We start from the raw sequence: 56894 nt of genomic DNA on the forward strand, positions 1-56894 counted from the left end.
TATGCCTATAATTTCGTGGCCTCCGCGGCGGCTCGCACCGGTGCTGTCTATGTCAGGGCCGCGGAACAGGATTTCGCCGTTTCGGTCGACAGCATCCTGGCCACTGTCACCCCGGCAACGCGGGTCGTCTTCGTCTGCAATCCGGGCAATCCGACCGGCACCCGCATCCGCAACGCCGAACTGCTGCGCTTGCGCGCCGCGTTGCGCGGGAATGTGCTGCTCGTGATCGACCAGGCCTATGGCGAGTTCGACGACCAGGACCCACGGCCTGTCTTTGCGCTTGTCGCACGCGGCGATACCGTCGTGCTGCGCACGCTTTCCAAAGCCTATGGCCTGGCTGGCGCGCGCGTCGGCTGGGGGCTGTTTCCGCCTTCGGTCGCCGCCGAAGTGCGCAAGATGCAGAACTCCAACCAGGTCACCACCGCAAGCCTGGCGATGGCGGTCGCGGCGGTGGAGGACGAGGGCTACATGCGCGAAACGGTGGCCCGCACGGCCAGGATTCGCGACCGGTTCGCGCAGGACCTGAGGGCTGACGGATATGATGTACCGGAAAGCCGGACGAATTTCGTGCTGATCCGCTTCCCCGACGCGGCCGCCGCGGAGGCAGCCGAGAGAGCCTTGCGCGGTGCCGATATCATTGTGCGCGGCCTGGGCGGTTACGGCCTCACGGACTGTTTGCGCGCGACGGTCGGCCCGCAAGAGACAATGGATCAGGCACTGCGCATACTGATCGACATGCACGGCGGATAGTTTTGGCGACCGCATTCGAGGGAGCGTTGAGAGATGCCATACCTGCCCACCCGTGACTTCATCGGCTATGGCGACAAGCCACCTTCGGCCGCGTGGCCCGGTGGCGCCAAACTGGCGCTCAACATCGTCGTCAACTACGAGGAAGGCGCCGAGTACAGCATCGGCGAAGGCGACGGCGTCTCCGAGGCGATCCTGTCGGACCTTGCCGTGTCGCCAGCGGTGCCGGGCCTGCGCAACCGCAATATGGAATCGCTCTACGAATACGGCTCACGCGTCGGCGTCTGGCGGCTGTTGTCACTGTTCCAGGACAAGGAGATCATCCCGACATTCTACGTCGTGGGACGGGCGCTGGAGCTCAATCCGGAAGCGGGCAAGGCGATCGCGGCGCTCGGCAGCGATGTCGTCTGCCATGGCTGGCGCTGGATCGACTACGCACCGCTAAGCGAGGACGAGGAACGCCAGCACATCGCGATGACCTTTGACACAGTCCAGCGGCTGACCGGCATTCGCCCGCTCGGCTGGTACACCGGTCGGCCCAGCCTCAACACGCGCCGGCTGGTGGCGGAGCATGGTGGCTTCCTGTTCGATTGCGACGACTACAATGACGACCTGCCCTACTTCGTCGAGGTCGGCCCAAAGCGGCATCTGGTCGTGCCGCACAGTTTCGACAACAATGACAGCCGGTTCTCGCGTGGCTCCGGGCTGGAGACCGGCAGCCAGTTCTTCGAATATGTCAGCGATGGGGTGGATTGGCTTCTGGCCGAAGGCGAGCGGACGCAGCGCATGATGACGGTATCGCTGCACTGCCGGCTTGCGGCCAGGCCGGGCCGCATCGTCGGGCTCGCCCGCTTCCTCGACAAGATCAAGGCCAATCCCGACATCTGGATCTGCCGCCGCTCCGACCTTGCGCAGCATTGGCTGGACCGATTCGGCGGCTGAGGAGTCATCGGCGGCACCTGAGCAGTTCACCGTTTCACGGAAACGGCAAACCCCTCTAACTCTTTGTTTTGACGCAATTCCCATGGGAAAGCGCTGTGCGCTTTTCCCAGGAAAACCGTTTCACACTTTTCCTGGAATTGCTCTGGCCGCCGGTGAAACACTCCTACTTGTTCGGCACCTCGTAGACCTTGCCGTGCCAGGGCGCTGCGTCGATCTGGTCGAGCGCCATCACGTAGAGCACCTTCTCGTCCGGCCCGAAAGCGAAGTTCGGCATGGATGGTGACGGCACCGAAAGCGTGCGCAGCAGCTTGGCATCCTTGTCGACGACGATGATCTTGCCGGGCGCATCGAGCGAGCGCGGGCTCTGGCCGATGTACATCTCGCCGGCCCTGTCCATCTTGATGCCGTCAGGCCAGATGTGCGGCTGGTTGGGGAACAGATCGTCGAGGCGCAGGAAGACGCGGCGGTTGCTCAGGCTGTGGTCGGGCTGGACGTCGAACTCGATGATCCTGTTGTCCTCGGTCTCGACCAGATAGAGGATCTTGGCGTCGTTCGACATGACCAAGCCGTTGGCATTGTGCAGGTCACCGGCAACCTTCTTCACGCTGCCGTCCTTGCCGATATAGTAGGCCGAGGCGTCGATCAGCGGACCGCCCTTGCCGGAACCGGTGAAATAGGTGCCGCCATCCTTGTCGGGTGCGAAGTCGTTCGGGCCGCTGAATGGCTTGCCATCCGTGTCCTTGTCGTAGGCCGGCAGCGTCTTGCCGTCGGCCGAGATGCGACCGATCGTGTTGCTGTCGTAGCAAGTGACGAGGAACTCGCCGGCCGTAGTGGGCAGCACGGCCGAAGGGCCGCAACCGTCCATCTTCCAGAAGATCTCGTTCTTCTTGCCGTCCCATACGGTCACCGTGCCGCGGCCGTATTCGACGTAGAAGAGCTTGTCCTGGTACCAGATCGGACCTTCGGCGAACCACGCGTCGTCATTGATAACCTTGACGTCTCCGGCGTGCGCGGAGGATGTGAGGACCAGGGCAAACATGGTGCCCAGCAGATGCCGTTTGATCATGCAATTCCCCTTTTTTCAGGCAGATGAACTCTTCCCCGCATCAGGTTCGCTGGCGTTACCCGCCAGCGTCGATGGTTCTGTCGGTCGGCACGCCGATCACCAGAGGGTCCAGACCTACGCCCGCAGCCGCTTGCCTTCGGGGTCGAAGGGCGGCTGCTTCAGCAGCACCGCGTCGTGCGGCCTCCCGAGTATCGCGACCGTGACGGCATCGCCTGCCTTGGCCGAGCCGGCCTTGACATAGCCAAGTGCCAGCGACTGCTCGACGAAATAACCGTAGGCGCCCGAGGACACCTGGCCGATCGGCGTGCCGTCCGGCAGGAAGATCGGCTCGCCGCCGGTCGCGTCGGCATCCCTGGCGTCGATCGACAGCATGATCAGTTCGTCGCGCGCCGGCCTGTCGGCGACGGCGGCGTAGGCGTCGCGGTTGAGGAATTCGCCCTTGTCCATTTTGACAAGCCGATCGAACTTGACCTCCTGCGGCCAGTATTCGGGAGAATATTCCCGGCTCCAGCTGCCATATCCCTTTTCGACCCGCAGCGACATCAGCGCGCGCGAGCCAACCGGCCCGGCACCGACTTCGCTGCCGGCCTCGAGCAGGGCGCTGTAGAGCTCGACCTGGCTGGCGGCCGCGCAATAGAGTTCCCAGCCCAGGTCACCGGTGAACGAGACACGCAACGCCACCACGTCGACACCGGCCACCGTGATCTGGCGCGAGCGCATGAACGGAAACGCCTCCGTCGACAGATCGGCATTGGTCAGGCGCTGCAGCAGTTCGCGCGATTTCGGGCCGGCGACGTTGAAGCCGGCCAGTTCTTCGGTGCGCGAACGGAACGTGGTGCCTTCAGGCAAAGGGACGGCCTTGAAGAACCTCTGGTGGAAGCGCTCGGCCATGCCGGAACCGAAAACCATAAACTCGTCGTCGGCCAGCTTTGTCACGGTAAAGTCGCCGGCGATCCCGCCACGCTTGCCGATCAGCGGCGTGAGACAGGAGCGCCCGATTTCCGTCGGCATGCGGTTGGCGAACAGCGCGTTGAGCCAGGCTTCCGCGCCGGGTCCCCTGACCTCGTATTTGGCAAAATTCGAAACGTCGATGATGCCCGCATGCTCGCGCAGCATGCGCGCTTCACGTCCAACCGGACCCCACCAGTTCTGGCGCTTGAAGCCTATCGTCTCCTCGCGCGGCTCGCCCTCGGCGGCGAACCAGAGCGGATGCTCCCAGCCGAAATTGAGGCCGAAGACGGCGCCCATCTGCTTTTGCATGTCATAGGCGGGCCGGGTGCGGACCGGCCTTCCAGCGGCACGTTCCTCGTTGGGGAAATGGATCTTGAAACGGTGGCTGTATTGATCCTGCACACGGGCCTTGGTGAAAGCCTTGCCGGCCCAGTGCCCGAACCGCGCCATGTCCCAGGCGAACATGTCGAGCGAAGGCTCGCCCTCGATCATCCACTCGGCCGCCAGCTTGCCCATTCCGCCCGACTGCGAGAAGCCGGGAATGATGCCGTTGCAGCAGAAATAGTTGCTGAGCTCAGGCACCGGCCCGAACAGCACGGCGCTGTCGGGCGACCAGATCATCGGGCCGTTGATCACTTTCTTGACGCCCGCGGTGCCGACCGCCGGAACGCGCGCGATCGCGCGCAGCATATTCTCCTCGATGCGGTCGAGATCGTCGGGAAACAGCTCGTGGCCGAAGTCCAGCGGCGTTCCGTCCTCGGCCCAGAACTTCATCTTGCGCTCGTAGGCGCCGATGAGCAGGCCAAGCCCTTCCTGACGCAGATAATATTCGCCGTCGCGATCGGCGACCGAGGGCAGCCGGCGGCCCATGGCAGCGATTTCCGCGATGGTCTCGGTGACGAAATACTGATGCTCGGTGGGGATCAGCGGCAGTTGAAGCCCGGCCATCGCGGCGACCTCGCGACCCCAGAGACCGGCGGCGTTGATCACCCATTGGGTGTGGATGTCGCCCTTCGGCGTGCGCACGATCCAGCTGCCATCCGGCTGCGCCTCGGTGGCGGTGACCGGGGTGAAGCGATGGATCTCGGCGCCGCGTTGGCGGGCGCCGGCGGCATAGGCGGCGGTGACGCCGGACGGGTCGACATTGCCGCCCTCCGGCTCGTACATGATGCAGCGTATGCCGTCGAAATCGACCAGCGGGTGCAGTCGCTCCGCTTCGTCGCGCGCGACCTCGTAGAAGTTCATCTTGTAGCGCCGCGCCTTGGCCTCCTGCAGCCTCAGCTGATGCTCGCGCGCTTCGGTCTGGGCGAGGTAGAGCGAGCCCGGCTGGAAGATGCCGCAGCCCTGCCCGGTCTCGATCTCCAGTTCCTTGTAGAGCGCCATGGTGTAGTGCTGCAGACGGCTGATGTTGGTGGAATCGTGCAGGCCGTGGATGTTGGCCGCCGCATGCCAGGTAGAGCCGGACGTCAGTTCGTTGCGCTCGAGAAGAACCACGTCGGACCAGCCGAATTTGGCGAGGTGATAAAGGATCGAGCAACCGATCAGGCCGCCGCCGATGACGACGGCTTGTGCATGAGTACGCATATCGAGATTTCTTCCCTTGGTTCGGCGACTTTTGTTTTTGCGCTTTCGAAGAGCGCCTTTGAGTTTTGTTCGGCTGGCTGGTCGATCGCAGTCGCCTGGCGAAGCCAGGGGCACAAGATGCGCCCCTGGCGTATTGCAATGGATCTACCCGTTCTATGCCTTGTCGAGCCAGACCTTCTCCAGTTGCAGCTCGAATGTCTGGTGCATCTTGAGGTTCTTCACATAGGCGGCGTGGTGGCGGTAAAGCGAACGCCAGAACGACTGAACCAGCACGCCCGAATCCTGCAGCGTCCACTCAACATCCTTCATCAGCTCCTTGCGCTTGGCGGGGTCGGCGACCGCAAGCGCGGCATTGAGCTTCTTGTCGAAATCCGGGTTGGCGTAGCCCGACTCATTCCAGGCTTCGCCGCTGCGGTAGGCGAGCGCCAGCACTTGGACGCCAAGCGGTCGCATACCCCATTCGGTGGTCGACCATGGATACTTGGTCCAGTCGTTCCAGAATGAAGTTCCGGGAATGATCGTGCGCTTCACCTTGAAGCCGGCCTCGCGCATCTGCGCGGCGACGACATCGGCCGGGTCCTTGACGTAGTCGGAATCGTAGGAAATGAGCTCAAACTCATGATCCATCTGGCCGGCCTCGGTCATCAACGCCTTGGCCTTCGCCAGGTCGCGCGGCACTTTCGGCAGCTCGTAATATTCCGGATGGATCGGGCAGACATGATGGTTTTCCGCGACCTGTCCGAGGTCGCTGTAGCCGAGCTTCAGCACCGTCTCGTTGTCGACCGCGAGCTGGATGGCGTTGCGCACCCTTTTGTCGTCATACGGTTTGTTGGTCACATTGGTGCGCAGCACGATCGTTCCCGCGGTGACGACGGATTCCTTGACCAGGCCCATACCGTCATAGAGGTCCACGGTGCCGCCGACCGTCTGATAGTTGCAGTCGATCTCGCCGGCCTCGAAGGCGCTTGCGATGGCCGGGCTCGAAGCGTCCGTCCCGTAATCGGTCCAGTCGACGCCGTCGAGATAGGGCTCGCCGCCGAACCAAGTGAAGTCCTTGCGGCGCCTCACCGAAGCGGACTCGCCGACCTTGTATGAAATGAGCTCGTATGGGCCGGTGCCGGGCGTCTTGGTCATGTCGGCACCGTCCTTGTCGAAGTTGCGGTGGACGATGATGGCGGGATAGTCCGCGAAGCCCGGGATGATGGTGACGTCGGACTGACCGCATTTCAGCTTCACCGTATGGTCGTCGACCTTGGTGATGGCGCCTGCGATGGCCTTCTTGGTGGCGGGGTCGATCAGCGTGGCCATGCGGCCGGCCATCGAATTACCCTCGGCTGCCTTGTCGCACCAGCGCTCGATGTTGAAGACGATGTCGTCGGCGTTGAGCTCGTCGCCGTTCGACCACTTCACGCCCTTGCGTACATGCAGCGTGTATTCGGTGGCGTCGTCGCTGACCTCCCAGCTCTCGACCAGATGACCCTCAAAGGTGAAGTCGGTGGTGTAGCGGATCATGTAGTCGTTGCACTGGCGCAGCACGTTGGCCATTTCCGACCAGTCCCACAAGCGGGGATCCTTCATGTCCTTGATGATCATCTGCATCTTCAGGATGCCGCCCTTCTTGCCCGGCTCCTGGGCAGCGGCCTGGACCGGCGAGAGGCCGATCATTGAATAGGCGAACGCCGTGGAGGCGCCCATCGCGCTCGCCATGGCAAGGAACTCGCGGCGATCCATGCCACCGTTCCTGACTTCGTCCGCATAGCTTTCGATGGCTGCCGGGACGCGGTCACCGTTGCTCTTGAAAATCGTCATTGTGATTCTCCGGTTTGGGCTTTCCGCCCGTTACATTCCCCTTGCGTGGGGGATGTTAGAGGCGATGCAAAAATCCCGGAAGGGCTTGAGCCCAAGCAAACCGCCGAAAACCGGCGGATAAGACCTAAAAAAACGATGCCATTGGCGTGTCAAATTTTGAGTTTGGAAAATTCACCGACTGGGAGAACAGCGCTAAGCGCCATCCTCCTGCGCCCGCTGAAGAATCCATTCCCGCACCGTGCGCGCGATGGTTCCCTTCGAAAGCTGGTTCTCGGTGAGGTAGTAGTTCCACGGGCTCGGCGGCCGGACGGGGAACGGTTCGACGAGCAGCCCCCGTCGGAGATAGGCGTGGGCAAGCGAGCGCTGGGTCGCGACGAGCCCTGCCCCCATGGCGGCCAGTTCGAGCGCGATGTTGGAAGCGTTGGTCGTCAGGCCCTTGTCGTAGTCTTCCATGTCGACGCCCAGCGCCGACGTGACGACCTGCCAGTATTCCTGGCGGCCATGCACGAAGATCCAGTCGACCTTGAGGATATCTTCGGGCGCCTTCAGCGCATCCTCGCCCTCCAGCAGAGCCGGAGCGCACAGCAGAACCAGTTCGTCGTTCCACAGTGGGATGCCGGCGGGCGGACGGTCGTCGAAACGCCGTGTGGAAATGGTGATGTCGGCGATCTGCTCGCTGAGGTCCTCCCAGATCGTGCCGTGAAGCACGATCTCGATTTCGGGATGCTTCTTGCGGAAGGCGGCCATGCAGCCGGCCAGCCAGTTCTCCGCCAGGCTCATCGGGCAGGAGACGACCACCGTGCGGTTGCGCGACGAGGTCACGATCGCCTCCGTGGCCTGGTCGATCTGATCGAGCGCCTGACGCAACGTCGGCAGGAACGCCTCGCCCATTTCGGTGAGCTTGAGACTGCGCGGATAACGGATGAACAATTGCCGCCCAATATAATGTTCGAGCGCACGGACATGCGTGCTGACGGCCGCCTGCGTGTATCCGAGTTCCTTGGCGGCCATGGTGAAGCTGAGATGCCGGGCCGAACTCTCAAAGGACCGGATATAGTTCAAGGGGGGTGGCGGCTTCATCGCTAACTCCTGCAACACGCATGCGCTAGCTATCCCACAGACGCGCCGCCGTTCAATCGTGCCTGATGGCAAGACGTGAATATTTTTGGCCAAAGCCGCCGAACTAATTGCGTGAAAGCACGATGGACCCAAATTAATGATGTCGTGACGCAGAGGGGAGTAATGCAAGTGGCTGTGCCGTCGCATCGGCGTGAAGGGCCTGACGCGAGTACCAGCGTTGCCATTCGCCTGGCCGATTTCGTGTTGCGGCGGCCGGCGGCCGTATTCCCGGTTCCTGTCCTGGAACAGGCGCGCTATCTGCTGCTCGACACGCTCGGAATTGCCATTGCGGCTGGTCCGATGGAAGCCGGCCGGATCGCCCGCGACACCGCCGCCCTTCTCTACGGCTCGGCCGATCCGCTGTATTCGGCGCGCATGCTTTTCGACGGTCGCCGCGCCAGCATCGCCGGAGCCGCCTATGCGGCCGCGACGCAGATCGACAATCTCGACGGCCACGACGGATACAGCCCGACCAAGGGCCATATCGGCGTTGCCGTCCTGCCCGCCCTGGCAGCGCTGGCCGAGGTGCTCCCCGACCTTAGCGGACCGGAGGCGCTGGCATCCCTCGTCGTCGGCTACGAAGTGGCCGGCCGGGCCGGCATCGCGCTGCATGCGACGGTGTCGGATTACCACACGTCGGGGGCCTGGAACGCGCTGGGCGTGGCCGCGGTGGCGGCAAGGCTGCGCCGGCTCAGCGACGGGCAATTCCGAGAGGCGCTTGGCATTGCCGAATATCACGGCCCGCGCAGCCAGATGATGCGCGAGATCGCCACGCCGACGATGCTGCACGACGGCTCGGGCGTCGGCGCGCTGATCGGCCTGTCCGCCGCCGTTCTGGCCGAGCGCGGCTTTACCGGCGCGCCGGCGATCACGGTCGAGGCACCCGACGTCGCCCCGCATTGGCAGGATCTCGGCGCCTTCTGGCAGGTGCTGCACCAGTATGTGAAGCCCTACCCGATCTGCCGCTGGGCGCATGCGGCAATTGACGCGACGCGCGGGCTCTGCATGGCACATCATCTGGCGCCGTCCGACATCGGCCACGTCGAGGTCAACAGTTTCCACTACGCCGCAACGCTGTTCGGCGGCATGCCGGACACGACCTCGAAGGCGCAGTACAGCCTGCGCTTCGCCGTCGCGACCTTCATCGTCCATGGCCGCATCGGACTGGAACATATCTCCGGCAGCGGGCTCGAGGATGCCGCTGTCGCGGACATGCTGGGCCGTATCACCGTCTCGGAATCGGAGCGCCACAGCGCCCGCTTTCCGGCAGGCCGCTGGGCCGACGTGACGATCACGACCAGCGATGGGCGGATGCTTGCTTCCGGCGACGTCCACGCGCGCGGCGGACCGGAGGCGCCGCTGACACACGCTGAAATCGAGGCCAAGTACATGGAGTTCGCGGCGCCGGTGCTGGGACAAGGCCGCGCCAGCGCGATCCGCAACGCAGTCCTGTCGCTCACCGACCCGGACAGTCGCTTCTTTGATCTTTCGGTGTTGCTCTACGATCCTCCGGTGATCAGTACGATGCTCCAGCGGCCAGCGTGGTAGGCTAGATGCCGCTCCGGCTTCTGAAATACGGTCTCAGCAGGGACTATCCGGTCAGCGGCGACATTCCCGCAACGCCGGACCTCAAGCCATCCTACGATGTCGTCATTGTCGGGGGCGGCGGCCACGGATTGTCGTGCGCGCATCACCTGTCGAAATACCACGGCATAAGCAGCGTCGCGGTGATCGAGAAGGGCTACCTCGCCGGCGGCAACACGGCGCGAAACACGACCACGATCCGCTCGAACTACATCACACCGGAAGGCATCGCCTTCTACAAGGAAGCCGTGGAGCTGTTCGAGGGCCTGTCGCAGGAACTCGACTTCAACGTCATGTTTTCGCAGCGCGGCCAGCTGACCCTTGCGCATACGGAAGCGACGCTTCGCAGCTTCCATGCGCGCGCCGAGATGGGCAAGCACCTGGGCACGCGGACCGAAGTGGTCGACCAGAAGGCGGTCGAGAAGCTCGTGCCATCCCTCAACATGGACTATGGCGGCGCGCTCGAGATCCTTGGCGGGCTCTGGCATGCCGACGGCGGCACCGCGCGGCACGATGCGGTTGCCTGGGGTTATGCCGCGCAGGCGTCGCGGCGCGGCGTCGAAATCCACCAGCGGACCGAAGTGGAAGGCTTCGAGGTCGTTGGCGACCGGGTCCAGGCCGTCAAGACCAACCGCGGCCGCATCACCTGCGGACATGTGCTGATCGCGACGGGCGGGATGAACTACGACGTGGCGCTGATGGCCGGGGTCGAGCTTCCCATCCGCTGTTATCCGCTGCAGGCCATGGTGACGCAGCCGCTGAAGCCCTGGCTACACACGCTGGTCTCCTCCGTCTCGCTGCACACCTATCTCGTGCAGTCCTCGCGCGGCGAGGTCGTCATCGGCGGCAGCTCCGATCCCTACCAGCTCTATTCCACCCGTTCGACGCTCGACATGAAGGAGCACCTCGCCGAAGGCGCCGTGCACCTCTTCCCGTTCCTGCAGGGCGTGCGGCTGCTCAGGCAATGGGCAGGGATCACCGACATGACGCCGGACTACAGCCCGATCATGGGTGCCAGCCCACTCGAAAATCTATGGCTCGATTGCGGCTGGGGCACATGGGGCTTCAAGGCAACGCCGGTCGCCGGCAAGCGGATGGCGGAGACCATCGCCGAGGGCCGCGTGCCCGACATCCTGAGGCCGTTCGCGCTGGAGCGTTTCGAGACCTTCCGGCTGCTCAACGAAATGGGCGCTACGGCGGCCAGTCATTGACCATGAAACGCCACTGACCATGAAGATTCTGACCTGCCCGATGAACGGCCCGCGCAACATAGACGAGTTCCAATCCTTCGGTCCCGTCCGCGCGGAGCCGGACCCGGATCGGACCGCCGACGCGGACTGGTCGCGACACCTGTTCCGCGCCGAGAACCGTAGGGGCATCGTGATCGAATGGTGGCGGCACGTGCCGAGCAATTATTTCTTCCTGGCCGAGCGCGACCTCGTCTCCAACGAGATCATCCGCACTTTCGACGCTTCCGAACGTCGGGCTCAACCATGAACCGGCTAGCTGAGCCCTGGGGAAGCCGGATCGACCGAAGCCGTCCCATCCGCTTCACTTTCGAGGGCAAGAATTTTGAAGGCTATGCCGGCGACAGCATCGCCAGCGCGCTTGCTGCCTCCGGACAATGGGTGCTGTCGCGTTCCTTCAAATACCATCGGCCGCGCGGCATCCTCTCAATGACGGGCGCGGACGCCAATACGCTGGTGCAACTGCCGTTCGAGCCGAACGTCGCCGCCGACCGCACGCCGATCAGCGCGGGGCTTCGGGTCAGCGCCCAGAACGTCAACGGATCGCTCGAACGCGACCGCGATGCGATCATCGACAGGCTCGGACGCTTTCTGCCGGTCGGTTTCTACTACCGCACCTTCATGGGACCACGCCGCGACAGCTGGCTGAAATTCTGGGAGCCAATGATCCGCCGCAAGGCCGGGCTCGGCGTGGTCGACACCGCGGCCCCATACCGGCATTTCGACAAGACGCACCTGCACTGCGACATCCTCGTGGTCGGTGCCGGTCCGGCCGGACTGAACGCCGCGATCACTGCCGCCGAGGGTGGCGCCGATGTCGTGCTCTGCGACGAGAATCCGGAGATCGGCGGATCGCTGACCTATGGCCGGCATGATCCGGCCATGCTTGCCGACCTGTCCTCCAGGCTTCGGGCGCTGCCCAATCTGCGCCTGCTGACCGGGACCGTCTGCAACGGATGGTATGAGGACAACTGGCTGCCGCTGATCCAGGGCGACCGGCTCCATCGCACACGGGCGCGCGCGGTAATCCTGGCCACAGGCTCCATCGAGCAGCCCGCCATCTTCCGCAACAACGACCTGCCGGGAATCATGCTGTGCAGTGCCGCGCAGCGGCTGATCCGCCATTATGGCGTGCGCCCCGGACAAAAGGCAGTGGTGCTGGCAACAAGCGACGAAGGCTATGGCGTGGCGCTCGATCTGGTCGAGGCCGGTGTCTCGGTCATGCTGGTCGCCGATCCGAGATCCGGCGGCGAGGCCGGCGCCTTCGAAGCCGAGTTGCACGGCAAGGGCGTGGCCATCCAGAAGGCCGCGACGATCGAGGCCGCCGAGGGGACGGCGGGAAATCGCCACCTTGCCCGCGTTCGCTTCGACGGGCGCTGGATCGAGTGCGACCTGCTGGCTGTCTCGGCCGGCCAGGTGCCTGCATGGCAGCTGCCTTGCCAGGCTGGAGCGAAGGTCGGCTATGACGCCGCTACCGGATCGATGACGCTCACTCGCCCGAAAGCGCCGATCTACTTTGCCGGTTCCGTTGCCGGAGACAACGATCTGCGGGGCGCGATTGCCGGCGGTCGCCGGGTGGCCGCCGCCGCGCTTTCGCGGCTCGGCCAGGCAGTCGGAGAGGACAGCCCCCCTACCAGGCCGACGGCCACCAGTCCGGTCCATGTGCAGCCGATCGTCGCCAATCCAAAGGGGCGCGATTTCGTCGATTTCGACGAGGACCTGCAGGTCAAGGATCTGCAGAACGCGGTCAAGGAAGGTTATCGCGAGATCGAGCTCGTCAAGCGCTTCACCACCGTCGGCATGGGTCCGAGCCAGGGCCGCCATTCGGCCCTGGCGACGGCAAGGATCGTCGCCGAGGCGACCAGCCGGACGGTTGGCGAGGTCGGCGTCACCACCGCACGGCCGCCGGTCGGGCCGGAGACGCTGGGTGTGCTTGCCGGCCATCATGAGCCTCTCGAACGGCGCACGGCGTTGCATGCAAGGCACCTCGCGCTCAACGCCGTGATGAAGCCGGTCGGCGCCTGGTGGCGGCCGTATTTCTATGGCGATGCCAGTGAGACGGAAAAGGCGATCCGCGACGAGATCATGGCGGTGCGCGAAGGCGTCGGCCTGCTGGACGTCTCGACGCTCGGCAAGCTGGAGCTGCGTGGGCCGGATGCCGGCGCATTCCTCGACCGCCTTTACACCATGGCGCATGCCAACCAGCCGGTCGGGCGCGTCCGCTATTGCCTGATGCTCAACGAGATGGGTTCGGTGGTCGATGACGGCGTCGCCTGCCGCATGGCGGAAGACCGGTTCTATGTGACGGCCACCACCGGTGCGGTCGCGCGTGTCTATGCCGACATGCTGTTCTGGAACGCGCAATGGCGCTTGCGGGTCGATGTCCTCAATCTCACCGGCGCGTTCTCCGGCTTGAATGTCACCGGGCCCAAAGCCAGGTCCGTGCTTCAGGCGCTGGAAAGCGACATCGATTTCGGCCGCGAGGCCTTCCCCTATCTCAGCGGCCGCGAAGGCGTTGTCGCCGGCGTGCCGGTGCGGGTGATGCGGATTGGCTTCACCGGCGAGCTGAGCTACGAACTGCACTGTCCGTCGAGCCTCGCGCCCGCCCTGTGGGACGCGGTGATCGCCGCCGGCAAGCCGCATGGCCTCAAGCCCTACGGTCTGGAGGCATCGCGCATCCTTCGCCTGGAGAAAGGCCACATCCTGATCGGCCAGGACACCGATGCGATCACCGCGCCGGACGAACTGGGTTTCGGCTGGGCGGTCTCGAAGAAGAAGCCGTTCTTCGTCGGCAAACGGTCGATCGAAATGCGCGCAAGGCTGGGCCAGTCGCGCAAGCTCGTCGGCCTGCGATTTCCGGCCGATGCCAGGAACATACCCGGTGAAAGCTGCCTCGTGCTGCGCGGCACTACTCCCGTCGGACAGATTACCTCGGTCGGCTTCTCGCCGACGCTCGGCTGCGCCATCGCGCTCGCCTACGTCCATGTCGACGACTCCACGGAAGGAAGCCAGGTGACGGTGAAATGCCGGAATGGCCAGCTGGTCGAAGTACCGGTGGTCGCTCATGCCTTCTTTGATTCCGCGAATGCACGGCAGGAGATGTAAATGGCAGCATCCCCTGTGTTTCCGTTCATGCCGGGTGGTGCCGCGGACGGCACGAGGCTGCCTTCCGGCGCGGTGATGCTGACCGATCTCACGGGCAGCCTTCGCTTCGGCCTCAAAGGCGGCGGCAGCGCCGGCTGGCTCGTGTCGCGAGGCGTGCCCTTGCCTGCAGTCAATCGCATCGGCAGTTGGCGCGGCACACGCGTGCTGCGCCTCGGCAACGAAGATATCCTGTTGCTGGCAGAAGGACCCGACAGCGCGCTCGCCGAGCTTGCAAACACTTGGCATGGCGCAACTGCGCCAAAGGGCTATTCATCGTGGCGCGAGGAGGGCTGGGCGTGGATGCGCCTCTCAGGCCCGCAGGCGCCGCAAGCGATGGAGCGGCTATGCGCGCTTGATCTCAGAGCCGATAAATTCAGCGCCGAGGACATTGCGCAGACGCGTGTTGGCAACATCGAGGCCGTTATGGTCCGCTCGCAGGCGGGTTTCGATGTACTGTTCGACGTCACCGCGTCGGCGTACTTCGCCAGAACTGTAACGGCGGCGGCCAGGCACTGCACAGATTTGCTGATCGATACGGAAGGACACATATGACCCGCCCGCAAGGAACCATCGCACCGATCCTGACGCCGTTCGAAGACGACGGTCGCATCGCGCGCGACCTCTGGGTATCCCACGCCAAATGGGTGCTGGACCAGGGAGCGCATTTCCTGTCGCCGTTCGGCACCACGGGCGAGGCGCTGTCAGTCTCGCTGCGCGAGCGCATGCAGGCCCTGGAGTGGCTGATCGAGGCCGGTATTTCGCCCGGCCGGCTGATGCCCGGAACCGGCGTCACCGCGCTGCCCGAAACCGTCGAGCTGTCGACCCATGCGGTCGGGCTCGGCTGCGCTGGAGTGATGGTGCTGCCGTCGTTCTTCTACACTGCTGTCGGCGACAACGGCCAAGCCCGCTACTACGGCGAACTGATCGAGCGGGTGGCGAACCCGGCAATGAAGATGATCCTCTATCACATCCCGCAAAATTCCGGCGTGCCGGTGAGCCCGGCCTTGACCGCCCGGCTGAACGAGGCGTTTCCCGACACCGTCGTGGCTTACAAGGACAGCGCCGGCGACTGGAACAACACGGCGGCAGTGATTGCCGCCGCACCCAAGGTCGCGGTCTTCCCGAGTTCGGAAGCGCAGCTGACCAAGGGGCTTGCCGGCGGCGCGGCGGGCTGCATCTCGGCGACCGTCAACCTCAATGCCGCGGCCATCCGGGCCCTCTACGATCGTACGATGGCCGGAGAGGACGTTGCCGAGGCGGATGCGGCGATCAAGGCGTTCCGCAAGATCATCCAGGATGCCGGTCTCATTCCGGCGATGAAGGCCGTGCTGGCGGTGCGTTCCGGCGACAAGCGTTGGCTGAACCTGCGAGCGCCGCATGAGAATGCAACGCTCGAAAGCGGCGAGAAGCTGCTTGCCGCGCTCGGTCCTTCGGCCGACCACATTGGCCGGAGCTGAGCGCGGCATCATGTCGGCTGATCCATCCGTCATCCTGCACACCGACCGGCCGGCCGCGGCGCTGGCCGTGCTCAAGGAGACCCATCCGGATCTGACTGTCCATGGCTGCGACAGCTATGCCGCCCTGCCCGAGCTGATCGGGCGCGTGGCGGCGGAAGTGGTTTACTCCGTTCGCTTCGACGGCACGCCGCGATATCCGCGCCAGGCACTTGTCGAAAGCCCGACCGTGAAATGGGTATCGGTCGGCGGCTCCGGCACGGATCATCTCGGGCGTTGGGACCCGGAGCGGCTCACGGTGACGAATGCGGCAGGCGTTGCCGCCGGCATGCTGGCGGAATACGTGCTCGGCGCCATGCTGTCCTTCTCGCTCGATCTGCGCGGTTTCGAACGCCGCCAGCAGGCTCGCGTCTGGGGCGGCGGCCGCGTCGAGCCCATCGAAGGCAAGACGGTTCTCATCATTGGCCTTGGCAAGACGGGGACAGCCGTCGCCAGCCGCGCACAGGTGATGGGCATGCACACGCTCGGCGTCCGCGCGCGACCGAAAGCCGTGCCTTGCCTCGACGAGGTGCATGGGCCGGATGCCCTGCTGCCCTTGCTTGGGCGCGCCGATTTCATCGTCTGCTGCGTCCCGCTGCTGCCCAGCACGCGCGGTCTGCTCGGCACGGCCGCCTTCGCCGCGATGAAGCGTTCCGCCGTGCTCATCGACATCTCGCGCGGCGGCGTCCTCGACGAGGCGGCGCTGCTCGCGGCCCTTGACGGCAAGCAGATCAAGGGCGCGGCGCTGGATGTCTTTGCGACCGAGCCGCTGCCGGCGGACCATCGTCTATGGGCCTACGACAACGTCGCCATCACGCCGCATTGCGCGGCGGTCTACGACGGCTGGGACATCAAGTCGGTGCGCATGTTCGCCGACAACCTGAAGCGTTACCGCAGCGGCGAGCCGCTTGAGAATGTCGTCAGTCCGGAACGCGGTTACTGAAACCGAGAGGAAAGCAATCTCATGACACAGGACAGGCGCGGCGGTGGCCGCAGGGCGAAGGTCGGACGCGGCGGCGGCGGCATCGCGCAACTGCCCTGGCAGCACGTGGAGAACCCCTATCCGCCCATGCAGCTCCTCGAAGAGGAGCGGATGGAGCGGCTGCACGAAACGTCGATGCGCATCCTGTCGGAACTCGGCATCCGCGTCATGAGCGAGCGGGTGATGGACCTGTTTGCGGCGGCGGGCGCCATAGTAGACCGCGAGAGCAAGACCATCCGGATCGACGAAAGCCTGGTGACCGAAGCGCTGCGGAGGGTTCCATCTTCCTTCACACTGACCAGCCGCAATCCCGACAAGCAGGTGCATCTTGGCGGCAACTCGCTGGTCTTCGGGCTGGTCGCCGGCCCGCCCAATGTCCATGACCGCATCAATGGCCGCCGCCAGGGCAATCTTGCCGACTACCAGAACTTCATCCGGCTGGCGCACCACTTCAACGCCATCCACATCATCGGCAACCAGGTCGTGGCGCCGATGGAGCTGCCGGCCAATTCGCGCCATCTGGACACCTACTACGCCAACCTGACGCTCAGCGATCTCAGCTTCCATTGCACGGCAATCGGCCGCGCCAGAGCGATGGACGGCATCAACATGATGGCGATCGCACGCGGCATCAGCGTCGAGGAAATGCGCGCCTCGCCTGGCGTGACGACCATCATATCGATCAACTCGCCGCGGTTGTTCGATGACGCGATGGCAGAAGGCCTGATCGCGATGGCCGAGCACGGCCAGCCGGTGACCGTCACGCCCTTCACGCTGATGGGCGCGATGACGCCGGTCACGCTGGCGGCGGCCCTCTGCCAGCAGAATGCCGAAGCGCTGTTCGGCGTGGCGCTGACCCAGCTGGTCAACCCGGGCACGCCGGTGATGTATGGCGCCTTCACCTCCAACGTCGACATGAAATCGGGCGCGCCGGCCTTCGGCACGCCCGAGAATGCCAAGGCCAACATCATCGCCGGTCAGCTGGCGCGGCGCTATCATCTGCCCTACCGCACCTCCAACGCCAATGCGTCGAACGTGGTCGACCTGCAGGCCACCTACGAAACCGAGATGGCGACCTGGGGCGCGGTGCTCGGCGGCGCCAACCTGATCTACCATGCGGCGGGCTGGCTGGAGGGCGGGCTGACCGCTTCCTATGAGAAGCTCGTCCTCGATGTCGAGATCCTGCAGAACATGATGGAGTTCCTGCGGCCGCTGCCGTTCCAGGAGGACGATCTCGGTTTCGAGGCGATCAAGTCCGTGCCGGCCGGTGGTCATTTCTTTGGCGCCGAGCACACGATGTCGCGCTACACGACCGCCTTCTACCAGCCGATGCTGTCCAACTGGCAGAACCATGGTGCCTGGCAGGAAGCGGGCGGCAAGGATGCGCTCGAACGCGCCACCGAGCTTTGGCAGCAGGCGCTGCATGACTACGAGGAGCCGGTCATGGACGTTGCGGTCCGCGAGGAGCTCGACGCCTATGTCGCACGCCGCCGCGAGGAAATCGCCGCCAATCCGGAAGGCTGACGGCCGCATCCGCAGCTGAGCGACATAGCGCGCGAATGGAAATGCAACGAAAGCGAGGCAGGCCAGCGATTGCTACCGGCGGGTGCCGTCTATTTCCAGCTCGACGAGACGGATGTGCGGAACATCATCGCACATCCGCGCACCATGATCGGCTCGATGGCCTGCCGCATGGCATTCATCCACACCCGCCTGTGGGGCACTTTTCCGCGCGTGCTCGGCCACTATGCCCGCGACGTCGGGCTGTTCAGCCTGGACGAAGCGGTGCGTCGCATGACAGGTCTGCCTGCGCGGGAGTTCGGCATCGATCGGCACGGCGTATTGGCCGAAGGCAATTTCGCCGATCTTGTCATCTTCGACCCCGCGACGAACATCGACACCGCTACCTTCGAAGAGCCGCGTCAGCCCGCCGCCGGTATCGAGCATGTTTTCGTCAACGGCATATCCGTCTGGCGCGATGGCAAGGCGACCGGCGCACTGCCGGGCACGGTTCTCAAGCCGTCCGCGTCACCCAAAATCGTCAAGAGCGCGTGCAAATGCGGTGCTGATCACAGCGCTTCGTAGAGCCGGTCGACGGATTCCAGCGTGTAGGTGAACTCCACCGGCCTTGTGCAGCGCCAGCCGTCGAAGGGCTGTCCGGCCAGCGCCTTCAGCGCTTCGGGCATGCGCAGGATGCCACCGCCGTAAAGGCGGTTGGCCATGTCGAGCATGCCAGTGCGGTGCATCGCCTCGGTCATGCTGCCGCAGGCATCCTTGACCAGCCAGACCCTGAACCCCTGATAGACCGCGTCGAAGACACTCTCGGTGACGCAGCTGTCAGTCAGCACGCCGGTGACCATCAGGTTTTCGACCTTGAGTGAGGCAAGACGTTGCGCAAGATCCGTCCTGCGGAAGACGCTCGGCCAGTGCTTGTGGATGACGATGTCGCCAGCCAGCGGCGCGACCTCGGCGCAGATATCAGCGCCGGTGCTGCCCGCCACGGCCGAGCGAAATTCCTCGGTCAGCATCTCCTCCCGCCTTGCGTAGCCCTTGCGCTCTTCCGGCTTGACCCAGGCCTGGGCGTGGATGACGGGCATGCCTGCCGCGCGTGCCGCGGCGATCAAGCGGGCGGCGTTGGCGAGCATCGCGTCATAGCCGACAACCGGCCAGGCAGCGCCGGGGCGGTATTCGTTCTGCAGATCGATGGCGAGCAGAGCCGATTTGGCTGGATTCATGGATGTCCTCGGTCGAAGCCCGTGACGAAACGGAAAAGCAGACGGATCGCCTGGTCGAGATCGGCGATGTCCATGCTCTCATGCGGATTGTGGCTACCGTTCTCGTTGCGCACGAACAGCATGGCGCTTGGGATATTCGCCGCGGCAAAAGTGGCGGCGTCGTGCCCGGCCCCACTCGGCACATGGGGTACGCGCATCTGCAGATCGCCGGCGGCACGGTCGAATGCGGCGATCAGCGCCGGCGACATGGTTGCCGGCTCCCAGGTGAAGCGTGGCCCGGCTTCGAACACCACTCCGCGTTTGACCCCGACCTCGGCGAAGAGCACGTGAAGCCGCGTTTCGATCCGCTCCAGCACGGCGGCATTGGCGCTGCGTACATCGAGCGTGAAGCGAAGTTCGCCCAGCACGCGGCTGCCGCCATGCTGGCTCGGATCGGATTCCACCCGCCCAAAGGTGATGGTGGCCTCGTGGCCCTCGCGCTCGAGCGCGTCCCACTCCGCTTCGAGGCCGGCGGCCAGATCGGTAAAGCCGAGCACGCTGTCGTGCCTGGCAAAGCGCGGCTCGGCGCCGGAATGGCCGTAGGCGCCGAGGCAGGCGGCATCGACATAGCGAAAGCCGCCGGCAATCCCGGTGACGATGCCGGCCGGCACGCCGGCGGCCACTAGGCGCGGGCCTTGCTCGATATGCACTTCTACGAAGGCCGCGATGCGGCTGGCTTCGATGCCGGCAACGCCGCGGCCGACCGCGCCGGGATCGAAGCCTTCCTCGCGCATATGCTCAGCCAACGTTCGGCCGCTATCGGATCGCCTGGCTTCGAGCGCCTGCGGCTCGAGCAGGCCGAGAGCGGCCTGGCTTCCGGGATAGGAGAGAGGAAACCACACCGCTTCCTCGGCGCGCGTCGCCAGCAAGATGAGATCACGTGACGGGCGCGTACCCTGAGCGACAAACTCGGCGATCACCGCAAGCCCAGCCACGACACCGGCGGCGCCATCGAAATTGCCGCCATGCGGCACGCTGTCGAGATGTGAGCCGATGACGATTGCCGGCAGATCGGCGTTACTTCCGGCGAGCGTCAGATAGAGATTGCCGGCGGCATCGATGCGCGCCTTGGCGCCGAGTTTTTCAGCCTCCTCCCGGGCCAGTTGATGGGCAAAACGCTCGCCCGAACCGTAGGCGACGCGGGTTATGCCCGGTGCGTCGGCGGTGGCCTCCGCCAGCGCGTCCAGCACGCGCCCAGCAAGAGCGCCACCCATCGTCAGGCCGGTGGCTGTCACGACGCCGACACCTGCTGAGCGCTCCGCAGCCGTTGCGGCGTGAGATCGGTGAGCGCGACACCTTGCCTGGCGACATCGTCCGGAAGGCCGCCGCCGCCGATCAGGCTGGCGCAGACGCGCGACAAAGCGGGCGAGGTCTTGATACCGTAGCCGCCCTGCCCGACCAGCCAGACGAAATCCGGAACCGCGTCATCGGGTCCGACAACCGGCGATCCGTCAGCGACGAAGGTCCTGAGGCCCGCCCATGAACGCGACACGCGCTGCACCTCGATCGTCGTCGCCTTTTCGAGACGCTCGGCGCCGATGGCGACATCCATATCCTCGGCATAGGCATCCATCGGCGCCGACGGCGTCGCATCCGCCGGCGAGACGAACAATTGGCCCGCATCCGGCTTGAAATAGAATTCGGCACCGACATCGTTGACCAGCGGCCAGTCGGTGATGTCGACACCGGCGGGTGCTGGAATGTTGAAGGCGGTGCGGCGCTTGGGTTGCAGGCCGATCGCGCGCACGCCGGCCATGACAGCGATCTCGTCGCCCCAGGCGCCGGCGGCATTGACGAGCGTTGGTGCAAGGAACGTTCCCGCCTGCGTCTCCACACGCCATTGGCCGCCTTGCCGGCCGATATCCTTCACGCCGGCATTGGTGACGGCCCGGGCGCCGCGCGCACGGGCACCGCGCAGATAGCCCTGGTGCAGGCCGTTCACGTCGATATCCATCGAATGCGGTTCGATGTATGCGCCGGCGAGATAGTCAGCGCGCAGCACCGGCACGCGCGCGATTGCCTCGGCGGGCGTCATGGCGACGATCGAGGGAACCAGGGCCTGGGCGGCCTCCAGATCCTGTGCCAAGAGCTCGAGTTGATCGGCGCGCGCCACCGTGATCATGCCGCGCTTGCTGAGCAGCGGGTAGTCCGAGAAGCCGGTGGGCGGTTGGATCATGAACGCCCGGCTTGCCAGCACGATCCGACGGATGACGCCGTTGCCGTAATTTTCGGTGAAACTCGCCGCCGAGCGGCCGGTGGTGTGGTAGCCGCAATGGCTTTCCCGCTCGAGCAGGACCACCTTGGCCGAACGGGAGATCTCAAAGGCGGCGCCGGCGCCGGCAATGCCGCCGCCAATGATGATCACGTCGGTTTCCTCGACGGCTTTCATATAAGCTTATCCTTCAACATGGCTGCACCGGCTTCGCTACGCGGCACCGGAGGCGCTTCCCCCAGGCGTCCGCGTCGGGCGCGGTCGCGAGCGCCGCGGCCCTCGGCGAGATTATCGGCCAGCGAGTTCTGCAGCGCACAGTCCTCCAAGGCCAGATCGATCACCGCAGGGACCGGTTTGCCCGCCATCTCGATGCCCTTCAGCCGTGCCCACACGGCACGGCGCTTGCGCACCTGATGCGACTGCAGGTCGCCGAGCTCGGCAAAGCTGGTCTCGCGCTTGATCGCCAGTGCGCCGGCGGCAACGGCGGCATCGAACAGCTCCAGCCCCCGCCGGGTGCGCACGATGATGCCGTTGAGCGCTTCGTCGTCGACCGCCGGCCCGCCATTCAGCCAGGCATCCGAAGCGACAATGTCGGCCACCTGGCCGATCGCGTCGGGGCAGATCTTGCAGCGCGGCTGGATCATCCACTTGTCTTCGTCTTCCCATAGCTGCCGGTAGGTGAGTTCGAAGGCGCGGCCATCCCTCGTCTCGATCCGGTTGAGCCCGGGATTGCCATGCCCCCTGTAGCGGAACAGGGCAAGTTCTTCCTCGCCGATACCGAAGCGCTGCAGCACCTGCTCCGATTTCGACAGGTCCGAGGCGCCGCCGCAGACGAAGGCCAGGGCATAGCGCATCAAATCATCGACACGGGCATCAAGCCGCGCCAGGTTGCGCACGGCGGTGATGTCACAGGGCTTGGCGATCAGCGCAAAGGGCTCGCCGCGGTCGAGGATCTCGCCGAAATCCGCCAGCGGCGCCACCGGGCCATAGCGCGACCCGGCGCCTTCGAGGACCGAAGCCGCGTCGAAGCTCAGGCGCTGCTCGCTGCGCATCGGCGCTGACCGCGACGCGGCGACGTGCAAGATGAATTTGACGCGACCGGAGCTCAGCAAGAACTGGCCAAGCGCCGTCAGCACGCCGCCACTCGACGCTTGAAACCGCACCGTCGGGTCCAGCGCATGGCCGAGGACCAGCCGTTCGGCGGGTCCCCAGACGGTGTCTTGCACAGCCGCATTGTTTGTTTGCGCCTGATCCGGACCGGCGATCCGCGTCCCCGGGCAAACGGCGTTGATGCGCATCAGGGTCGGCCGGTCGAGTGCCTGCCGGGCAAGCGGGCGCAGGCGACCTTCAGGTGTCATGACCATCTCGACCGCGCCGGGCCCGGCAAGCGAAGGGCACAGCCCACAGCCGATGCACAGGCCGTTCTCGACGATCTCGCCCAGCGACAAGGGAGTGGTCGGATGCGCCGTCATGCCTTGCATTCGACTGGCTGGGTCGCGGGCCATCTGAACCTCGACATCAGACCTGCTCGGCGATCAGGCGATACTGGTCCGGGCGGCGATAGAGGGCGAAGTCGAAGTTCACCTTCCGGCATGTCGCGATCAAGTCCAGATCGGCGCGATGGACGATCACCTCGTCACCGAGCGAAAGCGCCTGCGCGGCGATCTCGCCGGTCGGTGCGATGATGCAGGAACCACCGATCAGCGCCTGGCCGTCCTCGACCCCAGCCTTGGCGGCGGCCGCCACCCACAGCGTGTTCTGATAGGCGCCGGCCTGCATCGGCAGATGGTTGTGGAACATGCGCAGATGCGCCAGTGCCGGCGCCTCGTCGAGCAGCAGCGGCGTGTTGTAGCCGATGAGCACGACCTCGGCGCCATTCAGGCATAGCATCCGGTAGGTTTCCGGCCAGCGGCGATCGTTGCAGATGGCGAGACCCACACGCACGCCGCGATAGTCGAAGACCGGAAAGCCGAGATTGCCGGGCTCGAAATAGCGCCGCTCCAGATGCGTGGTCGTGCCCTCTTCCGGTTCGCTCGACCCCGGCACATGCATCTTGCGGTAGCGGCCGATGAAATCGCCATCCGGGCCGACGAGGTCCATGGTGTTGAAGCGGCGTGTGCGGCCGTCTTCGCGCACGAGTTCGCAGTAGCCGAGCGCGAAGCCGATCTTCAGGCGGGCGGCGGCGGCGTAGAGCCGCTGTGTTTCCGACCCCGGCATGGCGCGTTCGAAGAAGGTCTCGATCTCGGCGGTATCGTCGATGCGCCAGCGCGGAAAGAACGTCGTCAGCGCCATTTCAGGGAACACCGCGAGCTCGGCTCCGGCAGCTGCCGCCGTCTCCAGCAAATGGACAAGGCGGCCGACCGTCTCGGCGCGCGAGGCGCTGCGCTGGATAGGCCCGGTCTGGCAGACCGCGATGGTCAGGCATCTAGCCATGGGGTCGTCTCCTCGACAGGTTTTCCGGAATGAGCGGGATCGGCGACGGTACGTGGCAGGAACTGTCCGAAACCCGGCTGCACCTGCAGCACGCCGTCGGCAATCACGGCCGCGCCCCGCACCAGGACGGTGGTCGGCTTGCCGGTCACGATTCTGCCCTCGTAGGGCGTGAAGTCGACGCGCGAATGCAGGGCCGCATGGCCGAGCGTCCAACGTGCCTTGGGATCCCACAGCGCCAGATCGGCGTCGAGGCCAACGGCGATCCTGCCCTTGGCGTGTGCGAGCCCATAGACCGTTGCGGCATTGCGCGAGGTGAGATCGAGATAGCGGCCAAGCGTCAACCGGCCGGTCAGCAGCCCCTCCGAGAACAGCAGCGGCAGCCGCGTTTCAATGCCGGGGATGCCGCTCAGCGTGGTGTTGAAGCCAGGCGTTTCCGCCCTGCCGATCTTGTCGGCGAAAAAATAGGGAGAATGATCGGAGGACCACAGATCGATGCCGCCATCGATCAGAGCCTGCCACAAATGCTGCTGGCTGCGCGGCGAACGAGGCGGCGGCGAAAAGACGAAACGCGCGGCGTCCCTGGCCGGACGGTCGAGATCAGCCGCACTGAGAAACAGATATTGCGGACAGGTCTCGGCGACCACATCGACGCCCCGGGTGCGTGCCCGTGCGATCTCCTCGGCCGATTGCCAGGAGGAGACATGGACGATGGTCATGCGCGCGCCGGTCATTTCCGCGAAGGCCAAGGCGCGATGCGTGGCCTCGCGCTCCATCGTCTCGCTGTGGGCGACGACATGGTAGCGCATGTCGGTGCGGCCGAGATCGATCAGGCGCTGGCGGGTGCGGCGGATGGCGGCGTCGTTCTCGGCATGGACCATGACGATCCAGCCAAGGCCGCGCGCGGCGTCCAGTATGTCGAAGAAGAGATCGTCGTCGACCGCGAAACCCTGATAGGTCATGAACAGCTTGACCGAGGCGATGCCGCGCGTTGCCAGCAAGGAAAGCTGCGCCTTGACATCAGCGCCCGTGCCCATGGTCACCACGGCGTGCAGTCCATAGTCGATCACCGCGCGGCCCGCGGCGCGATCGAGCGCACGATCCACCGCATCGACGGTCGACATATCAGGGCCGGGCATGCCGAACGGAACGATGCAGGTCGTGCCCCCGAACGCGGCCGAGATGGTGCCGGACTCGAAATCGTCGGCATTGCCCGCGCCACCCCAGACCGGCTGGTCGAGATGGCAATGGGCGTCGATACCGCCGGGCATGACCCAACGGCCGCCTGCGTCGAGCAGCGTCGCGCCCGTCAGCCCGCTGCCGATGGCTGCGATACGGCCTTCATCGATGCCGATGTCGCATTCGGTCCAGTCGTCGTCGAGGGCAACGCGTCCACCTCTGATCACCAGTTCATGCATTGGTTTTGCCGCCCCCTTCGCGGATCGGCCTCCTAGCCAACAGCCGCCGTCACCATGATCTCGACGCGATATTGGTCGCCGGCAAGGCGCGCCTCCACGGTTGCGCGAACGGGCATCGCGCTCCTGTCGATCCAGGCGTCCCACGCCGTGTTCATCATGTCGAAATCTGCGATGTCGCGAAGCCATATCTGGGCGCTCAAGAGCTTGGTCTTGTCACTGCCGGCCTTGGCCAGACAGGCATCGATCTTGGCGAGGATTTGCTTCGCTTGCGCCGTGGTGTCGCCGGAAAGATCGTCGGCGGTCAGACCGGCCAGGTAGACGGTACCGTTGTAGCGCAGCACACGGCAGAAGCGTTGGCCGTTCTCGAGACGTTCGATCGTCATGCAGGTTCTCCCAATGGCGGATTTCGGTTTCGGCAGGTTGGCCATGGTATGGAGGAGACAAAACGACTGTAAAGCCCGACAGACGGCGAGGCGCTGCTTTCCGCAATCTTGATGGCCAAAAAAATTGACGCCATAGCCGTGTCAATCTTCGTTTGTGACACGCCTGGCTCGGTGTAGCTTCGGTCGGGGAGAGCAGCAGCCGCTGATCAACGGCACTGCCAAGGGGAGCCGTCGCAATGCATGAAAGTCCTGCGTCGGTCATCGGCCCCGCTTCCGATTCCCGATGCGTCGCGTAGCCGGCTGACGGCGGCATCGATGGGGCCGATCGCTCAATATCTGAGGGGCTTCTGGCGGAACGCGGAGCGCTCGCGCGCCTTGCTGCCGATCATGGCCAGCATCTGTCTCGCCTGCATCGGCAGCGCCATGCTGACCACCGCCGTGTCGTTCTACCTTGGCAAACCCGGTATCGCCCCGGACGTGGTCCAGATCGTGCTGACAGCCTATCCAGTCGGCTTCCTGATCGGGTGCCTGATGACGCGTCCGCTGGTCGCCCGCTACGGCCATGAGCGAACATTCGTCGTGATCCTGGCAACCGCACTGCTGGCGGCCGCGGGCTTCGTCCTCACCGACTTCGTGCCGAGCTGGTTCTGCTTCCGGCTGCTCGGCGGCATGTCGATGGCCTCGATGTTCGTCGTCTGCGAAAGCTGGATCAATCTCTATGCCGAACAGCACAATCGCGGCGCGATGTTCTCGATCTATATGCTGACGACGGCGATAGCGGTGCTGCTCGGACAGATCCTGGTCGCGCTGGTGGGTCCGAAGTCGTCGCATCTGTTTTCCGTCGCCGCGGTCATGGTGCTGCTGGCGTTCGTGCCCAAAGTCGCCGGACTGCGCTGGCCCGCGCTGCCTTCGGTGCCGGCCGATCCGACGCCGACGACCGGAACAAAGGCCGCGCGGCTGGGGCCGCTGGCACTTTTCAAACTGGCGCCGGTGACGGTCGTCGCCATCTTCCAGGCCGGCATCACCAATATGAACATCTTCGTGCTGACGCCGATCTACGGGACGCAGATCGGATTGTCGGCATCGACCACGGTCTGGCTGGTCACCACGATAAGCATCGCCGGCATGCTGGCGCAGACGCCGGTCGGCTGGCTGTCGGACCGGTTTGACCGACGCGTGATGCTTTTGGTGCAAGGACTCGTGGCGGTGGCGGCCTGCGCCTCGATCGCCTGGTTCGGCACTCTTTCTGTGCCGCTGCTGTTCGTCTTGTTCTTCCTCTATGGCGCGACCGCGCTAACGATCTATCCGGTGGCGATGGCATTCGCCGCCTCGCAACTGCCCGTCCGGCACATGGTCGCCGCCTCCGGCACGCTTCTCCTGCTCTATTCGATCGGCAATGTGGCGACGCCGGGCGTCGCTGCCGGGCTGATGGCGCATCTCGGGCCGCCGGCCATGTTCCTTTTGCTCGGCGGTGGGGCGGTGCTGGTTACGCTCGCGGCCTGCTACAATCTTGTGCGCCGGCCGGCCTCAGCACCGATCGCGCAAACTGTCGAGGAACAGGTTTGATGACGGACAACCCAGCGATGAACCGCCTGAAGGGCCGCGTCATCCTGATCGCGGGTGCAGCAAGCGGAATTGGCGCGGCCATTGCCCGGCGCTGCGTCGCCGAGGGCGCCAGGATCGTCTGCGCCGACTACGATTCCGGGGCGGCGCAGACACTTGCCGACCAACTCGGCAGCTCGGCAATCGCTTGCCAATGCGACGTGACCGACGCTGCCTCCGCCAAGAGCGCGGTCGACATCGCCGAAAGAAACTTCGGTCGGCTGGATGGGCTGGTGCACAATGCTGCCGCACCGTCGACGAGCGCCACAGTCGTCAATCTCGACGAAAGCGCCTGGCGGCATGAGATCGACGTCAGCCTGACCGGCGCGTTCCTGATGAGCAAGTTCGCCGTGCCATTGATCGCGGCAGGCGGCGGCGGTTCGGTGGTGTTCATCGGCTCGCAATTTGGACGCGTCGCAACCACCAGGGCCGTCGCCTATTGCGCCGCCAAGGCAGGGCTCATCCACCTCGCCAAGGCGATGGCCGTCGACCACGCGCCCGACAAGATCCGCGTCAACAGCCTGTCGCCGGGAGCGGTGGCGACCACGCGCCTGCTGCGCAGATTTCCAGACTTCGAGGCGGCCAATGCCGGCCTCGGACCAGCGCATCTGCTTGGCCGGATCGCCGAGCCCGACGAGATCGCGGCGGCGGCGGCGTTCCTGCTGTCGTCGGACGCATCCTTCGTCACCGGCTCGGACATGCTCGCGGACGGCGGCTATGCGACACGCTGATACAACTCATTCGTTTTCACAGGAGTTCACATGACGCTGCTCGTCACCGGTGGCACCGGCTTTGTCATGAGCGTGGTCGCGCGCGAATGGCTGGACCGTGATCCGCAAGCCCGCGCCGTCATTCTGGATCGCTCGGGGCTGGATGCGATCGCGGAAGAATTCTTCGCCCCGGTGCGCGACCGCCTCACCGTGCTGACAGCGGACATATTGGAGCCCTCCGCCTGGGCGGCAGCGCTCGATGCGCACGACATCACCGCCATCGTGCATGGCGCGACCGTCACCCCGAATTCGCGCCCGAGCGACCCGCAGATGCAGCCAGAGGCCCACAATCCGGCCGATATCGTCGACGTCAATCTGATGGGCACGGTGCGCATGCTGGAATGGGCGCGCGGCCGACCGGGGATCAAACGCTTCGTCTATGTCAGCTCCGGTTCGGTCTATCGCCATCACGGGCCGGACTGGAACGGCGAGCCGCTGCCCGAGGACGGCTACGTGGCGCCGCTGACGCTATACGGCATCTCGAAATTCGCGGCCGAAATGGTCACCAACCGCTATGCGGACCTGTTCGGCCTTTCCGCCATCTCGGTGCGGCTGTCGTCGGTCTACGGCCCGATGGACCGCGTCACCGGCAGCCGCAACGTCCGCCATCTGCCCAACCGCGTCGCGCATATGGCGCTGGCCGGCGAGACGATCCGGCCAAACAGCCTCGAACCCCTCGGCGACTATGTGCTGTCGAGCGATGTCGCCAAGGCGATCATGGCGCTGCTCGACGCGAAACGCCTGCGCTACCGCCACTACAACATCGGCAGCGGCGGCACGCAGACCGTCGGCGATTTCATCGGCTGGGCCACCGAGCGCATCTCCGACCTGAAGGCCGAGGTCAGCCCGACCGAGACGGCGAACATCGTCATGAACGCGGCGCTGAAGACCGGCATGTGGGGCGAATACGACCTTGCCCGCATCGAGCGGGACACGGACTGGCGGCCGATGCCTGCCAAACAGGCCTTCCACGACTACATGGACTGGATCGCCGCCAACGAGTGAGGAGAAAGCCGATGCCGACCGATCTGCCGCCAGCGCCGCAGCCGCGCGATTTCGTCGGCTACGGCCCACGCCCGCCCTTCGTCACCTGGCCGGGCGGCGCCAAGCTCGCCATCAACCTGGTGCTGAACTACGAGGAGGGATCGGAATATTCTTGGGCCGAGGACGGCCGCAACGACAATTGGGGCGAATACAATCTCGCCAGCAGCCCGCCGGTGCGCGACCTCGGCACCGAGACCCATTTCGAATATGGCAGCCGCGCCGGTGTGTGGCGCCTGGCGCGCCTGTTCGACCGATACAGTATTCCAGTCACCATCTCCGCCTGCGCCGTGGCGCTGGAGCGCAATCCGGCCGTGGTCGACTGGATGAACACGCGCGGGCATGATCTGCTCGGCCATGGACTGCGCTGGGTCGACTACACGACGATGGAGCGGAGCGAGGAGGAGCGCCAGCTGCACGAAGCAGTCGCCCTTTACCAGAAGCTGACGGGCAGGCGCCCCTCCGGCTGGAACTGCCGCTCGTTTCCGAGCGTGAACACGCGCGACCTGCTGGTGCGGGAGGGTGGCTTTCTCTACCACTCCGATCCCTGCAACGACGACCTGCCCTTTTTCGTCGATCATCAGGGCACCGAAATTCTCGTCGTGCCCTATTCCAAGACCCTCAACGACAGCCGCTATCTGGTGGCGCCCGGCTACAGCAATCCGCGCGATTTCGCCGAGGATTGCCGCTCGGCGATCGACTACATGCTCGACGAGGCGGATGAGACCGGCGGCCGCATGCTGACGATCGGCATCCATGCGAGATGGATGGGCCAGCCCAACCGGGCGTCCGGGCTGCGTGAAGTGATCGAGCACGTGAAGAAGAACCCGGCAGCCGCCTTCATGCGGCGCGAAGACATCGCCCGCTTCTGGCTTGAGAACCGTGCCAGTTTCGAGCGGCGCGGCTGACCAGAGCAACGGGAATGGCGGCATGTTCGAAACGCTGATCCGGGGAGCCACCATCGTCAACGCCGAAGGGCTTGAGCGGCGCGACGTCGGCATTATCGGCGGCCGGATCGTAGCGCTCGTCGCCCCCGGAGAAACGGCTGAAGCTGGGAGCGTCGTCGATGCCAGGAGCTGTTTCCTGCTGCCCGGCCTGGTCGATGCGCATGCGCATCTGCGCGAGCCTGGACTGACTCACAAGGAAGATTTCTCCTCCGGCACGCATGCAGCCGCCCTTGGCGGCGTGACGATGGTGCTCGACATGCCCACCGACGAGCCTTGGACGGCCACGGCCGAACAGCTTGCCGACAAGATGGCAATGGCCGAGGGCCGCATCCATGTCGATGTCGGCTTCCAGGCCGTGGTCAGCCGCGACCTGTCGCTCACCCCTCGCCTGCTCGAGTTGGCGCCGGTGTCGTTCGAGCTGTTCACCGCCGATGTACCGGAAGCCTTCCTGTTTTCGACTTTCGATGAAATTGCCCGGGCCCTGCGGAATTTCGACCGGGCCGATACGCTGATCGGCATTTCTCCGGGCGATCAATCGATCCTGACCGGCAGCACGGAGCGCAACAAGGCCGGGACCATCGCAGCGTTTCTCGATAGCCGCCCGCCTCTGGCGGAGGCCGGCGGCATCGCGCGCGCCGTGCTGGCCGCCGCCGCGACAGGAGCCCGCATCCATGTCCGGCAGATCAATTCGGAACTCGGCACAAAGGTCTGGAGCAGGCTGCGCGACATGGCGGATGCCAGCGTCGAGACCACGCCGCAGAATCTGTTCTTCAGCGCCGACGACTACGAGGCGCAGGGCGCTCGGCTGAAGGGGTCGCCACCCTTGCGATCGCGGCAGGATGTCGATGCCTTGCGCGCGGTGCTCAGCGCTGGACTGATCGACATCGTCGCCACCGACCACGCCCCGCACGCACCAGCCGAAAAGGCAGCATCCTACCCGGCTTTCGCCGACATTCCGGGCGGCATGCCGGGGCTGCAGACGCTGCTTCAGGCGATGCTGAAACTGGTCGACGAGGGTCTGATCACGCTGCCCGATCTGGTGCGCCTATGTGCCCGCAATCCGGCGGAGCGCTTCGGCCTTGGCCGGCGCAAGGGACGGATCGCCGCCGGGTATGACGCCGACATGCTGATCGTCAATCCCAGGCAACCCAGCACCGTCACCAATGCCGACCAGGTGTCGTGCGCGGCTTACACCCCCTTCGACGGCTGGGCCGTCAAGGCACGGCTGACGAATGTCTTCCTGCGCGGGAAAGAGATTGTGCGCGATCAGGTGTTGATCGATCCGGCGCAGGGCAAGCCTGTTCGTCGAGAAAGCTGAAGGACCATATGCCACTGCTCACCGACAAGGTCGCGATCGTCACCGGCGCAAGCTCCGGCATTGGCCGCGCCATCGCATTGAAGCTCGCGGCGGAAGGCGCCAGCGTCGTCATCGCCGATACGGTCGAACCGCCGATTGAGGGGGGCGAGAGCACCGCCAATTTGATCGAGCAGGCCGGGGGAACGGCCATCCACCTCGAGACCGACATTGCGCAGTGGAACGCGGTCGATGCCCTGGTCGCGGCGACCGTGGCGCGCTTCGGGCGGCTCGATGTGATCGTCAACAACGCGGCGATCTACACCAGCACCAACCTGCTCGAAACCTCGCCGGAGCAATGGAACCGCGTCATCGGCGTCAACCTGACCGGCTTCTTCCATTGCTGCAAACGGGCAGTGATGCAGATGCGGACCCAAGCGCCGGTCAACGATGTGCGCGGCCGCATCATCAACATTTCCTCCCAGCACGGCATGGTCGCTTGCCCGGGCGATCTTCCCTATTCGGTGAGCAAGGGTGGCATCGTACAGATGACGCGGCAGATCGCCGTCGACCACGCCGACGACCTCATCGTGTGCAACGCCATCGCGCCCGGCAAGATCATCACCGGCAAGCCGGGCGTGGCCAACGATCCCGACGCGCTCGACTATTCACGCCGGCGCACGCCGTGGCCACGGCTTGGTGCCCCGAGCGACGTCGCGGGCGCTGCCCTGTTCCTCGCCAGCGACATGGCAAGCTATGTCACCGGCATCAACCTGATGGTGGATGGCGGCTGGATGGCAGGCTGATGGGTGGTGGAATCAGGGTTTAGCCCTCCCCTGTCTCTTCACGCCGCTGGAAGGCAATGATTCAAATCAAAGCCAGGCGGGGTCTGGTTGTAATATGCAGCCATCATGTCTGAGGTTCATCAAGGCCGTCGCCGGTTCCTGGCCGCGCTTGCCGTCGGAGGGGGGCTTGTCGCGATTGGCGGCGGATCCGCGATTGTCATGAACGCTCGGGGGCTTTCCGGCTATGAGGGCGCTCTCAACGCCACGTGGCGCCATAGCGACAGCCCCGATCTGCCACTGTCATCGGCCCGACGAGAACTTGTCCGTTACGCCACCCTGGCGGCAAACAGCCATAACACCCAGCCTTGGCAATTCCGGCTCTCGGACCGCTCCATCCTTGTGCTGCCCGATTCCGGGCGTCGCTTGCCCGCCGTCGATCCCGATGACCATCACGTGTTCGCCAGCCTCGGCTGCGCCGTCGAGAATATGGTTCAAGCGGCTCGCGCGTTCGGACTTCGCGCGGTTCCGAGCTACGACCCAGATGCGGGCGGAATACGGGTCGACCTGGAGGCCGCGCCGCCCGAACGGACGGACCTGTTCGACGCTATCCCGCATCGCCAATCGACGCGCGCGCTCTATGATGGGCGCTCTGTCCCGCCCGAGCATTTGCGGCTTCTGGAAGCTGCCGGGAACGGCGGCGGCGTGCGGATGCTGCTTTTCACCGAGCGGCAACAACGTGAAGACATCCTCTCCTATCTCGTCGCAGGCAACAGTGCGCAATTGGACGATGTCGCGTTCGTAAAGGAATTGGAATCGTGGATTCGATTCAGCTATGGCGAAGCCCTTTCGACGCGAGACGGCTTGTTTTCGAAATCCTCCGGCAGTCCAGTCCTGCCTGGCTGGATCGGCCGCTTGATATTCAGCCAAGTGTTCACCAAGGGCGCCGAAAACAGGAAATACGAGAACCAGCTCAGGAGTTCGGCCGGCGTTGCCGTGTTCGTCTCCGACAAGAATGAACCGGCCTCTTGGGCCGAAGCCGGTCGTTGCTGCCAGCGCTTCGCCCTCCAGGCGACGGCTCTTCAACTCCGGCATGCTTTCATCAATCAACCGGTCGAGGTTCCCGCCGTGCGAGGCCAATTCGCAACCTATCTGGGCATCGCTGGCCGTCGACCGGATCTCGTGATGAGGTTCGGCTATGGTCCCGAGTTGCCCAGATCGCTTCGCCGCCCGGTTGAGCACGTCATTCTTCGGACGTAGGTTCGGCGTGCGCTTCACGAGCTGTCCGGCATCGCGTGAAGAAAAGCAGCGCGTGACGCCAGGGTCCTTTCATGGCTGAGCGGGGAGATTGCGATGGGATCAGGTGAATGAAAGACCCTTACGAGACGCTCGGCGTAACCCGCACCGCCACCGACAAGGAGATCAAGGAGGCGTTCAAGAAACTAGCGCGCAAGTTCCACCCCGACCTGCATCCGGACGACAAGGCCGCGGAAGGGAAATTCAAGGACATTTCCGCTGCCAACGATCTGCTCAAGGACAAGGAGAAGCGGCGCCGCTTCGACGCGGGCGAGATAGATGCCGCCGGAGCGGAACGGCCACCGGAGCGGTTCTATCGCGACTTCGCCAACGGCGGTGTCAACGCCTCGCATGCAGCCAACGAAGGGTTCGCCAGCAACGAGGATCTGGAAGAATTCCTCAGGCGGGCGTTTGCAGGCGGAGGCCCGCGGGGGCACGAGACTTTTCAGGCGCGCGGCCAGGATGTGAGCTATGTGCTGCCGGTGGAATTCATGGATGCGGTCAATGGCGCCCAGCGCACGATCACGCTGCCTGAAGGCAAGACGCTACAGGTGACGATCCCCGCAGGAGCCGAGGACCGGCAAATGCTGCGACTGAAGGGCCAGGGCATGGCCGGATTCGGCGGCGGAATGGCGGGAGACGCTTACGTTGAACTGCATGTCGAGCCGCATCCGTTCTTCCATCGCAAGGACGACAACATTCATGTCGAGGTTCCCGTTACCCTGAAGGAGGCGATGCTGGGCGCTCGCATCGAGGTTCCGACCATAAGCGGTCCTGTTACGATGACCATCCCGAAGGGGTCGAACACCGGCCAGACGCTGCGACTGCGCGACAAGGGGGTTCGGAACCGCAAGACCGGACAACGCGGACACCAGCTGATCACCCTGAAGGCTGTTTTGCCCTCGGCCGAAGAGCACGAACTGGTCGCGTTCCTCGAAAAATGGCGGCCGAAACATCCTGATCACCCCCGCAAGGAGATGCTGGCATGATGCGCATCGATGACCTTGTCGAGCGAATAACCGCGCTCCAGCGCAGCGATCTCGAGGCCTGGATCCGGGACGAACTTGTCGTGCCGCGGCAGGACGACGGGACCATGGTCTTCAACGACATGGAATTCGCACGCGTCCGCCTGATCTGCACGCTTCGCTATGAATTGGAGATCGACGCCGACACGCTGCCGGTCATCTTGTCACTGATCGATCAGCTCCACGAGACGCGGCAGCGCCTGCGAGCGCTGAGCGCGGCGGTGACGACGCAGGACAAGTCCGTTCAGGCCGCAATCATCGCTGCGATGGAGCGGGATCGCGGCAGCCCCGCGCCCGGCCGCGAGGAGACATGATCGTGCATACAGTTCCCAACGTATCGGAAGCGAGCCGGGCCATATCGACCCGGCTCAACCGAAACTGCTTTTGCATCACCCTCGACCGAATTGCACTTTACGCTGCGCTCGATCAGGAGGTCGGCGACCCCGGCTTCTGCGAAGCGTTCATGAAGTCGCGACCAAATCTGTTCTCGAATGTTCCGGTCTTCCTCGCCGCGTCCGTCCTTGGGGAGATGGGCGGAATCGTTGACGCCATCGAGTGCGCGACGAAATTGCCAGCCTACCGCGATGCCGTTCTCTCGTGGGCTCCTGCAATCGCGCAGCGGGATTTTGGTCCGGCCGGCGCGCTGATGGGCTACGACTTCCATCTCGACGATGATGGTCCCAAGCTCATCGAAGTGAACACCAACGCTGGTGGTGCTTTCCTCAATGCGTTCCTGGCGAAGGCCCAGAAAGCCTGCTGCGCCGAAGTCGAACAGGGGCTGATCAGCGCCAGGGAGGATAAATTCGAGACCGGGGTCGTCGCGATGTTCCGGAATGAATGGCGACACCAGACCGATACGGAATCGCCGCGGCGGATCGCAATCCTCGATGACCGGCCCGAGGAACAGTATCTCTATCCTGAATTCGTGCTGGCCAAGCAGTTGCTGGTGAAACACGGTATCGATGCCGTGATCGGAGATGCGAGCGAACTGCAATATCGCGATGGCAGGCTCCGGCTCGGCGGACAGGAGATTGACCTCGTATATAATCGCCTAGTCGACTTCGCGCTCGATCTGCCAGAGCATGCAGCGCTCAAAGAAGCCTATCAAGACGGCGCGGTGGTGGTCACGCCCAATCCGCACAATCATGCGCTTTTCGCGAGCAAGCGCAACTTGACCCTGTTGTCCGACCCGGAGGTTCTCGAAACTTTTGGTCTATCCCCAGAGATGCGTTTGCGGCTCGCCGGCGGCGTTCCGCGGACGACGCTGGTCACACCCGAAAATGCTGACGCGCTTTGGCAATCCCGCAAGGATCTATTTTTCAAGCCACTTTCCGGCCACGGGGGCAAGGCGGTCTATCGGGGCGACAAGGTCACAAGAGGGGTATGGGCCGAGATCGCCCGGGGCGGCTATGTGGCCCAGGCCTTTGCCGCACCTGGGCAGCGCATGATCGAGATCGATGGTTCACTTGCACCGCGCAAAATGGACGTGCGGCTCTACGTTTATGATGGCCGGCTGCTGCTCGCGGCTGCACGCCTCTACCAAGGCCAGACCACCAACTTCAGGACGCCGGGCGGCGGCTTTGCTCCCGTGCTGGTAATCTAAACTCAGTATCTCCTGCGGCGAGTATGCCGTGAGCTGCGTCGCTGCCAACGTGTCGCTACCCATCAAAAAAACGGGCAGTCCTAGCTGGTGAGGCTCTCCAGAGAGCCGAACGAAGCATGGACATCATGCGGCGCGCATGACAGCAAAAGTCAGAAACGTCCAGAAACAATTCTTAACAAAAATTAGCTTCGGCGCTCGCCCGTCGAAGTTTATAGCTATGACCATCTCCCCTCTATACAGTGATAGCATCACTGTTATCATTTCTGTATAGGCGTAAATGATGTCTGTTTTACAGGTGTATACCAAAGTGGAAAAATTTGGAAATGTAGATCCAAATCGAAAACAAACAAAATCTTCATCAATTGCCGCACCTTTGAAACGAAAGAAACATGCCAAAAACAGACTTGGCATAAAGCGGCGAATTCCTAGTGAATCGGAGGAAAATGTGGCCCTTAAAACAAACTTCCTTTCCAAATTTCTGAGGTTTGCCAAGTTTTTCAAACTTGGGTGAATTATCGGCCGCGACGAAACATCTATTTGTTTTCGGCCCAAGGCGGATGCTGCGATTTCGAAAGTCAGGTGAATGGTTAGTAAGCTTCAGTCCGCGGCGGTTTTTCTAACATGCATTTTCACGCCGGCACTTGGACGGGCCGAGACTGTCTTCGACGCAATGTCGAAGGCGTATGCGCTGAACTCGACGTTGAGTTCATCCCGCGCCGGTGTGCGGATCACCGATGAAAATGTTGCGATAGCGAAATCCGGCTTGAGGCCGACAGTCAATGGCTCCGCCAGCGTTGGATATCTTTCCCAATCCAAGACGAAGCTTTCAACAGGGGGATTTATTTCCCCGGGCAGTCGCTTGTCGACAGGTTCCTTCGGGATAACCTTGGATCAGACTCTGTTCGACGGATTCCAGACGCCTAACAACGTACACGTCGCCGAGGCGAAGGTGAAAGCCTCAAATGAAGATCTGCGTAGCGCTGAACAGGACACCCTGTATGCAGCCGTAAGTGCTTATACTGATGTATTTGCAAATCGCCAGATTGTCGCCTTGCGAAGAAAGAACTTAGCCTTTCTGGACGAACAACTACGCGCGGCCGAGGATCGATTTCGAGTTGGAGATGGCGCGCGCACCGATGTCGCCCAGGCGCAGGCAAGCCAAGCCGAGGCACTATCCCAGTTAGCCAGTGCCGAGGCATCGGTCTTGTCCAGTGAAGCAACGTATCGCCAGGTTGTAGGTGAAGCGCCGGGGAACCTGCAGCCAACCAGGCCGATTGCCAAATTGCTGCCTTCAACGCTCAAGGCCGCGTTCGCGATCGCGCAGACCGATCACCCAGCCATTCTCAGTCCAGAGCATCTCGTAGATGCCGCAGAATTCTCGGTTAAGTCTTCCGAGGGGGCACTTCTTCCGACGGCCTCGGCTGAAGCCAGCGTCACCCGCCTCTATCAGAACTACTCGCCTGAGATTTCGTACTCTCCCAACGGCTACTACAACTCGGCGGGAATCGGCGCGACCTTGAACGTTCCAATATATCAAGGCGGCAAAGCCTCGGCCGAGATTAGGCAGGCCAAGGCGTCGCTGGCGAAAGCGCGGATAGAAGTTGATGTCAATCGGGATCAGGTTCGCAGCGCATTAGCGTCACAGTGGAGCCAATATCAGGCTGCTGGGGTGGCGGTTCAGGCAAATCGACAAGCCATCTCTGCGGCACAGCTGGCTTTGCAGGGCGTCATCGAAGAACGCAACGTGGGCCAGCGCTCCACGCTCGATGTCCTCAATGCGCAGGCGTCATTGATTACGACGCAGATAAATCGTGTGTCGAGCGAGCGCGACCAGGTTCTCGCAAGCTATGCAATCCTGTCTGCAATCGGCCATCTTTCCGCTTCCCGCCTTGGCCTGCGGGTCACGGAATACAGGCCCGCCGAGCATTATCGCGCGGTCAAGGACATGTGGTCCGGGCTTCGGCCGCCTGATGACAGATAAAGCCGGAACCTGGGTCAGGCACTAGCGCGAGGTGTCAGGTTCCTAGCACCTCGCAATAAAGGCGCGTTCGCCCGTTTGTGTGGTATCCCACGCAGGCAGACGAGGTGCCTTGGCAAGCTGGCACGCTCGCAATTCCCGCCAGCCGCGATGTACCAGACAGGGCGCCAAACTCAGCGCGCCCTGAGACTATGGAATTGTGAAATCGCGACCGGCTCGGCGCAGCGATACGCCGGTGGCCCTTCACGGAACAACGTGAACGGCGGCGAGCTTTAGCGATGAAATACTGGCCGGCGGCCTTTCTTCTTCCACCGCTCGTGCCAGCCGGTTCCGACCGTCAGATTTGGCTTTGTAAAGCAGTTGGTCGGCTCTCACCATCACGTCATGGAGACTCTCCGCGGATCGACGCTCCACAACCCCGAAACTTCCAGAAACGCGACGCGAAGGGGGTATTCGATCAAAGGTCTGGTGTTCTATCCGTTTTCGAATCCGCTCCGCGACGGCGGCGGCGTCTTCCTCCGGCGTGTCAGGCATCAGAACAGCGAACTCCTCCCCACCAATCCGGCCGGCGATGTCGGATGATTGGATCTCGCTGACTAAAATCGCACCTACCTGTCGAAGGACGTCGTCGCCGGCGGGATGACCATAGGTGTCGTTGATCGACTTGAAGTGATCGAGGTCACAAAGGACGAGGGAAACGGAGGCTCCGCCGGCTCGAGCGACCAAAACGCCAGATCGCTCCTCGAATCCTCGCCGATTGAGCACACCCGTGAGGGGATCGTTGTCGCGCTCGCGACGAAGATCATCCAGAAGATCGGATAGCGCGGCCGCCAGGATCGCGAAAGCAAGCGCGGCGCCAAGCACCGCCAATGACACCTGCAGCGCCTGCCAGAACGGCGATTGGCCGAAGTCGCGTGCCGAGAACAAAGCGTTCGGCCCGGCCGTGAGCGCGGTCCTCGGAAAGAACTGAACCGCAAAGACGAACATGATCCAGAAAAGAGCACGGTCCACCGGCCTTGTTCGTCGTCCGGGAACCAGCCGAAGCGATGCGATCAGCAGGATCGCGCCATATCCGAAATTCTGGACATAAATGCGCGCAAGCAAATGCGGCGTGACATAGCAGAAAAACCAGATCAGGCCCGTGATGACCAGCAGCATAGCCACCTCAACGCGCGGCCCGAGTTGTTTTTGCGATCGTCCGAGGATCCCTTCAGTGGCCGCAATGACGGCCGATGTGTAAAACACGCTCGATATAACCGCGTTAGGATACGCTGAGTCCGGAAGATGAAAGATCTGCACCGAAGCGCCCGCGCAGAACAGTGTGCAAGAGAGGGCAAGAAGCAGCAGGTAGTGCCGTTTTCGCTCGACCAGCCAAGCGCAGCAAAAAACAAAGGAAAACACAAGAAACATCCCTGGGGCGATCAAGGACATTGCAATCGTTGACTGGGACTGAGTCATTCTTCCCTTGCTGAGACCTTGCCTTCGCTTTCCTGATTGTCGTCACGACACCCTACCAAATCACGCCGAATGATGCCTGAATGCGAATGGTAAGATTTTATGAAAGCGCGGACAGGCTGTGGACTTCGGGAAAAGGTGAAGATTGCGCGCGTCGTCCTTGGGTGCGCGATGGCGAGATCGGGCCGGCTTCGATAACCGCCGCGTCCCTGGCACTCCATGGTCAACGCATATATAACATACATTGACAATATATCTTTTAACTGAGATGCTGGCTCCATTCCACGCCAGGAGATAGCGGGCAACGCAAACCCATCGATCGCCATCGCAGGACATTACAGCGCCTGCGCATTTTCGACTCGATGGTCGAGGCGATGCTTCGTATCGGCCGCTCGACCGGCAGAGCGCCGTATGTGCGAGCAACGCCGCCTCGGCCTTGTGAACCAGGAGCGCATATGAGCGGAAATCGCCGCAGCAAGAGCACCATCATCCTGGACGGCGTTCCGTTGCCGGATGTGCTTGACGACACCATGATCCATGGTGTGGTTCACGGCTTCTATGATGAAATTCGCCGCGATGAGCTTCTCGGCCCCATCTTCCACCAGAAGATCCAGCCCAACGAGTGGCCGCGTCATCTGGCAAAGATGTGTGACTTCTGGTCCTCGACACTCCTGCGAACGACCCGATATGAAGGGCGGCCCCTGCCGCCACATCTGGCGATTTCCGGCCTTGGCGAGGTGCATTTCCGGCGTTGGCTGAAATTGTTTCGCGCCACGGTGCACCGCATCTGCCCGCCCGAGGTGGCGGCGCTTTTCATGGATCGCGCGTTGCGCATCGCCCACAGCTTTCGTCTTGCGGTCGCCTTCAACCGTGGCGAGACCACAATTGGCATCGAGCCGATTGCCGAGAAAGAGCTGTGAGGCCGAATTGGTTTGCATGAGGTTCCCATAGCTGCACGCAAATCCAAGAAAGGAGCCGCCCATGAGGCTGACCAACTTCTCGGACTATGCTTTGAGGATGCTGATGTACGCGGCCTCCGCTGGCGACCGCCTGATTACGATCGAGGAGACTGCACGCACCTTCGGGGTGTCGAAAACACACCTCAACAAGGTCGCCAATACCCTGACGCGGGGCGGCTACCTGAAAGCAGTCCGGGGCCGTTCCGGCGGCCTTGTTCTGGGGCTCCGGCCCGAGATGATCCGGATCGGCGATGTCATACGGTTGACCGAGCCGGATTTCGCGGTTGTAGAGTGCTTTGCCACCGGAAACCAATGCGTGCTCACTCACTCCTGCAAGCTTTCGAGCATGTTTGGCGAAGCGATGGCCTCCTTCCAGAGCATCCTTGACCGTTACACGCTAGCCGACGTCACACTAATGCCCCGGGATTTCCTCGGCAGGCTGCCGCCGCCCCTACCTTCCGGCCTGGCGCGAAGCGGCGCGTAAGATCGGTGTCTCCTTACAAAATGTCGCGCAGCGAAAAATCAAGTGCGGCGCGCTCCAGCATGAAGGGCCTGCTGCTGATCTGATGGAGGCGTGGGGGTAGCGCCTTTGAGGCGGTCCGCGAGAGGATCGCGGTTGCGATCTCCTGCGAGTCCATGAACTCGATCGCGCTCTCGGGCTAATGGACACCAAAGCAAGGCAGCCTGACCCTCGGGCATTGCTCAAACGTCCGAGTGCCGGAAGTCCGTGTAGCAGCCACCTACTACCAGCGACGTGAATTTCGGCGCTATTTAATGGGATTGGCGAACCTCACAGAGGCGGTGTAGGGTGCGCCACAAAAGAACAACAAATGAGCCGTACCCTCGGCTCAGCCGAGCGAATCTGGGAGGATTCATGGTCGAGATCATCTCCAAGCGGGACGGTCCGCGGCGCGAGGATGTTCAGGTCAAGCAGTTGATCGAGCAGAACCGCGCGACCATCGTTCGCCTTGCCGACCAGATCAGCGGTGGCGGCTATTCGGCTTCCAGGCAGCCACGCCAGCAACCGAAGGCTGAAGGACTGATCATCCATGTCGGCGGCAGCGCGGCGACCGCCGCCGAAGCGAGCCCGTCCATCCGCGTCACCATGAACGGCCGTGTGATCTCCAAGGATCAGAACACCGGCCGCCAGCTTCATCATATCGGCGACGTCCGCAACCGGGATGGAGAACAGATCTTCGTCCTGGCAACGAAGCAGAATGGCTTTTTCTCACCGGTCGACGAAACCATCGCGCAGGCGCTTGCCGAGCTGGATGGGTCCCGGCTGACCGCGACTTATGCCGAGGAGCAGCTTGCAGCCGACATCGGAGCGAAACTCGGCATCGACTGACAGCCGGCATTCGGGCGTCGTTGCGCACGTCCAATCCGTGACAGCATACAGAAATGGCATACCTCAAAGGTACTGTGATGACTGAATGAAACACGCGAGCGGCCCTAATCCGATGAAAAACGATGCTCTTCCGACGCGTGCGTCGATGGCCACCGGACAGCTGGTTTTAGACAGGATCGACTATGATGAGCGCGCCACCATGCGTGCCTGGGAGAGTTTTCTTTCCGACGAGCCGACATCCGCTCGCGATCCGGTCCACGTCCGCTCCCTCATCCATGATTCCTGGTATCGCAGCGCCACCGGCGGCATCAACGCTCAAGGGATTGAAGCGCCGCTAAGCAGCGACCGTGACGAGATCGAATATCTGACCCGCGCCAATGCCGAGCTGCTTTCGGCGGCGCGACGATCGTTTGCGTCCCTTGGCCAGTTGCTGGAAGGAACGGGAGCGATGCTCGTGCTCGCCGACAGTGACGGCGTGCTGATCGACGCCATCGGCGACAAGAAGACCTTGCATGACGGCATGGACATTCATCTGGGCATCGGGGGCAAATGGAACGAGGACGCCGTCGGAACCAACGGCATCGGCACTGCGCTGTGGACCGGCGAGCCGATTTTCGTCCACGCTGCCGAACATTTCTGTGCCGGCATCAAATCCTGGACCTGTGCCGGCGCGCCGATCCGCGACCCTCTGGATGGCAAGATCATCGGCGTTGTCGACCTGTCGGGCTACTCGCCGATCTTCCGGCCGCACAACACGGCGCTCGTCGCCGCCACCGCCAGGCAGATCGAAAAGGCGCTGGCCGAACAGCAGCAAGAGCAGCGAACGCGCCTGCTCGAAGCCTTCATATCCTCGGCACCCAGCTACCGCCAGAAGGACGGGTTGGTGATCGTCGATCATCGCGGCCGCGCGATCTTCTGCAACAACGTGCCCAACGGCGACACCACGGAGATGATGGACGGCCCGATGGAGCCGGGGCGCGGTCGTTGGCTGATGAACCTGCCAGCGTCCGGCTCCGAGACCGATCTCGCCAGCGCGCTGCCGGCGCATCTGCGATCCTGTCATGTCACACCGCTGAAACTCGATGGCGACCTTCGTGGCGCGGCTCTGGTGTTTCCCTCGGTGCCGGCCGTCTCCAGCATGACGGTGATACATCGAGAGGGGAACAAACACCTTCGGACAGCCGCGGCGATGATCGTCGGCGACAGCGAAAAATTGCTGGCTGCCGTCGATGTCGCCTCCCGGGTGGCCGGGTCGAACGGCGTCACCTCGTTGCTGATAGAGGGCGAAACGGGCGTCGGGAAGGAGTTGTTTGCACGACTTGTCCATGCCGGCAGCCGGCGCACCGAAAACGACCCGTTCATCGCCATGAATTGTGGCGCGATCACCAAGGAATTGTTCGGCAGCGAATTGTTCGGTCATGTCGCCGGCGCCTTTACCGGAGCTTCGCGTGACGGCAAGCCGGGCATCTTCGAACTCGCCAATGGCGGCGTGCTCAGCCTTGACGAAATCGGCGAGTTGCCGCTCGAAATCCAGCCCTTCCTGTTGCGTGTGCTGGAGGAGCGCGTGGTCCACCGCATCGGTGACTCGAGAGGCCGCCCGGTGGACGTGCGACTGGTCGCCTCGACCAATCGCGACCTCAAGCAGGAAGTCGCGGCCGGGCGCTTCCGCAGCGATCTCTATTACCGCATCGGTGCGGTCTCGATCCAGGTCCCGGCTTTGCGCGACCGCGGCGACGACGTGCTGCTGCTGATCGAGCATTTCAACCGGCGGATCGCGAAGCTGGCAGGCAATGATCCGCTGGAGTTTTCAAACGACGCGCTTGATGCGCTGCTTGCCTATCGCTGGCCGGGAAATGTGCGTGAACTCAAGAACCTGGTGGAGCGCCTGCATATACTGGCGCGCGGCGGCACGATCGAGCTGCAGGACCTTCCCGGAGAAATCAGTGCGGGCAATCGCGACACCATGGCCGTGCACGGCGACCATCCCACGGCCATGCTCGAAGCACCGGTGTGCTCGTTCGAGGATGCCGAACGCCAGGCGATCAAGAATGCGCTTGTCGCCGAGGGCGGCAATCTCAGCAAGGTTGCGCTAAGGCTCGGCATTTCGCGGCCGACGCTCTATCGCAAGCTCGGTCAATACGGCATCCGGCGCGGTTTCCTCTAGATTCGCCCACCAGTACAAAAAACCCCGCGGCATTCGCGCCGCGGGTTGGGGAAGGCTCGTTGACCGAAATTGCCTTCAGGCAGCGGTCGCGGGGATGATCCACTCTTCACGACGGCACCGGTCACTTTCGCCGAGAGTAGCCGAGGATGTTGCTGATGATCCGCGAAATCACCACGGCGGCCGCGACCTTGATGATGTCGCCGACGCCTTCGCCATAAGCGGCGGCACAAAACAAAAAAGCGCCGCGCCATGACGCGGCACGCCCGCTTTCGTGCCGCGTCCCGTCCGGAGGCTTTCAGGGCACGATGACGCCACGTCCGGTGAACCGACGGTTCTTGAAATCGTCGAGCGCGGTGTTGATGCTGGCGAGATTGTATTCGGTGTAGTGCATCTTCACCTTGCCGTCGGCGTTCAGCTCCATCAGTTCGACAAGCTCGGTGAAATTGCCGACCAGGCTGCCGCCGATGTTGATCTCCTCGATGACGAGATGCGCGGTCGGTACGTTGATGTTGCCGCCATAGCCGACGACGAACAGTTGCCCGCCCTTGCGCACCATCTTCCAGCAGATGTTCTCGACACCGAGTTCACCGACGAAGTCGATGACCACATGGGCGCCGCCGCCGGTGATCTGGCTGACCTCCTCGATGACGTTTGGCCCACCGTCGAGCACGAAGTCGGCGCCAAGGTCCTTGGCCAGCACCCGCGCCGCCGGCTCGCGATCCACCGCGATAATGCGGCAACCCGAGATCGCGTGCAGCGATTGCAGCGCGATATGGCCGAGCCCGCCAATGCCGAGCAGCACGCAATAACTGCCTGGTCGCAGCAGCTTCGCCGCCCGCTTGGCGGCGCGGTAGGCAGTGATGCCGGCATCGGCGAGCGGCGCCACCTCGATCGGCGTGATGTTGGCGTTCAGCTTGATCAGCGAACGTTCGCTGGTGATGAAATATTCGGCGAAGCCGCCATTCATGCCGAGGCCGGGGAATTGGCCGTTGTCGCAATACATGTCCTCGCCGTGGCGGCAGTTGAGGCAGATGCCGCATGAGCGGAAGGGATGGCAGATCACGGCATCGCCGCGCTTGACCGACCTGACACCGCTGCCGACTTCCTCAACCCAACCGGCATTCTCGTGGCCCATGATGTAAGGCAGGAGCGTGCCTTCGGGGTCCATGGTCGGCTTCCACACACCCTCGATGATGTGCAGATCGGTGCGGCAGAGGCCGGCAGCACCCACCCTAACGATCACCTCGTCGGGAGCGGTGATCGTCGGCGCCTTGACCTCCTCGATCCTGAGCTGGACGTTCATCTTCGGATCGTATTCGTAAAGTCTGGCAGCTTTCATGGCTGTGTCCTTTCAAAATGTCTGGATTGCTTCAGGCGCGGCCGAGCTTTTCGGAGCCGCCGCCACGCGCTGGGCCGGCCGTCGGATCCTCATCCTCGGCAAGATCGCCAATCAGCGTTTCGGTGGTCAGGATCAGCGTCGCCACGGAAGCCGCGTTGGCGAGCGCCGTGTAGGTGACGCGGACCGGATCGATGATCCCTGCCTCGAACATGTTCTGATACGCGCCGGTCGACGCGTTGTAGCCGTAGCCGCCGTTGATGCGGGTGACCTCGACCACCACAGCTTCGGGATCGGCACCGGCATTGGCGGCGATGCGCCAGAGCGGGCGCGACAGAACCGACCGCACCAGGCGCACGCCCTCGGCGACATCGCCATCGACGCTAGCCGCCACCTTGTCGAGCAGCGGCGCGATCTGGGCAAGCGCCGAGCCGCCGCCGGCGACCACGCCCTCTTCGGATGCTGCGCGCACCGCATTCAGCGAATCCTCGATAAGCTGGATGGTTCGCTTCTGCTCGACCGGCGTAACACCACCGGCATAGAGGATCGCGGTGCCGCCGGAGAGCTTGGCCAGGCGCTCGCGCAGCTTGTCCTGGTCGATGTTCGGCGGGGAAGCTTCATACTGCCGCTGCACCTGGGCGCGACGCGAGGCTATCGCCGCATGGTCGCCGCCGCCGCGAATGATGGAGGTGTAGGACGAACTGGTCTTCACCCGGTCGGCCGTTCCGAGATCCTCGGCGGTGATATCCTCCAGCCGGCCGCCGAGATCGCGCGCGATCACCTTGCCGCCGGTGATGATGGCCAGATCCTCCATCATCGCCTTGCGCCAGTGGCCATATTCCGGCGGGTGGACCACAAGGTATCTTCCCGGCCCCTGCTTGCCGAGCAGGGTCACCACGACTTCCGGCGACATTTCCTCGGACACGATCAGCAGCGGCCGGCCAGCCTCGTCGGCGATGCGGCGAACCGCATCGAGTTGCTCGGGCTCCTTGATCTTGAGGTCGGTCATCAAGATGTAGGGCCGGTCGAGCACGGCCTCCATCTTCTCCTGATCGGTCACCATGTGATGGGAGAGGTAGCCGCGTTCGAAGGACATGCCCTCGACGACATCAAGCGTGGTCTCGGTGGTGACGCTGAAGTCCGTGGTGATGACGCCTTCCGCGCCCACCCGCTGATGGGCTTCCGCCACCAGCGCGCCGAGCTTGCTGTTGGTCGCCGCGATGTTGGCGACCGACGCCAGGATGCCGTTGCCCTTGGCCGGCTTGGCCGAAGCCTTGAGTGCTGCCACCACCGCCGCCACGGCAAGGTCGATGCCCTTGCACAGATCGACGGATTTGGCGCCGCGCTCGTTCGCCTCGATGCCGCCCTGGATGAGCGCGTTGGCGAGCACGATGGCCGTCGTGGTGCCGTCGCCGGCGATCTCGTTGGTCTGCATCGACACTTCGCGGACGACCTGCGCGCCCATGTTTTCGAAACGGTCGTGCAGCTCGATCTCGGAGGCGATGCTGACGCCGTCGCGGGTCACCATCGGCGTGCCGATCGGCCGGTCGATCATGGCGTTCATGCCTTTGGGACCGAGTGTTGGCTCGACAGCGGCTGCAAGCCGGAAGACGCCACGGGCGAGAGCACGGCGGGCCTCGGAATTGTGAAGCATTATCTTGGGCATGATTCCTCCTTCCGCCTTACGGGCGGGTTGTTGGTTGGGGGCCTCGTGCGAGGGAGGCCGTTGCTGTCAGCTCTGCTTCAGGCGATCGGCGCGGTCCTGGCCGGCACGCGATCCATGATGAAATCGACGAGCGTCGGTTCGCCGTCGACCACATCCAGTTCTTTGTATCTGGTCTGCTTGAGCCCACGGCACAGCGCGCCGTTGAACTCCATGTTGATGCGCACAGCGCGCAGTTCGGCGAGATGGGCGCTGAGTGCGTCAGCCGGTATGTGTTGCCCTTCCCAGGTCACGAAGACGGGATCATCCGCCCGGCGGTCGGGAAAACGCTCGAGCAGGGCCGCCCGGTATCTGGGTTTCTGTTTGGCCGCCTCGCCCGCCTCGAACCGGGCGACGTCGTATGCCGGCAAATCCATGCCGAGGATTTCCCGATCGGTCAGGCCGTGCTGCCGCAGACCGCGCAAAACCGCCTCCTGGCGCCGCTTGAATGCTTTCATCGCAAAGGTTTCGCGCAAGGCGCCGAGATCCTGATCCTCGGCGAGCACGGCAAAGATGTCGCCGAACGTCTTGCCGGATTCCATGCCGCGATTGACCTCTTCGGCGAACATGTGGTCGTGCAGCTTGACGCGATAGGCCGGCGCCCAGGAGAGCTGGTCGAGCGCCTTGCGGACGCCGTCCAGCATCAGGAACGCAAAGTTGGGCGAGCACCAGTAGGTCGGCAAGCGGAAGTCTATCTCCACCCGGCCATCGCTCGTCACAGCGGCCCGCTCGACGAAGCCCATCTCGGTGACGGGTTCGTCGAGTTCCGGGTCGTTGACCTCACCAAGGCGCCGCCAGAGTTCCATCTCGCGGCCGCCGGAAACGCTGGCGGTTGCCATGGCCCCTACTCCGCCGCGATGCTGAAGGGCGAACTGGCAAGCGCCTTCTTCTTGGCTTCGACGTCGATGTTGTAGAGACGCGCGGCGTTGAGGCCGAGGATCTTCTCCTTGATCTCGTCGGTCAGTTGCACACCGCGTTCGGCGGCAATGTCCCCGGGAATCTGATAGGCCCAGAATTTCTCGACCAGCCAGCGCGGCGTCCAGATCGCATAGTCGGAACCGAACAGGATCTTCTCCGGCCCGATCCAGAACAGCAGTTCGGCAATGACCTCGCCGAAATAGCGCGGTCGCGCATGGATGAAGGGCAGCGCCACCGCCAAGCCGCCATAGACATTGGTTTCCTGCGTCGCGATCCAGCAGAAGTCGTCGAGACGCGGGAGGCCGCAATGCTCGACGATCCAGTTGAGGTTCTGGAAATCGGTCGCCGCATGATCGACGTCATGGACGTCGAAGGCGTCCTTCGAGAGCGGGATGATTGTCGGGCCCTTGTGAACGTGGATGTTCTTGATGCCGAGCTTGTCGCAGAGTTCGAAGCATTTGTAGGCGTCGGGATCGGTGAGCTTCCAGCCCTTCGAAGCGCCGTTCCATTCGGCCGTATACATCTTCACGCCCTTGACGTTGTAGGTCTCCTTGAGGAAGTGGATGTATTCCAGCGCCTTTTCGCCGTCGCGCGGATCGAAGGCGCCGTTGACGATGAAACGTTCGGGATATCGCTTGGCCACCTCGGCGTTGCGTTCGATCGTGTTGAAGCCGTTCTTGTAGAAGTCCTTGAGATAGGTCGACTGGACAATCGCCACATCATCGGGGCCGTCGATGAACAGGTCGCGATAGAGGTCGTCGGCGCTGTATTTCTCGAACTTGCTCTTCTCCCACAGCTGCTCCTTCGGGCTCAAGCCCGTGTGATAGGCATAGAAGCACTCGATGAACTGCTTGCCGTGGATATTCTTCTGGTTTTCCGGGCTGCCGTCCCAGAAATGGGTGTGGCCGTCGACCACGAAAATGTCCTTGCCTTCCGGTGTTCTGTACATTGTTGCCTCCGCAGCAATCGCGTTGATCGGTTCGGCGCGCCGCACCCGGCGGCGCGCCGGATTTTTTTTTGGCGGCTATTCGATGTATTCGAACATCTCGTCCATGTTGCCGAACAGGATCACGGTGTTGTCGTCGACGCGAACCATGCGGCCATAGTGGGTGGAGGTGTTGACCTCGAAGGTCTCGGCCGAAATCTCGCGGCCGAGATATTCGCCGATCGCGTCCATCTTGAAGATCAGCTTGCCGTCACCGTCGATGCGGATCAGCGCCGGCTGGTAGGTGATGGTCACCCCCGGCTTCTGGCCCATGAATTCGGCGATGGCCCTGGCCTCGACCGAGTCGTTCATGGTGACGCCGCATTGGTGCGAAATCGTCTGTTCGAAGGTGATGTCCTTCATCGCCTTGAAGATGTTGGAATGGCTTGCGTCGCGTGCTGATAGTGACATGACGATTTCTCCTGTTTCAGCGCTTGAGGCCGAGTTCGCCGAGGATCTGGCCAATCCGCTCTTCGGATTTGGCGCGGACATCGGCGAATGCGACCGGCTTGGAATGCGGCATCGACCAGATCGGCTGCAGGCCGAGGGCTGCCTTGTCGGCGAGCGCGCCGTGTTTCTTGACCCAGCCCTGGAAAAGCTTGCGGTTGGCTGCGCCATGCGTCTCGTCATTGGCGAGCATGTGCATGAGGTCGATCGTGTTGGCGAGGTTGCGCTCGTAGTCGGCCTCGGCCGCCGAAATCACAGCGGGCGTTATGAAGTCATGGTTGGCGGCGGCGATCTGCATCAGGAAGCCGGAGCGAAATACTTCGCCCACCAGCGGCTCGAAGACGATGTTGATGGCAAAATACTGCTCGAGATAGTCCGTCGCGCCCATGATGGTCTCGACCGCTTCGCGCGTGCCTTGCCAGTTCTTGTCCTCGAGCCAGGCCTTCTTGCCGAGCTCGTCGTCCCAGTCGGGGAGATCCATGCCGATCTCGGCGAGGTAGAGCGTGATGTCCTGGGCGAGTCGCAGCTTGTAGGACGAGTTGGTCAGCGTGGCATTGTTGATCATCTGGGTGTAGCCGTAACGCTGTGCCTGCATCAGCGACGTGCCAAGCCCGAATTCGGCATGTTTCCAGGCGCCGAGCTGCGTCTGCAGGATCTTGACCCAGGCCTTGTCGAAGGTCTTCGGGGTGCCCGACTTGCGCGCGTTGTTGATGACGCTCTGCACCATCGTCTCGATCTTCGACTGGCGCTGATAGTGCGTGCGCTCCCACTCCTGGTCGGGGGCGCGGAAGGCATGCCAGTTGGAACTCTGCGCGGCGGTGTTCTGCTTGACATAGGCGCCCTTGCCGTCGGCAAACGAGATGATCCAGTCCTGGATCAGGTAACGTTCCGGGTCGGGCTGGACGTCGACCGTCATGTCCTCGTAGTGGGTGGCGCGCTGGCCTTTCGGGTCGAAATACCGGTATTTCCGGCTGTCGGAGTCGGCGAAGATTGCCGCGCCGGCGGCTCCTGATCCGACTGAACTCGAAGTTGCAGGCATAGTCTCTCTCCCTTGTTGCAGTTGTGGTTGGCTTGGCATGGCCGTCCCTCAATGGGCCGGCGTTGCACCTGCCGATGTGGTGAACTTGTCGAAGAAGATCCGCTCGGTCTCGAAGCCGTTCATGAACAGGACCGGCTGCAGCGCATCGATCATCGGCGGCGGGCCACAGGCATGGACATCGCCCTGCCCGTCGACCGCCAGTTGCTTGAGCTTGGCGTCGACACTCTGGTGCACGAAGCCACGTTCGCCTTGCCATTCGACGTCGTCATTCGCGTGCGACAGCACGGGAATGAAGGTGACGTCGGAATGATTGCCGACCAGCTCGGCGATCCTGTCGAGATAGAACAGGTCGTTGCGGGTGCGGGCGCCGTAGAAGAAATAGACCGGACGTTTCTCGCCGCTCTTGAGGTGATCGTTGAGGATCGACCAGATCGGCGACATGCCCGATCCGGCGCCGACCAGGATCAGGGGTCCTTGCCGTTCGTCGCGGCGGAAACAGGTTCCGTAGGGCCCGACGACGGTGACTTCGGCTCCGGCTTTGATTCCTCCGGAATCGAGTTCTCCCGAGAACTTTCCCTCAGGGTATTTTTTGATGATGAAGGAGAGTTTTTGGGTTTGGTCCGGCGTATTTGCCATGGAGAACGAGCGCGTAATCGTCTCCCCTTTTTGCGTGGTAACCGTGATGTCGACATATTGCCCCGCCCAAAACTTCATCGGGGAGCCGAGTTCGATTTCGATGCCGCGAATGTCGTGGGTCAGCTGCTCGATCCGAGCAATCCGGCCCTTGTACGTTTTCACGGCGATCGCTTTCGCCAAAATCTCCTCGTCGTAGTTGAGAAGCTCGACTTCCAGGTCGGAGTAGGCGATGCAGCGGCACAACAGGACGTGCCCGCTTTCCTTCTCCATGTCGTTCAGTGCGAAGGTTGAGTATTTCAGCATGTCGACTTCGCCTTCGAGCAACACGCTTTTGCAGGCCGAGCATTGCCCTTCCTTGCAGCCATGCGGCAGCGCGATGCCCTGGCGGAACGCGGCGTTGAGCACCGTTTCGCCATGCTCGACGTCGAATTCGACGCCGACTGGGCTGAGCCTGACCGTGTGGGTTTCCGACATACGGACCTCCAGTGAAAGGAAGGGGCGGGACGAACCCGCCCCCCTTTGGCCTGATCAGTTGCAGGGGTTGATGGTGAAGCCCTTGGCATATTCCGCCAGGTGCTTCTCGCGGTCCGCGGGCGACATGGCCCGCAACGCGTTGAGCGGCGATCCGAGCGTGTTGCCGCGCACATCGTCGAGCGTCCACATCTCCTTGTCGTCGAAGCGCAGATGCGGTTGCGGAACCAGCGTCTTGCCGTCGGAACGGACGAAGTTCAGGTCCTTGATCGCATCGGCCAGATCCCAGCCATCATAGAGCGTCTCCCACTCGCGCTTGCCGCTGAAGCGGCCCATCGCGGGCGTCGGCCGGCCCTGATACTCGTCGGCGAAGGCGACCGTTGCGGTCCACTTGTCGAGTTCGTGGGCGAAGGTGTGCAGCTGGCCGTCGATCTCGCCGACCACCATGTCCTCGCGGATCAGGCAGGGTACGAGGCAGGACCAGCAGCGGTGCGGATAGACGTAGCCGACGTCGCTGTTGAACAGCAGCACCTTCTCGCCCTTGTGGCTGAGCTTGGCGTACCATTTCCAGAAGTCGCCGAACTCGGCATACCAGCCCGGATATTTGTGCTCGAACCACTCGAAGTCCTTGTCGGTCTGGGCTTCGATGCGCCAGAAATTGACCGGCCAACCGACCGCGAAGAACTGTCCGACCTTGTGAACATAGTTCTTCTTGGTGATGCGCTCCCAGGCCGCCTGGACGTCGTCGTGATGAACCTTGATGCCGTATTTCTCGAGCGGCAGCATGTAGGTGCGATAGTAGTCCTCATAGATCCAGCGGTGCCACATTTCCGCGTAGGACTCCTTGTTCTTGTCGCGGTTGGTGGTGCCGTATTCGATGAAGGTGCCGATGGCCGCATCGACGATCGCGTGGTTCTGCCAGAAGGCGTAACGCAGATCGCGTTCGAGCAGCAGGTGGTTTTCCGGCTCCTTGAGCGCCGCCATCAGCAGTGAGTGGCCGTTGCCGATATGCCGGCTTTCGTCGGACTGCACCGACAGGAATACGGTCGGCAGCGCATAGTCGCCGTTGCGGGCGGCTTCCGAAGGCATGGCGACGAACAGCGTGTTGGTGAAGGCGGTCTCGGCCACCACGGTCAGGTACATGCAGGCGGCGGTCATCGTGTCGCCGGTGATGAAGCCTTCCGCGAACTGCCGGCCGATGGTCGTGGCGTAGCATTTTCCGAAGGCTTCCTCGGTGATGTCGAAGCCGGCCGGATCAATGTAGTTCTCCATGTACCACTTCTTCAAATTCATCTGGATCGTCGAGTGACGAAACTCGTCGATCATCTGCATGGTGAAACCGGTTCTGAGTTCCTCGCCAGGCGCGATGCGGGCCACCATCGCCATCGAGCGGGCGGCGGAGATTTCCGGGAAGGGAATGATGGCCAGGAAGAGTTTCATCCACTCGACCCAGCGCGGTTCCACATTGCGGAACATGTCACCACGCAACGCTGCGTCGAGCGCGCCGTAGACGCGGTTGTCCTTCTCTTCCTGCATCGGGAAGTACGACCGCAAAACCTGCTTCATCGGGTCGCGCGGCGTCTTGTTGATCTTGTAGTCGGTCGGAAACGTCATCGCTTCCTGGACGTAGGAAGGATTCCAGCCGAGATCGGCAATCTTCTTGGTCGCCTCGCCGACGGAGATTCCGCGTTGCGAGGTAATCTTGTTGAGCGTCAGAGACGTCATGGTCATAAGCCTCCACCAGGTTTGAGCCGCAGGTCCCTTGACCCCGGCAGGAAGCGGCGAACAGCACCGCAAGTGAGAATGCGAACGGCATGACAAAGGGTTGCGCATTCAGGCGCGACTCATGGTCCGGCCATTCAAGTGGATCGCGGCAAAGGTTCTCTGGGAGTCCGGCAGGATCCGCGGCGCCAATCGCATCTGCGATGGGCGTATCGAAGCGGTTCTGCTTCCTCCGTTCCTTCGTTCTTTTGGCACCGCGTCAAAAGCGCGATGGGCTTCTTGTGGAAATGTACAAAGCAAGCGCCGTGCCAATTTGAAAATAGCACCCATGGCTAGCGCTCAAAACAAAATCGTTGCCCTTCCGATATACGAGCGGACGGCCAACTGTAACGTTCTTTTACATTCGTAACGTATGGCTGTAATATTTAGTATCTATTCGCATGTGCAATATTTTTAGTTAGCTAATGCAGCAAATTCGAAAAACAAATATCATCTATTCAATTCTTCGTCTTTCTCTACTATTTGAAGATGGCCGCCCATGGATGGGCCTCGCGCTGGAGAAAGACGATGTCGAGCGATAGAGACAGAAGGGGGGCGCCCGAGCCAATGTCCAGCCAGGCCGACGGCGTCACCGGCGATCTTGTCAAGCTGATGCCCCGCGATCTGGTTTTCGTCATGCGCTTCATGGGCGAGAGCCAGCACCGGCTGCAGAGCCATTTCCAGGACTTCATCCGGGCCGAGCTTGCCGCCGGCGGCGTGACCACGCAGACGCATCCCATGATCCACCTGTTCATCGAGAACCACGCAATCCTGTTGCGCGACTTCGTCTTTTCCGGCGTTTCGCTGACACGCCAGTTCCGCGTCGACGAGATCGAACGCCTGACCGGCGATACGACATCGATGATCCGCGTCGACATCTGGGACCAGCTCAAGAGTCACATCGAAACAGCTGAAAAGCAGTTCCGGTCGCAGGCCGGCACGCTGCCCAAATTGCTATCGGCTTTCGAAAAGCCACCCGGACCGATGGCTGGGGGCGAGAAATGACAGGAGGATCCGAAACCGCCCGGCGTGACGCGCTGCTTGCTCGCCGTCTCGATCTCGTCGCCCACGTCTCCGCCCTCACGGCGGAGGCAATGCGGCTCAATCAAAAACGCGCCGGTATCGAAATGGACGTGCTGCGCCTGGAACTAGAGATCGACAGAAGCGGCGCCAGCGAGCAACTGGTGCGGGACTTGCATGAGGCCGAGGAGAGCGCAGCGGCAATCATGCTCGCGTGCGCAGCTTGCGAGGACCGCATCGTCGCGGCGGAAGGCGATGTCGAGGACGTCGACCGCGACCTCGCGGCGACGGTTGAAGACTGAGGGAAGGAATGGCCGTGAACCAGCAGACAATGCAGAACCTGACCCTGTTCGATCTTTTGGCGCGAAGCTGGCGTCGCCCGTCGGCGATCGCCGGTCTGCGCTTCAGCACCGACGGTTCGGCTGTTGCCTTCACCTCGGTGGACGGAACCGTTGCCATTGCCACGGTCGCGGATCACGAAACACCGGAGTCGCGGCTCAGGGTGAGCCATGATCTCGGCCAGACGACGATCCGACCCAGGGAGAAGCCGCCAGTGCCGTTGATCGCCACGGCGGCATTCGGGGATGGCGATGTCCCGCTGGCGGCCCATGCGCATTCCGGCTTTCTGGTCGGCGCGGCCAGTGGCGAAGTGCTGCCTCTGACCGCGGGCGGTGAAGTCGTGGCCCCCCTGGTCCGGATCGAGGGGCCGATCGTCGCCCTCGACCACAGCGCCCGGGCAGACACGACAGCCGTCGGCAATGGGCATGATATCTTCCTGTCGCGCGGCCAAGACGACGCAGTGCAACTGGGATGCCGCGTGACATCGTCGACAGACACACTCGCGTTCTCGCCCGGCGGGCGGCGCCTTGCCTGCGGCCTTGGTGAGGGACTTTCGATCTGGGCGGTCGAAGGCGACGCTGCCTTGATACGCGATGTCTCGCTTCCAGCGCGCCCGGCGTCGATCCGCTGGAGCGACGACGGCACATGGTTGGCCTGCGGGCTCGAAACTGGAGGCTTTGCCCTGGTCGACCCGGTTGATGGCCATTCCAGCATTGTCGCGGGATTTCCGTCGCCGGTCCGGACGGTGTGCTGGAGCCAACCCGCAGATGCGCTGTTTGCCTCGGGCGCCTTCCGGATCGCCGGTTGGTCGATGACCGCCCCGCCTGTTGGCGGCGAAACCTCGGGCGCGTTGGAGACAGGCCGTGCCGGGCTGATTCTGGTCGAGGCGGTGGCGGCACACCCGGAAAAGAAGCTGATTGCCGCGGGTTACGCCAATGGCCGCATCACCATCGCCCAGATCGGCGCGCGGGACGAACTGCTCGTCAGACCCCTGGGCAGCGCGGTGACCGCGCTTGCCTGGTCCGGCGATGGACGACACCTGGCAGTGGGCGCCGTCGATGGCACCGCCGCGATCATCACCTTTCCCGCGCAAATGTTCAAATAGCGGACGCAGTCCACATGAAACAGGAGGATGAGATGCAGACCGAACTTACAGCCGAAGAAGAAAGCAAAGACGAATTTTTCGAACGGCTGGCCAAGCTGTCGGAAGAAATGGTGGCCAAGCATGGCAAGGATTTCAGCATGGGCGCGCTGGTACTCGCCGCACGCTGGATCGCCGAAAACCGTGTTGGCAAGCTGAAGACCAACTAGACTGCATTGTGATCGACGAAGCGGCGCCAACCACCGAAGGACGAGATGTCGGACGCACCGCTCAGGCCAGCGGTTTCGACCAAAAAACCCTTGGCCGAACTGCCGTCCTCGAGCTCGATCGTCCCGATGCCGAGCGGCGGTGGAATGGCCGCGACGAAACGGCCGAAGGCATCGGCCGCCAGCCGCCAGACTTCGACCTCGACGGCTTCACCCCCTTCGGCGACGCGAATCAGGCCGGGCTTTGGCACGGACTGGCCGGCGAGCGCATAGAGCCTGTAGGCGGCGGACGTCCTGGCCGCACGCGAGAAAAGCGCGCCGAGCTGGCTCAGTTGGCCATTGAGCGGCATCCCCGAAAGATGCGCGCCAACAACCACCAGATCTATCATCTCATCCCGCGCGCGCTCGCCCGGCGGTGAGCAGCCCGGCTGCGCCCAACCAGTTGAGCCAAGCGGAAGGCCGCCCGCCGCATGGATGTCGCGGGCAAGTGCCGCGGTCAGCCAGTCCCTGCCTGCCATGGCGAGCAAGGTCACGCTCATCGGCAGCCCGTCGTCGCGCTTGCCGGTCGGCACGGCAATGCCGCACATGTCGAGCAGATTGACGAAATTGGTGTAGGTGCCGAGCCGGCTGTTGGTGGCGATCGGGTCGGCGAGCACCGCCTCCAGCGCGTAATGCGTCGGCGCGGTCGGCACGCAGAACAAGTCGACTGAAGCGATGACCGAAGCGAGCTTCGCCTTGTAGGCCTGAAGCGCGTAGAGGCCCATGAAGGCGTCTGCCGCCGAA

The 56894-nt window shown here is 63.2% G+C and carries 52 protein-coding genes (2 of these 52 cut by a window edge); 31 read left to right on the top strand and 21 right to left on the bottom strand.

What is annotated here, in order from left to right; genetic code table 11:
- A protein-coding gene (locus BLS48_RS25265) for a pyridoxal phosphate-dependent aminotransferase (protein ID WP_244529865.1) crosses the window boundary here: on the top strand, positions 1 to 750 show its 3' portion. It extends 318 nt beyond the left edge of the window; 750 of the gene's 1068 nt are visible here — the last part of the coding sequence; its start codon lies beyond the left edge, outside the window; its stop codon occupies positions 748 to 750.
- A 33-nt stretch (positions 751 to 783) separates the two neighbouring features.
- A complete protein-coding gene (locus BLS48_RS25270; RefSeq protein WP_091583710.1) occupies positions 784 to 1689 on the top strand; it encodes an allantoinase PuuE in 906 nt (301 codons plus the stop codon).
- A 163-nt stretch (positions 1690 to 1852) separates the two neighbouring features.
- On the opposite strand, the gene BLS48_RS25275 is transcribed toward BLS48_RS25270, so the two are convergent.
- The 4 genes from BLS48_RS25275 to BLS48_RS25290 all read right to left on the bottom strand — a co-directional run bounded on the left by BLS48_RS25275 (position 1853) and on the right by BLS48_RS25290 (position 8179).
- On the bottom strand, positions 1853 to 2755 hold the full coding sequence (locus BLS48_RS25275) for an SMP-30/gluconolactonase/LRE family protein (RefSeq protein WP_091583713.1): 903 nt from the start codon (positions 2753 to 2755) through the stop codon (positions 1853 to 1855).
- A 114-nt stretch (positions 2756 to 2869) separates the two neighbouring features.
- On the bottom strand, positions 2870 to 5290 hold the full coding sequence (locus BLS48_RS25280) for a GcvT family protein (RefSeq protein ID WP_091583715.1): 2421 nt from the start codon (positions 5288 to 5290) through the stop codon (positions 2870 to 2872).
- A gap of 153 nt (positions 5291 to 5443) precedes the next feature.
- Positions 5444 to 7099: an ABC transporter substrate-binding protein gene (locus BLS48_RS25285; RefSeq protein ID WP_091583718.1), complete on the bottom strand. Its 1656-nt coding sequence runs from the start codon at positions 7097 to 7099 to the stop codon at positions 5444 to 5446.
- A gap of 192 nt (positions 7100 to 7291) precedes the next feature.
- Positions 7292 to 8179 (bottom strand): LysR substrate-binding domain-containing protein, encoded by an 888-nt coding sequence (locus tag BLS48_RS25290; protein WP_091583720.1) that lies wholly within the window; start codon positions 8177 to 8179, stop codon positions 7292 to 7294.
- Positions 8180 to 8347: 168 nt separating this feature from the next.
- On the opposite strand from BLS48_RS25290, the gene BLS48_RS25295 reads away from it, so the two are divergent.
- The 9 genes from BLS48_RS25295 to BLS48_RS25335 all read left to right on the top strand — a co-directional run bounded on the left by BLS48_RS25295 (position 8348) and on the right by BLS48_RS25335 (position 18753).
- Positions 8348 to 9766, top strand: a complete 1419-nt coding sequence (locus BLS48_RS25295; RefSeq protein WP_244529867.1) for an MmgE/PrpD family protein — start codon at positions 8348 to 8350, stop codon at positions 9764 to 9766.
- 5 nt (positions 9767 to 9771) lie between these two features.
- Positions 9772 to 11013 carry an FAD-dependent oxidoreductase gene (locus BLS48_RS25300; RefSeq protein WP_091583723.1) on the top strand — a complete coding sequence of 414 codons (1242 nt, stop codon included), beginning with the start codon at positions 9772 to 9774 and terminating at the stop codon, positions 11011 to 11013.
- Between the two features lie 19 nt (positions 11014 to 11032).
- Positions 11033 to 11299 (top strand): sarcosine oxidase subunit delta, encoded by a 267-nt coding sequence (locus BLS48_RS25305; RefSeq protein WP_091583726.1) that lies wholly within the window; start codon positions 11033 to 11035, stop codon positions 11297 to 11299.
- Positions 11296 to 14154 (top strand): 2Fe-2S iron-sulfur cluster-binding protein, encoded by a 2859-nt coding sequence (locus tag BLS48_RS25310; RefSeq protein ID WP_091583728.1) that lies wholly within the window; start codon positions 11296 to 11298, stop codon positions 14152 to 14154. Before BLS48_RS25305 ends, BLS48_RS25310 begins: the two co-directional genes overlap by 4 nt.
- Before the next feature lie 75 nt (positions 14155 to 14229).
- Positions 14230 to 14745, top strand: a complete 516-nt coding sequence (locus BLS48_RS25315) for a hypothetical protein (protein ID WP_167365244.1) — start codon at positions 14230 to 14232, stop codon at positions 14743 to 14745.
- A complete protein-coding gene (locus BLS48_RS25320) occupies positions 14742 to 15650 on the top strand; it encodes a dihydrodipicolinate synthase family protein (protein ID WP_091583733.1) in 909 nt (302 codons plus the stop codon). Before BLS48_RS25315 ends, BLS48_RS25320 begins: the two co-directional genes overlap by 4 nt.
- 10 nt (positions 15651 to 15660) lie before the next feature.
- Positions 15661 to 16629, top strand: a complete 969-nt coding sequence (locus BLS48_RS25325) for a D-2-hydroxyacid dehydrogenase (protein WP_091583935.1) — start codon at positions 15661 to 15663, stop codon at positions 16627 to 16629.
- A 21-nt stretch (positions 16630 to 16650) separates the two neighbouring features.
- Entirely contained in the window at positions 16651 to 18192 is a 1542-nt protein-coding gene (locus BLS48_RS25330; RefSeq protein ID WP_091583736.1) for a trimethylamine methyltransferase family protein, read from the top strand.
- Between the two features lie 144 nt (positions 18193 to 18336).
- A complete protein-coding gene (locus BLS48_RS25335) occupies positions 18337 to 18753 on the top strand; it encodes an amidohydrolase family protein (protein ID WP_244529869.1) in 417 nt (138 codons plus the stop codon).
- Here the strand turns inward: BLS48_RS25335 and BLS48_RS25340 are convergent.
- From BLS48_RS25340 to BLS48_RS25370, 7 genes are read right to left on the bottom strand one after another with little or no spacing between them, the layout of a single operon-like run.
- Positions 18738 to 19403 carry a cysteine hydrolase family protein gene (locus BLS48_RS25340; protein WP_091583739.1) on the bottom strand — a complete coding sequence of 222 codons (666 nt, stop codon included), beginning with the start codon at positions 19401 to 19403 and terminating at the stop codon, positions 18738 to 18740. The two genes, BLS48_RS25335 and BLS48_RS25340, sit on opposite strands and share 16 nt — an antisense overlap.
- Positions 19400 to 20677, bottom strand: a complete 1278-nt coding sequence (locus BLS48_RS25345; protein ID WP_244529870.1) for a hydantoinase/carbamoylase family amidase — start codon at positions 20675 to 20677, stop codon at positions 19400 to 19402. Before BLS48_RS25345 ends, BLS48_RS25340 begins: the two co-directional genes overlap by 4 nt.
- Positions 20674 to 21831, bottom strand: coding sequence for an NAD(P)/FAD-dependent oxidoreductase (locus tag BLS48_RS25350; RefSeq protein ID WP_091583741.1), 1158 nt, complete (start codon positions 21829 to 21831; stop codon positions 20674 to 20676). Before BLS48_RS25350 ends, BLS48_RS25345 begins: the two co-directional genes overlap by 4 nt.
- Entirely contained in the window at positions 21828 to 23159 is a 1332-nt protein-coding gene (locus BLS48_RS25355; RefSeq protein WP_244529878.1) for a Coenzyme F420 hydrogenase/dehydrogenase, beta subunit C-terminal domain, read from the bottom strand. The genes BLS48_RS25350 and BLS48_RS25355 overlap by 4 nt, the downstream gene beginning before the upstream one ends.
- Positions 23160 to 23172: 13 nt before the next feature.
- Complete coding sequence (locus BLS48_RS25360) at positions 23173 to 24087, bottom strand: nitrilase-related carbon-nitrogen hydrolase (RefSeq protein WP_091583744.1); 915 nt, start codon at positions 24085 to 24087, stop codon at positions 23173 to 23175.
- Positions 24072 to 25502, bottom strand: coding sequence for a dihydropyrimidinase (gene hydA / locus BLS48_RS25365; protein WP_091583747.1), 1431 nt, complete (start codon positions 25500 to 25502; stop codon positions 24072 to 24074). The genes BLS48_RS25360 and hydA overlap by 16 nt, the downstream gene beginning before the upstream one ends.
- Before the next feature lie 32 nt (positions 25503 to 25534).
- Positions 25535 to 25885, bottom strand: a complete 351-nt coding sequence (locus BLS48_RS25370) for a RidA family protein (RefSeq protein WP_091583750.1) — start codon at positions 25883 to 25885, stop codon at positions 25535 to 25537.
- A gap of 240 nt (positions 25886 to 26125) precedes the next feature.
- Here BLS48_RS25370 and BLS48_RS25375 point away from each other — a divergent pair, with 240 nt between their 5' ends.
- The 12 genes from BLS48_RS25375 (at position 26126) to BLS48_RS25425 (ending at position 38226) form a co-directional block, all read left to right on the top strand.
- Entirely contained in the window at positions 26126 to 27451 is a 1326-nt protein-coding gene (locus BLS48_RS25375) for an MFS transporter (protein ID WP_342028538.1), read from the top strand.
- Positions 27451 to 28218, top strand: a complete 768-nt coding sequence (locus BLS48_RS25380; RefSeq protein ID WP_091583757.1) for an SDR family NAD(P)-dependent oxidoreductase — start codon at positions 27451 to 27453, stop codon at positions 28216 to 28218. The genes BLS48_RS25375 and BLS48_RS25380 overlap by 1 nt, the downstream gene beginning before the upstream one ends.
- A gap of 30 nt (positions 28219 to 28248) precedes the next feature.
- Positions 28249 to 29262 (top strand): NAD-dependent epimerase/dehydratase family protein, encoded by a 1014-nt coding sequence (locus BLS48_RS25385; protein ID WP_091583760.1) that lies wholly within the window; start codon positions 28249 to 28251, stop codon positions 29260 to 29262.
- Positions 29263 to 29273: 11 nt separating this feature from the next.
- Entirely contained in the window at positions 29274 to 30206 is a 933-nt protein-coding gene (locus tag BLS48_RS25390; protein WP_091583762.1) for an allantoinase PuuE, read from the top strand.
- A gap of 22 nt (positions 30207 to 30228) precedes the next feature.
- The gene (locus BLS48_RS25395; protein ID WP_091583944.1) at positions 30229 to 31563 is read left to right on the top strand and encodes a dihydroorotase; all 1335 of its coding nucleotides are present in this window, start codon (positions 30229 to 30231) and stop codon (positions 31561 to 31563) included.
- A gap of 8 nt (positions 31564 to 31571) precedes the next feature.
- Positions 31572 to 32345 carry an SDR family NAD(P)-dependent oxidoreductase gene (locus BLS48_RS25400; protein ID WP_091583765.1) on the top strand — a complete coding sequence of 258 codons (774 nt, stop codon included), beginning with the start codon at positions 31572 to 31574 and terminating at the stop codon, positions 32343 to 32345.
- Between the two features lie 198 nt (positions 32346 to 32543).
- A complete protein-coding gene (locus BLS48_RS25405) occupies positions 32544 to 33581 on the top strand; it encodes an Acg family FMN-binding oxidoreductase (protein WP_208604670.1) in 1038 nt (345 codons plus the stop codon).
- A 107-nt stretch (positions 33582 to 33688) separates the two neighbouring features.
- Positions 33689 to 34606: a DnaJ C-terminal domain-containing protein gene (locus BLS48_RS25410; RefSeq protein WP_091583771.1), complete on the top strand. Its 918-nt coding sequence runs from the start codon at positions 33689 to 33691 to the stop codon at positions 34604 to 34606.
- Positions 34603 to 34956: a chaperone modulator CbpM gene (locus BLS48_RS25415; RefSeq protein WP_091583773.1), complete on the top strand. Its 354-nt coding sequence runs from the start codon at positions 34603 to 34605 to the stop codon at positions 34954 to 34956. The genes BLS48_RS25410 and BLS48_RS25415 overlap by 4 nt, the downstream gene beginning before the upstream one ends.
- Complete coding sequence (locus tag BLS48_RS25420) at positions 34953 to 36245, top strand: ATP-grasp domain-containing protein (RefSeq protein WP_091583777.1); 1293 nt, start codon at positions 34953 to 34955, stop codon at positions 36243 to 36245. Before BLS48_RS25415 ends, BLS48_RS25420 begins: the two co-directional genes overlap by 4 nt.
- Before the next feature lie 280 nt (positions 36246 to 36525).
- The gene (locus tag BLS48_RS35185; protein ID WP_143019507.1) at positions 36526 to 36756 is read left to right on the top strand and encodes a hypothetical protein; all 231 of its coding nucleotides are present in this window, start codon (positions 36526 to 36528) and stop codon (positions 36754 to 36756) included.
- Between the two features lie 72 nt (positions 36757 to 36828).
- Positions 36829 to 38226 carry a TolC family outer membrane protein gene (locus BLS48_RS25425; RefSeq protein ID WP_091583779.1) on the top strand — a complete coding sequence of 466 codons (1398 nt, stop codon included), beginning with the start codon at positions 36829 to 36831 and terminating at the stop codon, positions 38224 to 38226.
- Between the two features lie 240 nt (positions 38227 to 38466).
- On the opposite strand, the gene BLS48_RS25430 is transcribed toward BLS48_RS25425, so the two are convergent.
- Complete coding sequence (locus tag BLS48_RS25430; protein WP_091583782.1) at positions 38467 to 39681, bottom strand: GGDEF domain-containing protein; 1215 nt, start codon at positions 39679 to 39681, stop codon at positions 38467 to 38469.
- A gap of 527 nt (positions 39682 to 40208) precedes the next feature.
- On the opposite strand from BLS48_RS25430, the gene BLS48_RS25435 reads away from it, so the two are divergent.
- The 4 genes from BLS48_RS25435 (at position 40209) to BLS48_RS25450 (ending at position 44149) form a co-directional block, all read left to right on the top strand.
- Positions 40209 to 40598 carry a group III truncated hemoglobin gene (locus tag BLS48_RS25435; RefSeq protein WP_425284745.1) on the top strand — a complete coding sequence of 130 codons (390 nt, stop codon included), beginning with the start codon at positions 40209 to 40211 and terminating at the stop codon, positions 40596 to 40598.
- A gap of 61 nt (positions 40599 to 40659) precedes the next feature.
- Positions 40660 to 41121: an RrF2 family transcriptional regulator gene (locus tag BLS48_RS25440; protein WP_091583789.1), complete on the top strand. Its 462-nt coding sequence runs from the start codon at positions 40660 to 40662 to the stop codon at positions 41119 to 41121.
- Between the two features lie 390 nt (positions 41122 to 41511).
- Entirely contained in the window at positions 41512 to 41985 is a 474-nt protein-coding gene (locus BLS48_RS25445) for a hypothetical protein (RefSeq protein ID WP_091583791.1), read from the top strand.
- A gap of 145 nt (positions 41986 to 42130) precedes the next feature.
- Entirely contained in the window at positions 42131 to 44149 is a 2019-nt protein-coding gene (locus BLS48_RS25450; protein WP_244529890.1) for a sigma-54-dependent Fis family transcriptional regulator, read from the top strand.
- Positions 44150 to 44444: 295 nt separating this feature from the next.
- Here BLS48_RS25450 and BLS48_RS25455 read toward each other — a convergent pair whose 3' ends face one another.
- From BLS48_RS25455 to BLS48_RS25490, 8 genes are all read right to left on the bottom strand, one after another.
- Positions 44445 to 45488, bottom strand: coding sequence for an NAD(P)-dependent alcohol dehydrogenase (locus BLS48_RS25455; protein ID WP_091583796.1), 1044 nt, complete (start codon positions 45486 to 45488; stop codon positions 44445 to 44447).
- A 31-nt stretch (positions 45489 to 45519) separates the two neighbouring features.
- On the bottom strand, positions 45520 to 47151 hold the full coding sequence (groEL, locus tag BLS48_RS25460) for a molecular chaperone GroEL (RefSeq protein WP_091583798.1): 1632 nt from the start codon (positions 47149 to 47151) through the stop codon (positions 45520 to 45522).
- Positions 47152 to 47228: 77 nt separating this feature from the next.
- Positions 47229 to 48026 (bottom strand): iron-sulfur cluster assembly protein, encoded by a 798-nt coding sequence (locus BLS48_RS25465; protein WP_208604671.1) that lies wholly within the window; start codon positions 48024 to 48026, stop codon positions 47229 to 47231.
- 5 nt (positions 48027 to 48031) lie between these two features.
- A complete protein-coding gene (locus BLS48_RS25470) occupies positions 48032 to 49054 on the bottom strand; it encodes an amidohydrolase family protein (protein WP_091583950.1) in 1023 nt (340 codons plus the stop codon).
- A gap of 75 nt (positions 49055 to 49129) precedes the next feature.
- Positions 49130 to 49501, bottom strand: a complete 372-nt coding sequence (locus BLS48_RS25475) for an MmoB/DmpM family protein (protein WP_091583801.1) — start codon at positions 49499 to 49501, stop codon at positions 49130 to 49132.
- A gap of 16 nt (positions 49502 to 49517) precedes the next feature.
- Positions 49518 to 50576 carry an aromatic/alkene monooxygenase hydroxylase subunit beta gene (locus BLS48_RS25480; protein WP_091583803.1) on the bottom strand — a complete coding sequence of 353 codons (1059 nt, stop codon included), beginning with the start codon at positions 50574 to 50576 and terminating at the stop codon, positions 49518 to 49520.
- Between the two features lie 48 nt (positions 50577 to 50624).
- Entirely contained in the window at positions 50625 to 51686 is a 1062-nt protein-coding gene (locus tag BLS48_RS25485) for an NADH:ubiquinone reductase (Na(+)-transporting) subunit F (protein ID WP_091583806.1), read from the bottom strand.
- Positions 51687 to 51740: 54 nt separating this feature from the next.
- Positions 51741 to 53414, bottom strand: coding sequence for an aromatic/alkene/methane monooxygenase hydroxylase/oxygenase subunit alpha (locus BLS48_RS25490; RefSeq protein ID WP_206077143.1), 1674 nt, complete (start codon positions 53412 to 53414; stop codon positions 51741 to 51743).
- Between the two features lie 558 nt (positions 53415 to 53972).
- Here BLS48_RS25490 and BLS48_RS25495 point away from each other — a divergent pair.
- Genes BLS48_RS25495 through BLS48_RS25510 form a run of 4 tightly spaced genes read left to right on the top strand, consistent with a single transcriptional unit; the run spans position 53973 to position 56114 of the window.
- A complete protein-coding gene (locus BLS48_RS25495; RefSeq protein ID WP_091583955.1) occupies positions 53973 to 54449 on the top strand; it encodes a hypothetical protein in 477 nt (158 codons plus the stop codon).
- Complete coding sequence (locus tag BLS48_RS25500; protein WP_091583809.1) at positions 54446 to 54766, top strand: hypothetical protein; 321 nt, start codon at positions 54446 to 54448, stop codon at positions 54764 to 54766. Before BLS48_RS25495 ends, BLS48_RS25500 begins: the two co-directional genes overlap by 4 nt.
- 14 nt (positions 54767 to 54780) lie before the next feature.
- Complete coding sequence (locus tag BLS48_RS25505; RefSeq protein ID WP_091583958.1) at positions 54781 to 55908, top strand: WD40 repeat domain-containing protein; 1128 nt, start codon at positions 54781 to 54783, stop codon at positions 55906 to 55908.
- Between the two features lie 14 nt (positions 55909 to 55922).
- Positions 55923 to 56114 carry a hypothetical protein gene (locus BLS48_RS25510; protein WP_091583811.1) on the top strand — a complete coding sequence of 64 codons (192 nt, stop codon included), beginning with the start codon at positions 55923 to 55925 and terminating at the stop codon, positions 56112 to 56114.
- Here the strand turns inward: BLS48_RS25510 and atzF are convergent.
- A protein-coding gene (atzF, locus tag BLS48_RS25515) for an allophanate hydrolase (protein ID WP_091583814.1) crosses the window boundary here: on the bottom strand, positions 56111 to 56894 show its 3' portion. The gene runs 1016 nt beyond the window's last position; only the last 784 of its 1800 coding nucleotides appear in the window; its start codon lies off the right edge, out of view; it ends in the stop codon at positions 56111 to 56113. The genes BLS48_RS25510 and atzF overlap by 4 nt on opposite strands.

This window comes from Mesorhizobium qingshengii, assembly GCF_900103325.1.
In the GTDB taxonomy this organism is placed as follows: domain Bacteria; phylum Pseudomonadota; class Alphaproteobacteria; order Rhizobiales; family Rhizobiaceae; genus Mesorhizobium; species Mesorhizobium qingshengii.

What these genes read in the sequence shown, in the direction of transcription:
- BLS48_RS25495 (WP_091583955.1), top strand. Translation starts at nt 53,973, where the DNA reads ATGTCGAGCGATAGAGACAGAAGGGGGGCGCCCGAGCCAATGTCCAGC.
- BLS48_RS25300 (WP_091583723.1), top strand. Translation starts at nt 9,772, where the DNA reads ATGCCGCTCCGGCTTCTGAAATACGGTCTCAGCAGGGACTATCCGGTC.
- BLS48_RS25315 (WP_167365244.1), top strand. Translation starts at nt 14,230, where the DNA reads ATGCTGACCGATCTCACGGGCAGCCTTCGCTTCGGCCTCAAAGGCGGC.
- hydA (WP_091583747.1), bottom strand. Translation starts at nt 25,502, where the DNA reads ATGCATGAACTGGTGATCAGAGGTGGACGCGTTGCCCTCGACGACGAC.
- BLS48_RS25395 (WP_091583944.1), top strand. Translation starts at nt 30,229, where the DNA reads ATGTTCGAAACGCTGATCCGGGGAGCCACCATCGTCAACGCCGAAGGG.
- BLS48_RS25385 (WP_091583760.1), top strand. Translation starts at nt 28,249, where the DNA reads ATGACGCTGCTCGTCACCGGTGGCACCGGCTTTGTCATGAGCGTGGTC.
- BLS48_RS25355 (WP_244529878.1), bottom strand. Translation starts at nt 23,159, where the DNA reads ATGGCCCGCGACCCAGCCAGTCGAATGCAAGGCATGACGGCGCATCCG.
- BLS48_RS25400 (WP_091583765.1), top strand. Translation starts at nt 31,572, where the DNA reads ATGCCACTGCTCACCGACAAGGTCGCGATCGTCACCGGCGCAAGCTCC.
- BLS48_RS25410 (WP_091583771.1), top strand. Translation starts at nt 33,689, where the DNA reads ATGAAAGACCCTTACGAGACGCTCGGCGTAACCCGCACCGCCACCGAC.
- BLS48_RS25470 (WP_091583950.1), bottom strand. Translation starts at nt 49,054, where the DNA reads ATGTACAGAACACCGGAAGGCAAGGACATTTTCGTGGTCGACGGCCAC.
- BLS48_RS25370 (WP_091583750.1), bottom strand. Translation starts at nt 25,885, where the DNA reads ATGACGATCGAACGTCTCGAGAACGGCCAACGCTTCTGCCGTGTGCTG.
- BLS48_RS25480 (WP_091583803.1), bottom strand. Translation starts at nt 50,576, where the DNA reads ATGCCTGCAACTTCGAGTTCAGTCGGATCAGGAGCCGCCGGCGCGGCA.
- BLS48_RS25420 (WP_091583777.1), top strand. Translation starts at nt 34,953, where the DNA reads ATGATCGTGCATACAGTTCCCAACGTATCGGAAGCGAGCCGGGCCATA.
- BLS48_RS25275 (WP_091583713.1), bottom strand. Translation starts at nt 2,755, where the DNA reads ATGATCAAACGGCATCTGCTGGGCACCATGTTTGCCCTGGTCCTCACA.
- BLS48_RS25415 (WP_091583773.1), top strand. Translation starts at nt 34,603, where the DNA reads ATGATGCGCATCGATGACCTTGTCGAGCGAATAACCGCGCTCCAGCGC.
- BLS48_RS25440 (WP_091583789.1), top strand. Translation starts at nt 40,660, where the DNA reads ATGAGGCTGACCAACTTCTCGGACTATGCTTTGAGGATGCTGATGTAC.
- BLS48_RS25280 (WP_091583715.1), bottom strand. Translation starts at nt 5,290, where the DNA reads ATGCGTACTCATGCACAAGCCGTCGTCATCGGCGGCGGCCTGATCGGT.
- BLS48_RS25305 (WP_091583726.1), top strand. Translation starts at nt 11,033, where the DNA reads ATGAAGATTCTGACCTGCCCGATGAACGGCCCGCGCAACATAGACGAG.
- BLS48_RS25435 (WP_425284745.1), top strand. Translation starts at nt 40,209, where the DNA reads ATGATCCATGGTGTGGTTCACGGCTTCTATGATGAAATTCGCCGCGAT.
- BLS48_RS25320 (WP_091583733.1), top strand. Translation starts at nt 14,742, where the DNA reads ATGACCCGCCCGCAAGGAACCATCGCACCGATCCTGACGCCGTTCGAA.
- BLS48_RS25465 (WP_208604671.1), bottom strand. Translation starts at nt 48,026, where the DNA reads ATGGCAACCGCCAGCGTTTCCGGCGGCCGCGAGATGGAACTCTGGCGG.
- BLS48_RS25485 (WP_091583806.1), bottom strand. Translation starts at nt 51,686, where the DNA reads ATGTCGGAAACCCACACGGTCAGGCTCAGCCCAGTCGGCGTCGAATTC.
- BLS48_RS25510 (WP_091583811.1), top strand. Translation starts at nt 55,923, where the DNA reads ATGAAACAGGAGGATGAGATGCAGACCGAACTTACAGCCGAAGAAGAA.
- BLS48_RS25390 (WP_091583762.1), top strand. Translation starts at nt 29,274, where the DNA reads ATGCCGACCGATCTGCCGCCAGCGCCGCAGCCGCGCGATTTCGTCGGC.
- BLS48_RS35185 (WP_143019507.1), top strand. Translation starts at nt 36,526, where the DNA reads ATGTCTGTTTTACAGGTGTATACCAAAGTGGAAAAATTTGGAAATGTA.
- BLS48_RS25290 (WP_091583720.1), bottom strand. Translation starts at nt 8,179, where the DNA reads ATGAAGCCGCCACCCCCCTTGAACTATATCCGGTCCTTTGAGAGTTCG.
- BLS48_RS25350 (WP_091583741.1), bottom strand. Translation starts at nt 21,831, where the DNA reads ATGAAAGCCGTCGAGGAAACCGACGTGATCATCATTGGCGGCGGCATT.
- BLS48_RS25380 (WP_091583757.1), top strand. Translation starts at nt 27,451, where the DNA reads ATGACGGACAACCCAGCGATGAACCGCCTGAAGGGCCGCGTCATCCTG.
- BLS48_RS25270 (WP_091583710.1), top strand. Translation starts at nt 784, where the DNA reads ATGCCATACCTGCCCACCCGTGACTTCATCGGCTATGGCGACAAGCCA.
- BLS48_RS25405 (WP_208604670.1), top strand. Translation starts at nt 32,544, where the DNA reads ATGAACGCTCGGGGGCTTTCCGGCTATGAGGGCGCTCTCAACGCCACG.
- BLS48_RS25330 (WP_091583736.1), top strand. Translation starts at nt 16,651, where the DNA reads ATGACACAGGACAGGCGCGGCGGTGGCCGCAGGGCGAAGGTCGGACGC.
- BLS48_RS25500 (WP_091583809.1), top strand. Translation starts at nt 54,446, where the DNA reads ATGACAGGAGGATCCGAAACCGCCCGGCGTGACGCGCTGCTTGCTCGC.
- BLS48_RS25450 (WP_244529890.1), top strand. Translation starts at nt 42,131, where the DNA reads ATGGCCACCGGACAGCTGGTTTTAGACAGGATCGACTATGATGAGCGC.
- BLS48_RS25325 (WP_091583935.1), top strand. Translation starts at nt 15,661, where the DNA reads ATGTCGGCTGATCCATCCGTCATCCTGCACACCGACCGGCCGGCCGCG.
- BLS48_RS25310 (WP_091583728.1), top strand. Translation starts at nt 11,296, where the DNA reads ATGAACCGGCTAGCTGAGCCCTGGGGAAGCCGGATCGACCGAAGCCGT.
- BLS48_RS25360 (WP_091583744.1), bottom strand. Translation starts at nt 24,087, where the DNA reads ATGGCTAGATGCCTGACCATCGCGGTCTGCCAGACCGGGCCTATCCAG.
- BLS48_RS25475 (WP_091583801.1), bottom strand. Translation starts at nt 49,501, where the DNA reads ATGTCACTATCAGCACGCGACGCAAGCCATTCCAACATCTTCAAGGCG.
- BLS48_RS25335 (WP_244529869.1), top strand. Translation starts at nt 18,337, where the DNA reads ATGATCGGCTCGATGGCCTGCCGCATGGCATTCATCCACACCCGCCTG.
- BLS48_RS25425 (WP_091583779.1), top strand. Translation starts at nt 36,829, where the DNA reads ATGGTTAGTAAGCTTCAGTCCGCGGCGGTTTTTCTAACATGCATTTTC.
- BLS48_RS25285 (WP_091583718.1), bottom strand. Translation starts at nt 7,099, where the DNA reads ATGACGATTTTCAAGAGCAACGGTGACCGCGTCCCGGCAGCCATCGAA.
- BLS48_RS25490 (WP_206077143.1), bottom strand. Translation starts at nt 53,414, where the DNA reads ATGACCATGACGTCTCTGACGCTCAACAAGATTACCTCGCAACGCGGA.
- groEL (WP_091583798.1), bottom strand. Translation starts at nt 47,151, where the DNA reads ATGCCCAAGATAATGCTTCACAATTCCGAGGCCCGCCGTGCTCTCGCC.
- BLS48_RS25445 (WP_091583791.1), top strand. Translation starts at nt 41,512, where the DNA reads ATGGTCGAGATCATCTCCAAGCGGGACGGTCCGCGGCGCGAGGATGTT.
- BLS48_RS25430 (WP_091583782.1), bottom strand. Translation starts at nt 39,681, where the DNA reads ATGACTCAGTCCCAGTCAACGATTGCAATGTCCTTGATCGCCCCAGGG.
- BLS48_RS25340 (WP_091583739.1), bottom strand. Translation starts at nt 19,403, where the DNA reads ATGAATCCAGCCAAATCGGCTCTGCTCGCCATCGATCTGCAGAACGAA.
- BLS48_RS25375 (WP_342028538.1), top strand. Translation starts at nt 26,126, where the DNA reads ATGAAAGTCCTGCGTCGGTCATCGGCCCCGCTTCCGATTCCCGATGCG.
- BLS48_RS25455 (WP_091583796.1), bottom strand. Translation starts at nt 45,488, where the DNA reads ATGAAAGCTGCCAGACTTTACGAATACGATCCGAAGATGAACGTCCAG.